Annotated in this window: 34 protein-coding genes, 1 tRNA gene, 2 pseudogenes and 1 other annotated feature (1 of these 38 cut by a window edge); of the genes and pseudogenes, 13 read left to right on the top strand and 24 right to left on the bottom strand. The window is 53.2% G+C overall.

The window, feature by feature from the left end:
- Positions 1 to 960, top strand: a pseudogene (locus RJ38_RS15990) (IS3 family transposase); the annotation flags it as partial.
- Positions 16 to 132, top strand: a sequence feature (AL1L pseudoknot). (Overlaps the previous pseudogene by 117 nt.)
- Here the strand turns inward: RJ38_RS15990 and RJ38_RS19540 are convergent.
- Positions 921 to 1,229 carry an HNH endonuclease gene (locus tag RJ38_RS19540; protein ID WP_420319426.1) on the bottom strand — a complete coding sequence of 103 codons (309 nt, stop codon included), beginning with the start codon at positions 1,227 to 1,229 and terminating at the stop codon, positions 921 to 923. The pseudogene RJ38_RS15990 and the gene RJ38_RS19540 sit on opposite strands and share 40 nt — an antisense overlap.
- A 188-nt stretch (positions 1,230 to 1,417) precedes the next feature.
- Positions 1,418 to 1,648 (bottom strand): hypothetical protein, encoded by a 231-nt coding sequence (locus RJ38_RS19345; protein WP_238321738.1) that lies wholly within the window; start codon positions 1,646 to 1,648, stop codon positions 1,418 to 1,420.
- Here RJ38_RS19345 and RJ38_RS19565 point away from each other — a divergent pair.
- Entirely contained in the window at positions 1,622 to 1,765 is a 144-nt protein-coding gene (locus RJ38_RS19565; protein WP_474995140.1) for an HNH endonuclease, read from the top strand. The two genes, RJ38_RS19345 and RJ38_RS19565, sit on opposite strands and share 27 nt — an antisense overlap.
- Before the next feature lie 155 nt (positions 1,766 to 1,920).
- Here the strand turns inward: RJ38_RS19565 and RJ38_RS15975 are convergent.
- From RJ38_RS15975 to RJ38_RS15950, 7 genes and pseudogenes are all read right to left on the bottom strand, one after another.
- A tRNA-Gln gene (locus RJ38_RS15975) sits at positions 1,921 to 1,995 on the bottom strand.
- Positions 1,996 to 2,223: 228 nt separating this feature from the next.
- Positions 2,224 to 2,498 (bottom strand): annotated as a pseudogene (locus RJ38_RS18665) (integrase core domain-containing protein); the annotation flags it as partial.
- A gap of 166 nt (positions 2,499 to 2,664) precedes the next feature.
- On the bottom strand, positions 2,665 to 3,705 hold the full coding sequence (locus RJ38_RS18300; protein ID WP_052245485.1) for an FAD synthase family protein: 1,041 nt from the start codon (positions 3,703 to 3,705) through the stop codon (positions 2,665 to 2,667).
- A 372-nt stretch (positions 3,706 to 4,077) separates the two neighbouring features.
- On the bottom strand, positions 4,078 to 7,563 hold the full coding sequence (locus tag RJ38_RS15965; protein WP_156121902.1) for a porin family protein: 3,486 nt from the start codon (positions 7,561 to 7,563) through the stop codon (positions 4,078 to 4,080).
- Between the two features lie 4 nt (positions 7,564 to 7,567).
- The gene (locus RJ38_RS15960) at positions 7,568 to 11,734 is read right to left on the bottom strand and encodes a DUF7507 domain-containing protein (RefSeq protein ID WP_420319424.1); all 4,167 of its coding nucleotides are present in this window, start codon (positions 11,732 to 11,734) and stop codon (positions 7,568 to 7,570) included.
- Complete coding sequence (locus tag RJ38_RS15955; protein ID WP_082005795.1) at positions 11,731 to 13,242, bottom strand: DUF7507 domain-containing protein; 1,512 nt, start codon at positions 13,240 to 13,242, stop codon at positions 11,731 to 11,733. The genes RJ38_RS15960 and RJ38_RS15955 overlap by 4 nt, the downstream gene beginning before the upstream one ends.
- Positions 13,243 to 13,459: 217 nt before the next feature.
- On the bottom strand, positions 13,460 to 14,749 hold the full coding sequence (locus RJ38_RS15950) for a replication initiation protein (protein WP_039019882.1): 1,290 nt from the start codon (positions 14,747 to 14,749) through the stop codon (positions 13,460 to 13,462).
- Positions 14,750 to 15,347: 598 nt separating this feature from the next.
- Here RJ38_RS15950 and RJ38_RS15945 point away from each other — a divergent pair.
- Complete coding sequence (locus RJ38_RS15945) at positions 15,348 to 16,724, top strand: AAA family ATPase (RefSeq protein WP_039019863.1); 1,377 nt, start codon at positions 15,348 to 15,350, stop codon at positions 16,722 to 16,724.
- Positions 16,724 to 17,782, top strand: a complete 1,059-nt coding sequence (locus RJ38_RS15940; RefSeq protein WP_039019862.1) for a ParB/RepB/Spo0J family partition protein — start codon at positions 16,724 to 16,726, stop codon at positions 17,780 to 17,782. Before RJ38_RS15945 ends, RJ38_RS15940 begins: the two co-directional genes overlap by 1 nt.
- Positions 17,783 to 17,791: 9 nt before the next feature.
- Here RJ38_RS15940 and RJ38_RS15935 read toward each other — a convergent pair whose 3' ends face one another.
- The 6 genes from RJ38_RS15935 to lipA form a co-directional block, all read right to left on the bottom strand.
- Positions 17,792 to 18,538, bottom strand: coding sequence for a phosphate/phosphite/phosphonate ABC transporter substrate-binding protein (locus tag RJ38_RS15935; protein WP_039019861.1), 747 nt, complete (start codon positions 18,536 to 18,538; stop codon positions 17,792 to 17,794).
- Between the two features lie 12 nt (positions 18,539 to 18,550).
- Entirely contained in the window at positions 18,551 to 20,245 is a 1,695-nt protein-coding gene (locus RJ38_RS15930; RefSeq protein ID WP_039019860.1) for a tetratricopeptide repeat protein, read from the bottom strand.
- On the bottom strand, positions 20,238 to 21,335 hold the full coding sequence (locus tag RJ38_RS19560) for a helix-turn-helix domain-containing protein (protein WP_052245483.1): 1,098 nt from the start codon (positions 21,333 to 21,335) through the stop codon (positions 20,238 to 20,240). Before RJ38_RS19560 ends, RJ38_RS15930 begins: the two co-directional genes overlap by 8 nt.
- Positions 21,336 to 21,409: 74 nt before the next feature.
- Positions 21,410 to 21,823, bottom strand: a complete 414-nt coding sequence (locus RJ38_RS15920) for a universal stress protein (protein ID WP_039019859.1) — start codon at positions 21,821 to 21,823, stop codon at positions 21,410 to 21,412.
- Positions 21,824 to 21,893: 70 nt separating this feature from the next.
- A complete protein-coding gene (locus RJ38_RS15915) occupies positions 21,894 to 23,306 on the bottom strand; it encodes an alanine/glycine:cation symporter family protein (protein WP_039019858.1) in 1,413 nt (470 codons plus the stop codon).
- Between the two features lie 20 nt (positions 23,307 to 23,326).
- On the bottom strand, positions 23,327 to 24,304 hold the full coding sequence (gene lipA / locus RJ38_RS15910; protein ID WP_052245482.1) for a lipoyl synthase: 978 nt from the start codon (positions 24,302 to 24,304) through the stop codon (positions 23,327 to 23,329).
- A 287-nt stretch (positions 24,305 to 24,591) separates the two neighbouring features.
- Here lipA and RJ38_RS15905 point away from each other — a divergent pair, with 287 nt between their 5' ends.
- From RJ38_RS15905 to RJ38_RS15870, 8 genes are read left to right on the top strand one after another with little or no spacing between them, the layout of a single operon-like run.
- Entirely contained in the window at positions 24,592 to 25,344 is a 753-nt protein-coding gene (locus RJ38_RS15905) for an SDR family oxidoreductase (RefSeq protein WP_039019857.1), read from the top strand.
- 1 nt (position 25,345) lies between these two features.
- Positions 25,346 to 26,095 (top strand): SDR family NAD(P)-dependent oxidoreductase, encoded by a 750-nt coding sequence (locus RJ38_RS15900; RefSeq protein ID WP_039019880.1) that lies wholly within the window; start codon positions 25,346 to 25,348, stop codon positions 26,093 to 26,095.
- Positions 26,088 to 27,764, top strand: a complete 1,677-nt coding sequence (locus tag RJ38_RS15895; protein ID WP_039019856.1) for a thiamine pyrophosphate-binding protein — start codon at positions 26,088 to 26,090, stop codon at positions 27,762 to 27,764. The genes RJ38_RS15900 and RJ38_RS15895 overlap by 8 nt, the downstream gene beginning before the upstream one ends.
- Positions 27,761 to 29,848, top strand: coding sequence for a hydantoinase/oxoprolinase family protein (locus RJ38_RS15890; RefSeq protein ID WP_039019855.1), 2,088 nt, complete (start codon positions 27,761 to 27,763; stop codon positions 29,846 to 29,848). Before RJ38_RS15895 ends, RJ38_RS15890 begins: the two co-directional genes overlap by 4 nt.
- 3 nt (positions 29,849 to 29,851) lie before the next feature.
- Positions 29,852 to 31,489, top strand: a complete 1,638-nt coding sequence (locus tag RJ38_RS15885; protein WP_039019854.1) for a hydantoinase B/oxoprolinase family protein — start codon at positions 29,852 to 29,854, stop codon at positions 31,487 to 31,489.
- A complete protein-coding gene (locus RJ38_RS15880) occupies positions 31,486 to 32,298 on the top strand; it encodes an NAD-dependent epimerase/dehydratase family protein (protein ID WP_039019853.1) in 813 nt (270 codons plus the stop codon). Before RJ38_RS15885 ends, RJ38_RS15880 begins: the two co-directional genes overlap by 4 nt.
- Entirely contained in the window at positions 32,298 to 33,500 is a 1,203-nt protein-coding gene (locus RJ38_RS15875; protein ID WP_039019852.1) for an NAD(P)/FAD-dependent oxidoreductase, read from the top strand. Before RJ38_RS15880 ends, RJ38_RS15875 begins: the two co-directional genes overlap by 1 nt.
- Positions 33,501 to 33,524: 24 nt before the next feature.
- The gene (locus RJ38_RS15870; protein ID WP_052245481.1) at positions 33,525 to 34,472 is read left to right on the top strand and encodes a LysR substrate-binding domain-containing protein; all 948 of its coding nucleotides are present in this window, start codon (positions 33,525 to 33,527) and stop codon (positions 34,470 to 34,472) included.
- Here the strand turns inward: RJ38_RS15870 and RJ38_RS15865 are convergent.
- The 9 genes from RJ38_RS15865 to RJ38_RS15825 all read right to left on the bottom strand — a co-directional run bounded on the left by RJ38_RS15865 (position 34,447) and on the right by RJ38_RS15825 (position 43,929).
- Positions 34,447 to 35,097 (bottom strand): ABC transporter ATP-binding protein, encoded by a 651-nt coding sequence (locus RJ38_RS15865; RefSeq protein ID WP_039019851.1) that lies wholly within the window; start codon positions 35,095 to 35,097, stop codon positions 34,447 to 34,449. The genes RJ38_RS15870 and RJ38_RS15865 overlap by 26 nt on opposite strands.
- Before the next feature lie 2 nt (positions 35,098 to 35,099).
- Positions 35,100 to 35,873, bottom strand: coding sequence for an ABC transporter permease (locus RJ38_RS15860; RefSeq protein ID WP_039019850.1), 774 nt, complete (start codon positions 35,871 to 35,873; stop codon positions 35,100 to 35,102).
- A gap of 6 nt (positions 35,874 to 35,879) precedes the next feature.
- Positions 35,880 to 37,097: a KpsE/RkpR family capsule polysaccharide export protein gene (locus RJ38_RS15855; protein ID WP_052245480.1), complete on the bottom strand. Its 1,218-nt coding sequence runs from the start codon at positions 37,095 to 37,097 to the stop codon at positions 35,880 to 35,882.
- Entirely contained in the window at positions 37,094 to 38,518 is a 1,425-nt protein-coding gene (locus RJ38_RS15850; protein ID WP_039019849.1) for a CDP-glycerol glycerophosphotransferase family protein, read from the bottom strand. The genes RJ38_RS15855 and RJ38_RS15850 overlap by 4 nt, the downstream gene beginning before the upstream one ends.
- Positions 38,512 to 40,239 (bottom strand): hypothetical protein, encoded by a 1,728-nt coding sequence (locus RJ38_RS15845; RefSeq protein WP_156121901.1) that lies wholly within the window; start codon positions 40,237 to 40,239, stop codon positions 38,512 to 38,514. The genes RJ38_RS15850 and RJ38_RS15845 overlap by 7 nt, the downstream gene beginning before the upstream one ends.
- Positions 40,236 to 41,423, bottom strand: coding sequence for a hypothetical protein (locus RJ38_RS15840; protein WP_039019847.1), 1,188 nt, complete (start codon positions 41,421 to 41,423; stop codon positions 40,236 to 40,238). The genes RJ38_RS15845 and RJ38_RS15840 overlap by 4 nt, the downstream gene beginning before the upstream one ends.
- 8 nt (positions 41,424 to 41,431) lie before the next feature.
- Positions 41,432 to 42,136 (bottom strand): SDR family NAD(P)-dependent oxidoreductase, encoded by a 705-nt coding sequence (locus RJ38_RS18650; protein ID WP_082005792.1) that lies wholly within the window; start codon positions 42,134 to 42,136, stop codon positions 41,432 to 41,434.
- Positions 42,133 to 42,822: an IspD/TarI family cytidylyltransferase gene (locus RJ38_RS15830; RefSeq protein WP_162183585.1), complete on the bottom strand. Its 690-nt coding sequence runs from the start codon at positions 42,820 to 42,822 to the stop codon at positions 42,133 to 42,135. Before RJ38_RS15830 ends, RJ38_RS18650 begins: the two co-directional genes overlap by 4 nt.
- Positions 42,823 to 43,017: 195 nt before the next feature.
- Positions 43,018 to 43,929, bottom strand: a complete 912-nt coding sequence (locus RJ38_RS15825) for a LysR family transcriptional regulator (RefSeq protein WP_039019846.1) — start codon at positions 43,927 to 43,929, stop codon at positions 43,018 to 43,020.
- A 107-nt stretch (positions 43,930 to 44,036) separates the two neighbouring features.
- Here RJ38_RS15825 and RJ38_RS15820 point away from each other — a divergent pair, with 107 nt between their 5' ends.
- Positions 44,037 to 44,900 carry the 5' portion of an aldehyde dehydrogenase family protein gene (locus RJ38_RS15820; RefSeq protein ID WP_039019875.1) on the top strand. It continues 588 nt past the right edge of the window, so 864 of the gene's 1,452 nt are visible here — the first part of the coding sequence; the start codon lies at positions 44,037 to 44,039; its stop codon lies off the right edge, out of view.

Here is a 44,900-nt window from a genome sequence, read left to right as displayed (position 1 = left end):
CCTTCGTAAGGCGTCAGCTTTTTTCGCGGCGGCGGACCTCGACCGCCTACGGAAGAGATGATCATGTTTATAGATGACCACCGTGATCATCTTGGCGTCGAGGTGATTTGCAATGTTTTGCCGATCGCGCCTTCCACCTATTACCACCGCAAGTCGATTGATCGTTATCCCAAGAAGGCATCGGATCGAGCAAAGCGTGATGCCATCATAATGACTAGGATCACCCATTTCTGGGAGAATAGCGGGAAGCGCTATGGGGCGGTTAAGATCTGGCATGACTTGCTCGACGATGGGTTTGTCGTCGCCCGTTGCACGGTTGTTCGCCTTATGAAAAGCATGGGGATACAGGGAATTACACGCGGAAAGGTGACTACGACGAAAAGCAACCCTGCCTTGCCATGCCCTGAAGACAAAGTGAACCGAGAATTCAAAGCACCGGCCCCGAACATCTTGTGGGTTGCAGACTTTACCTACGTCAGGACCGCAGTCGGCTTTGTGTATGTGGCGTTTATCATTGATGTCTTTGCGCGCTACATTGTTGGCTGGAAAGTCTCTTCTTCTCCCAATGCCCAGATGGTGCTTGATGCTTTGAACCAGGCGCTGGCTGCGCGTCAACCGGACCCCAAAATACTTATTCATCACAGTGACAGGGGCGTTCAATATTTGTCGATCAAATACACTTAACGGCTTGAGGAAGCCAAAATTGATCCCTCAGTCGGCAGCGTTGGTGACAGCTATGACAATGCGATGGCCGAGACAATTAATGGCCTCTACAAGGCTGAGGTCATTGAACATGAGGGCCCTTGGCAAGGCAAAAAAGACGTCGAATTTGCCACGCTCGATTGGGTCCATTGGTTCAATCACGAACGCCGCTTTGGACCCATCGGATACATTGCTCCAGCACATGCAGAAAGGAACTTCTATGACAGCCTGAACACTGTTACTCTCGCCGCAGAATAGGAACTCAACTGTCTCCGATAAACCCGGTCTGGTTCAGCTTGTTCTCGGACCGGGCAGACTTGTGGCCCACGATCGACGCCGTGAAGTGTTCGGGCACACCCGTCCTTTTGAACCAGACCGGGTTTATCCCTCTTGTTGTCCGCCTGCGTCCCGAACTCCAAATGCTCGGGGTTGAAGCACTGCCTGTTGTGGCAGCGATGTCTGACGACCGTGTCGTGCCCCACGGCGATCCCCTCGAGAACACAGAGAACAAACCTGTAGCCCTCCATCTGCCTGCCACGGAAACGTACCTTGGCTGGTCCTGTGGTGTCACGGGTGAGGCAGTTGGTGTCGGTTCGGGTCGCGGTTTCGAGGAGTGTGGAGACCCGCGAACGGGCCTCCTCGTGGTGGTTTTCTATGATCTCCCGAAGCCAGGCCTCGATTTCTTCCTCGTAGATGAATGGTTCACGGTCCAGCATCAGTACAGGTCTCCCACAGCAGCAGATGCGGTTGCCGCAATTGCGCCATTCAGCGGACAGGGCGTCTCCAGGTGCTCTGCCAGGTTTTGCTGATAACCATCGGGACCAAGGACCTTACCTTTGCCGACAGAGTATTCAGGCTCGACCCAAACCACTCTGGCAAAGGTATTTCCACCCCACTTGGCCTTCTCGAGGGGATCGCCGTGGGGCACGACACGGTCGTCAGACATCGCAGCCACAACAGGCAGTGCTTCAACCCCGAGCATTTGGAGTTCGGGACGCAGGCGGACAACAAGAGGGATGACTGGGAGTTCGCGGCCAACGGCGTGGACTTCGACCTGCTCTGACCCGAGCGTCAGTCTTCCCCGACTCGTTTCACCGAAACCCTCAGCACCCCCGGAGAGTAATCTTCGGGGGCACCTGGGGCAGTTTATGGGGCAGAAATCACGGCAACCCACCCGAGGGCGGCCTGTTCTATCTGACGATATCTAAGAGAATTCTATGGCTGGGGTGGTAGGATTCGAACCTACGGTACACGCTACCAAAAAGCGTTGCCTTACCACTTGGCTACACCCCAACTGTGAGCGCTGGGATACTTTGGTCTGACAGTTAGTTCAAGAGCAAAATTGGAAAGAAAGAAGATTTTTTGTCCTGTGCTAGAGACCTCTTGAAATGAAACAATGAGACAACCAGCTGTGCCACTAACTCACCCCCGAAATTGGGTCCAAAAGAAGTCAATGTTCTTCGCAACCCTGCACTTGCCCCCAACCTTGGACCATCTAGGTCTAGATATTTCCGGCTTTGATCAGATTGGTGGGCTGGTATCACCATCTGATTTTATGAGCATGATCGGTGATTTATTCCCGATTGCGCTGTGTGGCCGTTCTTCGTTGTAGTATCTACCATTGCCCGGCCGGCGGTTGCCGAGCAATCTTCCGAGAGGGGCCAAGTATCCAATTTTTCAACCGCATCAACACCGCTCAAAAACCAGTGAGCGTTCAGAACTTTTTGGCGGAACTTTCTAAATGCTTCAATGAACGCGTTGTCCGTTGGTTTTCCCGCTGCACGGCACCTCAATGTAGCCAGTGCCACCAGTTAACAAGACACGCATTCAAAATAATCCTAAAGTAATTTTCCATTCTAATGGGATTGGCCGGTTCAGCTAAGTATCCATTTTAGTTTAATCGCCGGATACGGTGTCATGCACCACTGCACAACCTCAGCGTCTATTCGGCCCCTTCTATCGTCAGGTTGATTCAACGTCTGCCCGGCCACTAACACGCTCTATAATATCACTGGTGCTGGTTCCTGAATGGTACGGAATGCGACGCATAATACCCTGACTGTCAGCAAAATGATAAAACTCAGGGGTAGCGTTTCCAGCATACACAACGGCTTCAATGCCTCGCTGCGTTATGATTTTTTCTAATGTTGCAGCCTCCAGCGGATCGCGCACAATAAACGCTTCGTCCACGCATTTAATATTCTTGACCATTTCCAACCGCTCGTCTTCACCAATCACCGGTGTGCGCTTATAGCTTTCCGTCAGCGCATCAGACATCACCCCAACGATCAATCGCGTTCCAAAAGACGCTGCTTCTTGTAGTATTTTGACATGATTTACGTGCAAAAGGTCAAACACGCCGTCAGCATACACACGCCGTTCTAACGGAGCCACCAGTTCCTGGTGATTGTTCCAAGTCCTCAACAGCCAGATCGCACGGCGTATCCGGTACGAAAAACGCCACCACATGCTGCCTTCCGGCTTCAAGCCTCTGCTATTATATTGCCATTTCCACCGTTTAACGGGTTGTCGCCACTTGGGCCCGTAAGCATATTCAAGAAAGTCTTCCGCAGGGGAAGGTATCATCACCTTTTTTCCAAGGAAAAGACGTTCTTCGACCTGAAATTCGGGGCTGGCACTCAGCAGTTTTTTTCCATGCCGATATGACGTGGAATGGATTTTACCGCCCCTGCGATAACAAAACCGAATATCGACCTGCACCCCGGCATAGTCTAACTGAAACTGAAGGCCATCCTCAGGTGTTCCGAAGGGTTGAAGATTGGAAAAACCGGCTTGCTTAAGGTCATCAACGATTTGGGGATCGTAATCTTCAATCCACATGGCGAAATCAATATCATTGTCACCCTTGATAAAATACCCTTCGCGCATCATGCCAAGCAAGGTTCCATCGACCACAAAGAACTTGTGCCGAAATCTAACATTCAAGCAATCCACAAGCGCAGAAAATGCCTGCTCAGCTTTGATTTGGTCCATGGCGATCATTTGGTTGATCCTTAAGCGTTACGCAGTCGCGTATGCATTGCAGTAGCACTCTGTAAAGGCACAAATGACGCCCTCCCGGCTATCGGGATTACTTTCTTTTAATGAACGGCAGCCTCAGGCTATTGTCCCACGCCCCGTTCATCACACTGTCGCTTGTTTTAACATCAACGGCTCTAGGTTTACCACAAAATGGGACGTAAGTAATCCGTGGCACATTCGTTCGTTCAGTAATGTGTTGGATTAATGGCACATCTTCTTCAGGCGGGCGCGGGTTTCTTTTGTGGCATCACGTCACCTTTGCCATGCTTCGTCCAGCATTTCGATGAGCGGCCCTCAAAGGATCCATGTCGTTCACATGACACCCGTGACGCGTTAGAACTTTGCAACAAGGTTCAGGAACACACCTTTGTCGTCATAGACTAAATCGGTCAAATCATCCGAGAAGTTTCCGAAATTATACCCAAGCCCTACCTTCACGTTGGACCCAAAATGCCTATAGGCGGCGGCAAGCGCTGCGGTTTCGGAGGTTCCGGCCTGGATGGTTTTGAAGTTGCGAACTTCAAACAGCATGTCCCAATTGTGGACCAAATGATAGCGCATGCTCACGGCCGTCAGCATCGCGTCATTTTTCTCGAAGGGTGACGTTGCATTCGCCGATGTATTCGAGGACCGATATCCAAACTTGCCGCCCACTGTCCATCTTTCATCCAGATCATAACTGGCATCAATGCTAAAGACGTGACTGCGCTGGCGGGGGCCGTTTTTGTCAGTGTTATCAACCTGCTGCCCATACATATCGTATAAATACCGATAGCGCGCCAACACGTTAAGGCGGTCGTTCCCCGTCGGGCGATAGGCATAACCAAGTGACACTTCGGCAAATTCCCCATCAAGGGCAACATTGTCATTTGTCCGGGTATCGGTTGCGTTGAAAGCAAAGATCAAACGCGCGTCTGGGCTGATCGTATACTTGGCATTCGCCGCCAGAACAAAGGTTTCCGTATCAAGAGTTTTACCAGACCGCAGACCTTCATCGCGCCGATACTCGACCCGACCTGACAGGGAAAGGTCCTCTGTTTCGCGTCGCAGACCGAAAGACACTGCAGTGCGTTCAAAATCATTACCCGCCTTGTCGTCGATCGTGCCCAACTCAAACGCAATCGTCGATGACCACATGTCGCTTGGCGTGTAGGTCAGCCCAAATGCTGAGGCGTTAGATTGGTAGCGTCCGAAGGCGTCATAGGCGTTCTCAAAGAAGATATCGACATCATCTGAGATCTCGCGCTTGCCGCCCATAATGAAACGCCCACGATCCCGCCCAACAAGCGTATTGCCGTCAAGTTTGCGGCCAGCTTCCAGTTCGTAACCCAGATAGGTCGTGTTGCCTGCGCCATCATCGTATTCGCCAATAAGACGTCCACCAGCACCTTCGGACCCATCCGAAATCTCACCTGACACGGTCCAATTGTCGCCCAAACGATAGACCGTGCCAACACCGTAACGATCAGCCCGTTTCAAACCACTTACGGCAACCGAATGTTGGCCAAAGGCGTAAATATCGACATGTTCCGCAAGTGCGTAATCAACGCGCGCCGCAATATCTGTGCGCCGGCCTTTGTCCGATGCCGTGTTCAGATCTACATGCTCAACACCAAACCCAAGCTTTACATGTTCGTTCAGGGTAAAGCGCGTTTCCGCCCCGATGGTGCGATCAATCTTGCCTGCATCATTTTCATAACTGTCTGCATAGAATGAATATTTCACATCATCATTGGGCGCGATATCTGCATAGACTCCCCAAAGGGTCTCATCCCCGGTTGTCGCAAGAACCTGATGATTGAGATTGGAAAAGCCTTCCGTGCGATGTTCAAAATAGGCCCCGATGGACCCATCCATGTCATAGCCAAGGTCCGCCAGGCCAACGCGCCCGTTCAATTTGATCGCATTGCCAGATCCCGTTGCCAGCGCGTCTGAATTCACGATCAAACCACCGTCATTTGAGAAGGTGCTGGTGAACCCTGTGCCATCCGTGCGGGCAAGTTCTGCGGATACATAAGTGTCGTCATTCAAACGCCACAGCGCATCAACGCCGATTGCCGTGTGATCCACGGATCCGCTTTCGTCGACCATTGCATTGGCCCCAAGACGCAGCTGATCTGAAACCCAGACCTCGCCCCGCCCACCAAAGGCGAACCCGTCAATGTCAGTTAATGTCGGCGTGTATTCATATTGCGCCACCAGAACCAGTTCGGGGTCGCTGTTGTTGATGATCAAACCACTGTCAACGGAACGGCTTAAGGGGCGCGTCAGCGTCACGATGCCCTGAATATGGTTGATCGTGTAATCAACACCGGCTTTCAGTTGAACGGTATTGATAATGCGCCCGGTGTCGGCATCACGGATTTGGGCAAAGACTTTGGCCGTGCCGCTTAGAATATCCTGACGTTCCAGAAAATAGACAGAACCCCCGGTGCCCAAAAACACATCGCGCTGCGCCAGTTGATCGGGCTGGGCCCCATAGGCGGTGAAACGGGCGCGGGCTTCGCCGTCACCGGTGGTTTCCGGCGTCGCGTAAGCCCCTTGCAAACCATATAGGGCGCGGCTGTTGCTTACCAAAGTGTTGCCATCAAGATCAGCGTCAAAATCGCCAAACTGCACGAAATTGCCTTCGCGTTCGATGCGCAGATAGACCCGCCCAGAGGTCGGCGTGTTGTCAACTGACGTGCTGTCGTCACCATAGGTCGGGTAAAGCTCGCTTGGATCCACGCGCAGGGACAATTGCCGAGGGTCTTTATCTTGCAGACGACTAAAGATGTCCTTCAAATCGCCATTGTCCGTATCGATGCTTGCGGTGATCTCTACCCCATTTTCCAGGCGGCCATCCAGATAAGCCGACAAACGCCCTTCCTGATAGGTGTCCGTTTCACCGGAAATGCCATCTTTGCGGCGCCCAAACGTCAGATCAGCCACGGCGACATAGAACCATTCCGATTTAGGGATATTCACATCACGGGTCAGATCCACATTCTGGCCTGCTCCGTTGACCTGCACATTCACCGGGTAATCACCTGCGGGCAAAATACGCTGCAGAACAAAACCACCTGATGTATCAGGGCGAATGTTTTCACCCAATGCGGAGACGCTGGCACCCGTTGGCACGCCACTGCCTGATACGGTCACAGCCCCACCGTGAACCGGGATACGACGCAGTGCAGTTTGATCCGTGCCTTCCTCAACCCCATCGGTTTCAGCACGCCTGTCTGCGCGACTGACGGGGATCGGCGCGGTTGCATCAAAACGCCCATGTTCGTCGTACACCCGGTGGATCAAAGCGATATTTTCACCATCCGGCACGGCAATTGTGGCTTGCCCGTTAAGGCCAATCGGAACAATGCCAATCACCCGTGTTCCACCGCGCGCCCCAAGATCAACAACACGAATTTCACCGCGCTCGACATATGCAGGATAATTCAGTTCCGACTGAACCGTCACGCTATCCCCGGCCCCATACATGCGCGGCCCACCAAGCAATTGCAGATCAAGGCGTGGGGTACCGCCCAACCCATCATAGACCACCTGCACATCGGCCTGGGCCAATTGCACATCGGTTCTGCGAATTTCCTCACGCACACCAACATCACCCGCAATGGCATTGCCATTGATAGAAATGACAAACCCTTGCGGGGCCGCAGCAGCAGGGTTGCTTGGTCCCCTATTTGCCCGAGGTGGGGTCTCGGCATCGACCTCAACAACAAGGGGCGGGCTGTCCCCATCCGACAGAGCGATCTGTGCAGGAAGAACAAGCGCCGTCGCACCCAGCAGGGCGACAAGTGCGGATTTTTGGGTCTTCATCATCATCACTCTACTCTCTACTGCAACCGGTACATGCTGCGCTCAATGGGCAGTCGACCTGTTCCGGTTTTACGCCACGCGTCACGGATGGATCTTCTTGCAAGGCGGAAATCAATTGATCGACACCTGCGATCAAAGCGGGCGTGATCTCGGGTGATCCCTGGGTGAACGCCGCGCCTGTCAGGTCGATATCAACCAATGTGGCAATTGTTGCGCCAAAGTTCATCCGCGCCATTGTCCCTGCGGTCACACGAATAACGCGCGGGTTTTCTGTTGTCAGTTGATAGCCGCTCGGCAAAGACCGCGTATCAAGCTTCAGGGTAAAATTGGTGCCGATATCGCCAGGAAGTTCGGCGCATGGGACGTTGAAACGGCCAAATTCATCCGTGGTGATAAGAGTGCCTGTGACCGTTGACAGACGCACATTGGCCAAACCTGGTTCGCTGGTGGATTGGGCCACACCATCAGGGCCGAAGACCCCATCCTGATATCCGTTCATGTTTTTGTCGTCAAAAACCTTCCCAATGATATCCGCACAATCAAACACTGCTTCAACTGGCAAACGCAGGGTGGCCGTGGCGATATTGGACACGCGCGCACCGGATGAATCCAATACATAGGCTTCGTTGATAATGTCACCCAAACCACCATCGACAACACGGGCCTGCACGGTCAACGTGACAGTTTCCGTTGGATCAAGGCTGACATCACGCCACAGCAAAGTGCGCCCTTCGACGTCAGGTTGTGGCGTGTCGGCACCATTATAGGTCGCGGTATCAGGTGTGTAGATCAGGCCAACAGGCAAGGCATCCACAAAGGTCAGATTTGCTTCGCGCGAGACCAGGTTATTGGTGAACGTCATTGTATAAGTAACGGTCTGACCAACAGTTGCGCGATCCGGCGTCACAGTCTTAATTGCCAGAATGTCAGGGTCACCAATGGCGATGACCGGGGCCAATGCCGTGGTTGGCGCAGCAATACGTGCAGATTTCGCAGCAAAGACGTTCTGGTTCGCAGGCTGACCCGCAGTCACATCATAGACGATGGTCAACTCGACCGTGCCCATGTCACCTGGTGCCAGAACCGTATCCGCCGAGGTCAACAGAATATCGCTGGTCCCGTCATATGCGCTGTTCGCTGATCCGGTGCTGAAACCCGTGGCCACAGGGGCTGAAACCTCAACCAATGTCGCAGGCGCGATAAAGGCGGCAAGGTCATCTTCTAGGACCAGTTCCTTTTGTGTCACGTTCCCCGCGTTTTCCAACGTCATGGTGAAAGTCACTTCAAATTGCTTCGGCGCGACCCGTGTTGGCGTGTTCGCGATCTTTGTTGCGACCAGTGAATCAATCTGCGTAATGGCCGCAGGCGTTGGCGTGCTGCCATTCCCACCGCTTGAGATGTCCGAGACATCCGTGATCGGCGCCCCAGGACCAGAAGGCGACGCACCCGGAGGCGCAAGACCAGAAGCCGTAGCCGTATTGCTTAGCCCGCCACTGTCCATATCATCCTGTGTCAGCACATAGGTCACGTCATAGGTTATCGCCTCGCCCACCGGCAACGTGCTTGGGTTTCCGGTCGCAACGGCCACATCAACGGCGGATAAAACTGTCCCATCATTGTTGGTCATCGTGTCGACAACCGTGATGTTGCTCATGGTGGTGTTGCCGCTGTTTGTAACGGTGATGAGGTATTTGACCTCTTCCCCGGCTGCGGTCCCGATCGATACCAGTTCTTTGATGGTGGTCAGCTCAGGCATGGGCGGGATTTCAAGCCGCGTTGCGTCATCCGTGGTGTTGCCATCGCTGTCGTCCCCGTTATCAGATTTATCCGATACGAGGTCGCCATTTGGTGCCGTGCCCCCAGCCGTTGCCGTGTTTTGCAATCCACCCGCGTCCACATCATCCTGCGTGATCTTATAGGTGAAAGACCAGACCCAGCTTTCGCCCGGATCAATGCCCGCGGCGTTGCCGGACGTCAGGGTTGGCCCCGTCATATCACCCACTGCGGCCGTGTCATCCAAGCGGCTGATCACATCCGTGATCGTTGGCACCGTCAGCGTGACATTGCCAATGTTTGTTGCTTTGATTTCATATGTAACGATCTCATCGTCAGAGGTATCCGAAGCAGGGGTCCCATCCGGTGATTGCGCAGTTGCGACAACCGTGTTCGACAGACCACCCGCGTTGATATCCGCTTGCCCAAGCGTATAGATCGCCGTGTATGTCCAGGTCTCGCTGACATCGACTTCATCATCATCGTCGTCATCCCCGGATTGATACGCAAATGGCGCATCAAGGCTGACAACAGCACCGGTTTTGCGCGTGGTCGTGTCCACAATCACAGGCGGCGTCAGCGACACATTCCCGTTGTTCTCGATGGTCAATGTATATGTGATTTCTGACCCGACCGTCGTGCCGTCAAAGCTTGCGGTTTTAACAGCCACAAACGCAGGTGCATGAACGGGCCCGTCGATCGTCTTGCCGCCGGTCGTCTCAACCACTGTGTCAAATGGATCCTTCGCAGACCCCGACGCCACGTTAACGATTTCACCTGCATCGATGTCATTTTGGGTGACTTCATACGACAATGTACAACTGTCATCATTTGTCCCCACATCCAGACGTGCAATGATGCAGCTGTAAGGTGGATCCACAATGTCATCGGTGATGGTAACGTCAAACAAAGTCACCGTGCCGGTGTTGGTCGCAGTAAACGTGTAAAGCACCGCTGTTCCAACCGCCCCAAACGGATCAACATCCGCATCTTTCACAAGCGTAAAGCTTGGCGCAGGTGTTGGCATATTCGTCGTCAGCTCTGTTTGATGCTCAACCGCACCCCCCTGAGGGTTCGTAGAGGTCACATCCGCCGTGTTCACCAAAGTTGCACTATCGATGTTGTCCTGCGTGACGATGTAATCATCAGAACACTCTAATTTCGCGCCGGGCGCCAGGCTGGCAACTTCGCAGACAAGCGTCGGCAGCAATGGATCGGTCGCCTTCACATTGCTCAGGGTTTGGTTGCCTGTGTTCGTGGTGGTCAATGTGTAAGTCAGCACCTGATCAACCGCCGTGACGGGCAATGTCGCCACGGTTTTCACCAGTTCCAACTTCGGGTCCGTATCCGCAAGGGTCGTGGCTGATCCAACAGGGGACTCCACCGTGGTTGGGCCTGCACCAAATGTGGTGCGCCCGGTGGCCTCATTAAAGACTTCGCCCGCATCAAGATCAGCCTGGGTGACCGTATAATCGCCGCGACAGGTGACGGTTTCGCCTGCTGTCACATCGGGGTTGGCCGCAGTCGTGGCAAAGCAAGTGATCGGACTTGCGGGCAACATTGGATCGATGACAACAATATCGTTTGAGAAAGACACAGTCCCCGCATTGGTCACCGTGAATTCATAGGTCAGAACATCGCCCACCGCGTCAAAGGTGGTGATACTGTCATCCCCGTTCACAGCAAACAACGCTTTGACCGTTTCCAAAGCGGGCGTGCCGCTGTTTGGAACGGTTTCACTGACAGAAGGCGACGTAACATTGCCATCGCTGACCGTCGCGTTATTGGTCACAACCGCCAAAGAGTTATCCGCAACGGTGACGATATATTCTGCAGTACAGACATAGGTCTCAGTCGGCGCAAGCCCGGCTAGCGGGAAGACCGGACAGGTAATATCCGCGCTGTCGATCTTATTGTCCGTGATCATAACAGGGTCTGTGATCGTCACATTGCCTGCGTTGGTAACCGTATAAGTATAACGCGCAACGGCCCCAACAAAAAAGTCAATCGCCGCCATGTTATCCGCGACTTTGGTCATTGCCAAAGCCGGGTCCTGAACCGCCAGAACGTCAACCACACTTGGGCTTGTTTCCGCGGCCTGGTCGCTTTTTGCAGTGGCCGAATTGCTGATGCTGCCCGCGTCGATATCCGCCTGGGTCACAGCATATACGCCTTCACAATTCAGCGTGGCACCAGGGGCCAAAGGTGTTGGATCACAGGTGATCGTTTCGCCGGCATCCGTGATCAACGCATCGGTGATGATGATCGGATCGGTTAGGGTAATATTGCCTTCGTTTTTGACAGCAAAGTTGAACGTCAATTCCTGATCAACCGCATCATAGGTCGGCCCACCCGACGCGAGGGTTTTCACCATCGAAATCTCAGGGCTGGCTGGGATGGTCAAGGCTGTGGGCGGGGTCGGCCATGTACATTGCCGGTGTTTGTGATCAAGAAATCATAAGAAATGACATCACCCGCCGCCGTATAAGTCGTTGGCGTCGGTGTTTTCGTAATCGTAAAGGTTGGGGTGGCTGTCGGTCCGCTTAATGTCGCTGTGTCCGTCACCGCGGGAACAGCCGCACCGGTGGGGTCATTGGCATTTACAGTCGCTGTATTGTCCAGCGTTTGACCTGAATTGATGAAGTTATCAACATCCGCCTGTGTGACCGTATAGTTACCAGAACAGTTCAACACATTCGTGCCCGCCACGGCTGGGGGCAACGTGGCAGCTGAACACGACAAGGATGGAATGCGGGGATCTGTGACCGCCACATTCGACAATGTCGTATTGCCCATATTGGTCACAGTGAAGTCATAGGTAATCACTTCACCCGCCGCCGCGAAACTCGCAGAGGACGCCGTTTTTTCAAGCGTCATCACCGGGTTCAATGGTGGGCCCGTCAAAGTAACGCTATCGGTCAAGGGGCCAAGCGCCCCGAAATCAGGCTCGCCCGTGGCCTGGGCAATATTGGTCAAAGTCTGCGCATCAATATCCGCTTGGGTAACCGTATAATCGGCAGAACAGACCGCTTGGTTCGGCGACGCAGCGCCGGATGGTGTGCGTGCAAGCGTTGAAGGTGTACAAGCCACCGCGCCAATTTTGTCATCGTCAACAGCGATGTTCGCAATCGACACCGACCCAATGTTCGAGATCACATAGTTATAGGTGATAACTTCGCCAAAACTGCTGAAACTTGTCGCCCCGCCATCAACTGTCTTTTCCAACTCATACCCAGGCGCAATGGATTCAATCGCACCATTGGCCAATGTATTGCCGCGTCGGAAATCCCAAAAGTTATCGTTCGGGTCATCATCAAACACCTGCGAAACCGTCTGCCCCGTTGACAGAATATTCGCAAGCAATGCCGGGTTGGTGGAATTAAACCAAGCCGTGTTGAACGTGTTATTGCCAAAGCCCGTCGCAAAACCCAAGCTGTTGTTGCCATTCGTGCTGGTAATCTCGGTCGTGATGCCACTCCAGGATCCAACGTCAAAACCATTGATGAACAGATTAATGTCGTTGTTGTCGAAACCGTCGGGCTGGGTGTCGCCATCATATGCGGAGAAACGAACATCGATACGCGCCAGAGACCCACCAAAATATGTCGCACAGCTTGCAAAGCCACAATCCAAGGCAATTGGGTTATTCACGGTGAAAGGATTGCCTTCAAATTGTGACGGATCACCGTTAAAATTGAAGCCCCGAAAGGCACCGGTTGGGTTGCTAAACTGGTAATAGACATTGCCATTGGCACCGGTCAAAACAATGACAACCCCGCCTGCGGCAGGGTATTCCATCGGAAGTGGAAGTGATGTTGGTGCTGGTACATTTTCAGTGTAAGGTGTTGCCCAGGCTGTATTTGCAATACATGCCGCCAGAAAGAGCAGTACGCTCTTAACCAGATTACTCATTACCGCAACTCACACTTCAGCTATTTATATCCCAAGAGAGGGGATTTTATTTCAAGCATTCCCCACAAGATTGTTTTCAACAAATTAACCCTTGCGTCACAATCATGCCACACCCAATCACAGTCTCAACCGCGCGGTCGACGCGTCTCTTCAATTGGTTTTCTTTGGCTTTACGGGGCAGGCAATAGATCCGAAGTGTCAATGAGATAGAGAACAGTCACGCATCGTCTTCAGCTGGATCAATCTCAGCAAACGCCTCCGGGGCCAGCTCGCGCCAAAATGCAAAAATCGCGCGTCCGTTCAAGGCAGACTCCCAGCCAAGCCGTTCGAACTCGCGCCGGTCGGTCGGATCTTTCAGTCGGTTAACAAACAACCGCTTATCGGCATCGCGTTGCGTTGGCGTGCGCGCCGCTGCAAGTTCCGCCACCAACTTAAACCGGGCTTTGCGCCGTTGGCTTTCGGCAAAGCGTGCATCTTCATCCAAACCTTTCTGCCGCGCCGCTTGGGCACGTTTTTCAACCTTCTGCTGAACCTCAGGGCTGACCTCGGCCGGGGCCGCAGGCGCATCCCCCTGCGCATAGTCATCACGCAAGGCCGCACTTAAATATCCAGGCACAGATTTCACATCCCCCTGCCCTTTTACATAATCCAGTTTTTTCCCAACATAATCCGCGCCATGTTCCGCGATCCACTGGCGGCTCAACCGATCTGACACCCCCTGGCGTCGCAATTCTTGATACACAGGTTCCCCGCGTAGCCCATCACCATCGTCGATCTCAAACATCGCCAGCTGTGGATTTTCACGGATCACAAAGCGAATATCCGTCACCGCCCTGCCCTTCTTGCGAAACTCAGGTTCAACAATGATGTCAGAACTGTTGTTCACTTCTTTCACCGCAGGCTTAATGATCTTCGCATTCAGATGTTTGAAACTTTGATAATAAGCGCTGTCATCGATCCCCATCAGCTTGCGAAACACATCCAAAGTCCACCAACCGGTCGATCCTGTGCGCACAAAGCGGTAACAATTCTCATATAAGGCCAACCCATGCCCCGATGAAAAATTCCGCTGAATATTCACATTGATCAACGCATAGATCTTCGGATCATGCAGTTTTTCCGCCAAGGCCGAGGAGTAAGAATATTCGCACACACCGCCCTTCAGTCGCGCGAAAGATAACAGCGATGACACGCCCCATTCCTGACGTCCCTCTTGGTCCAGCATATCCCATTCCGCAACGGTTTCCGCCAATGCGCGCAGAGACGCCCGCAACGTGTCCATGTCATTGGAATTATATCCAACCATCATCGCCAAAGTCCGCGCGTCGATCGTGTGTGATGGCGCGGTCGTCAATGTGTCATAAGCGTTCAGCAGCAAGACATTGGACAGCTTGCGTTGCAGCAAAGACAACTTCCCCGAGATGTGAATCGCTGCCACATTTTTGCGAACGGTTTCGCGCCGCAGCGCACCGGTCAGCTTCTGAGAATCAAGCGGTTGTTTCGCCATGCCAATATAGTGTCGTTGTTTTTTCTGCTCGTGACACCATCGCATATCAGGTACCCGCATTCAAGTATTGTCCGGGTTCCCTAATTTGAAGGAAACCCGGACCACCCTGCCAAAGATTGCCATACCGTAGGTGGGTTCCTTTGGCCGGTGTGACCACTAAATCCCATCACATATTCCGCTTTTGGGTTGATGCCTTTACCCAAAAACGGTGTAAACTACCCCAAAATAGACCCTAAAACGGGGGTTTTGCCCATCCTGAGAATCGGTACCCATCTCCCCGAACTTGGGTCCCTTTCATCCCGTAAACAGGTTCCATTGAAACCGTAACCCGGTACCTTTCGTCCTGAATTCGGGTCCCGAAGTGCCACTAACATCTTGAAAAAAAACGCTTTTTCACACGCAAATATCTTAAATAAACTAAATAATACTAAACAGTTTGTCTGTGTTTTTCTCAATATTATTCGAATGAACATGAAGAAAGCACTGCTTTATGGACAATTCAGCAGTTTCCCAACTAAGAAGACTGGCGAGACCATCAAATGTGCGCTATTCTCTGTGATATTCGAGAAAACCGATAACATCGCGATAGGTCCTGTAAGTGAGCAAATCAAATCAGCCCCCCCTGCCCCCGTACCAGAAACTCGATCCAGAGGCATCGGCGCGCAAGCTTCCTGATCCTATCGACACACAACGATTCGCAAAAGCCGCAGCATTTTGCACCCGTGGCCGCGAGGATCTCGCAAAACGTGGATATGCCCCTGACGGCGAAAAACGTTTGCGCAAATTTTCCATCTGGGAGATCACAAAATATCTGATCCCCGTTGCGCCCGCCCATCTGCGTCGTGTTCTGAAAGCCAATGAAGACCTGCCCCAAGGGGAAGGCGAAAGTGGCTCAAAATGGTTTACGCTGGAAGAGATCCTTATTCTACGCAAACACTTTGACGCTGAAGGTGTCAGTACAAAAGAATACATGCCCTATCGCCCCGAGGGGTTGCCGGCCAAAGTCGCAGCGGTGGCGAATTTCAAAGGCGGCGTTGGCAAAACATCCACCGCAGCGCATCTCGCGATGTCGGCCGCTTTGGATGGCTATAAAGTTCTGGTGATTGATCTAGACAGTCAGGGTTCGATGACCTCGATCATGGGTGGCACTGTGCCCGACGAATGGTCCACCGTCTTCCCATTGCTGGCGAAAGATTATGCCCGCGCTGTGACGGCCGAAAACGAATTGCGGCGCGCGCGTGCGCAGCCAGAAATTCCGTTGGATGAAACTTTGAAAGAAGCGCTTGAGGTTTCGCCGCGAAACGTCATTCAGAAAACCCACTGGCCCAATATCGACCTGATCGGGGCACAGCTAAATCTCTATTGGGCAGAATTTCAAATTCCCGTTTGGCGTATGGGCCTAAAATCCTGGCCGCTTTGGGATGGGCTGACCAATTTCTTGGAAGATGAAGGCATCCTTGAGGAATATGACATTGTCCTGTTGGACACGCCCCCTGCCCTTGGCTACCTGACGATCAACGCGCTGGCGGCGGCGGATATTTTGCTGGTGCCACTGGGTGCGTCGTTCCTTGAATTCGATTCCACGGGGCGTTTCTTTGATATGCTCTACACCACATTTGCTTCGATTGAAGATGGTGAAAACGCTCTGCAACGTGCGGCGGGTTTACCTGAAATTAAATTCGAATGGGACGTAGTGCGTGCGATTATAACGCGCTTTGATGCCAGCCAACAGACCGACATGGCAAATGTCATTCAGGCCTATTTTGGTGATTTCATGAATGCCTATCGTCAAGATTTTACGGCTTTGGTTGGCCAAGCTGGCGAACAGGTGAATGGGATCTATGAGGCGGATTATCGGGATTTCAACCGTGACACCTATGTGCGCGGTCGCGAGGCCTTTGACCAAACTTATGCTGAGTTCAAAGAACTTTTGATCGGCAGCTGGTGGCGCGATGCAAATATGGAGACTGAATAATGGCCAAACGCAGACGCCTGATTGCGCCGGACGCAAGCACTTTGAATGCTATCGAAGACGGTTTCGCGGCGAAACCGTTGGAAACGAAATCCATGATCCCCCCCATCGCCCAGGTCGCAGGCGAAGCGGCCGCTTTGGCCGCAATGGAACAGGTTACGGATCGGGCCGCCTTGATCGCGGCTGAAGCTGAGGCCGCGAAATACCACGTGGCGCAAACGGCGGGTCTGGTTGCAGAACATATTGCCTTGGGCGAGATCGACGAAGACCACATCCGTCGGGATCGCATGGTTGCGAACCCCACCGAGATGGAAGAACTGGAAACCTCGCTGCGCACAAGTGGTCTGCGCACGCCGATTGAAGTCGTCAAAACCCCGGATGGCTATGGCCTGATTTCCGGGTTTCGGCGCTTGCAGGCGTTCAAAATCTTGGCGCAGGAAAACATCTATTTCGAAAAGATCCCCGCTTTTGTGCGCCCCGGGTATGCCAGTGCCGACGCCTATATCAACATGGTTGAGGAAAACGAAATTCGCGCGGATCTGACACCATATGAGCGCGGCAGAATATCTGTATTGGCCGTGGGTCAAGGCGCGTTTAACAGCGTTGCAGACGCGGTTGACGCCCTATTTGCCTCCGTGTCCAAAGCCAAGCGATCCAAGGTGCGCAGCTTTGCCTTGATTCACGAGATGCTCGGCGATCTGTTGAAATTTCCAGCCAACCTGTCTGAAAAGAACGGCCTTAAGCTGGCCAGCGGGCTGCGCAACAACAACGGCGAAGACCTGCGTCGGGTGCTTGGGGATGTGACGCCAACAGACAGCAGATCTGAATGGGCCAGCATTGAGGCATGGTTGGATGGGGTTGCGACGCCAGCGAACCCAACTGTGAACAAAGGCGGTCGCCCAACCGAGGTCAAACGTCTGCCGCAATCCGTGATGGAAGCTGGCGGCACGTTGCAAGTGACCTTATCCGCCGATGGCGCAAAGTTTGAATTAAAAGGCCGCCAGATATCCGAAGATATGGCGGCCGAGATTTCGAAGTTGATTGACCAAGCTCTGCGCTAGGATCTTGGATCAGGTTTCGTCAGGATTAGGGATCGCAAGATAATCTTCCTTGGGAATGCGCGTGATCGCGTTGATCCCAAGGAGGGCCCGATCACCGGCTTCCAGCATTTCCAAAGCAGTATTGACGGCGTTGAAGATGACATCTGGTTTCTGTGATTTTGATGTGATCATCGGAAGTCCTGGCGTCGGTTCTGTCAGGGCGAGCACACGCAAGTTTTTGGCGAAGGGTTCATATTGCTGCATCAGACGCCAGGACACGGCATCCAGTGACGCGATGCCCGCGTCTCCCGCGGCCACGGCGTGCGCGGATTTTAGGTGCTGTTCCGTGTGCAACGTGTTTTTGAACCAAAACCCATGGGGCTTTAGATGCCAATATGCGGCGGCATAGCCTGATTGTGAAAACGTCTGGTTATAGGCGAAGGTTTCGTCGCGAAACTCGGATATGTGCTGACGGGGATCATCTGCGCGCACGACGATTGCACTGTGATAATAACCGGGCGGACAGCCTTCCAATCCGTAATCCGGGGTGCCAACCAAGTTAACCTTATCATGCAGCCAGGTGCGAAATGGCATGCCGCAGGTTTGGCTTAAGACCAAATCAGGGTGCTTCCATACAAAGAATTCTTCTGCATCTTGGGATAGGGTTTCAGGGGCATCAACACCTGCGTTTTTCAGGTTCGCGCGTATCAACGCCCAAAAACGGTCATGGGCCTTGGCCAACTGTGGGCGTTGATACATCATCAGATTTGCGATCATTTGAGTGTCCTTTTAGCTGCCACAACAACTGGCTTGGGTGGGGGCGTTGGTTTGGGTTCTGCACAGGCAAGACGAGGTTACATCTACATCTGTTTTTTCCTGTGCGCGTGCAAGTTTTTCCTCAAGGGCGGGAAGTTCATCTGTGTCACCGCGCAGACGTAGGCATTCAACAAGCCCATGTAATGCCCAGATGTTGTCGGGATGCTGCGCGCAGCGTTGCAAAGTGTCGTTTAACCCAAGGTCGGTGCGATAGACGGTCTCGGCCTCTGTGTAATGGCCTTGTTCAGCAAGCAGGGCGGCCAAGGCGTGGCGGGGTGGGTGCATCCATGCCCAGGGTTCAGTATAGGCCAGATTGTCGTCACGGTGGACGCTTTCGCGCAGGGCGGCGAAGGCGGTTTCATAGTTGCCCCTGTGGTATTCTCGTTCGCCTTCCAGCATCTTTTCACCAACGGCCAGAATGTCATGTGCAGAGTTGTTGAAAAAGCGGCGATCATTTGGGATGCGGGCACATGCTTTGTAGAATTTTTGCGTCTCGGCATCGGCCTCGGTGAAGTTCTTAAGGGCGGCCTGTGCCACGCCTTTGGCATAGTGATGCATCGCGGTTGAGACGCAATACAGGTCGGGCTTGGGGGGCAGGGGGGTATCGATGATATCCTGCCAACGGCCAAAGCGAACCAGGACGTGCATCATCATTGCGTAATAGCCTTCCATGGTGATCGCCAATTGCGGGCGGTCTGGAACGGACAACACGTCCTCAGAAAGCGTTTCACACATCTGACGCGCGGCTTTGATCGCGGGCTGGTATTGACCAAGGAACATGCAGGTGTACATCATCAGATGCAGATCGTGGCAGCGTGCAGTGGTGTAGAAATTGAAGGCCCCGGCATAATCCACATAAAGATTGTCGGCGCGAATGGCTTTTTCGCTGGCAATTTTGGCTTTTTCGTAATCGCCACACAGCACATAAGTGTGCCCCGGCATGTGGTTCATGTGGCCGGCATCCGGGCAGAGCGTGGCAAGGCGGTCAGCGGATTGCATTGCGCGTTCGGGGGTTGCAGACATTTCAGTGACGTGAATGTGCAGATGCAAAATCGCAGGGTGCTGCGGGGTACCTTGGGCATCGTGGAATGCAATTGATTTTTCAATTATTTCAAGTGCTTCTAATGTGTCAGCCTTGGCTGTGGGCAGGCCCGTTTGGACATCCCATAGTTGCCAGGCGGTGCGGGTCATCAAGGCTTCGGCGCAGAGGGCCATGACATCGTGATCGTTGGGATAAGCGTGATAGACCCGGCGCATGGCACTGGCATAGGCATCGTCCCAGCGATCATATTCATCGCCAGACACCGCATGGGGGTGTTGAAAGCGCTGTGCAAGCGCTTCGACCAGGGCGTTTTCGAGTGGGGATGCGTGATCTGCACAGGCGCGGGCGTTTTCGATGTGATCACAGCAAAGACGGGTGGTTGCGTTGGCCTCTGGGACGCTGAATTGACGCCAGGTGTTGTTGTAAAAGGGGCCTGATCCATAGGCGACGCCCCAATGGGCCATGACGCAGGTTGGGTCGTATTCTAGGGCCTTAAGGAAGCATTTTACGCCTTCTTCATGGTTAAATCCGTAGCACCAATTTAGTCCGTAGTTGAACCAATATTGCGCTTGTTCTGACTGTGTTGAAATCTGCTTTGCATGATTTCCGAGGTTGAATCTATCCATGGTGGCCCAGACATGTGATTATTATGTCTGTACATATGGCAGGGATATCGCATTGATTGCAAGTCTGGCGAGATGGCCAAGACCGCGCGCTTAAGCGGACCCTTGGGGGGAGGCGCCAGAAAAGACCTCGTCGCGCATGGCTTTGGGGCTGCAATTGTAGGCACGCGTGAACCAGCGGGTCAGGTTGCAGCGGGTGCCAAACCCGGTGGCGATGGCGATTTCGGGCAGTGACATGCTGGTGTGTTGCAGCAGCTGCAATGCTTTTTCCAACCGCAGCGACCGATAAGCGGGCAGGGGGCTTGCGTTGGTTTTTTTCTTGGAAGCGGCGTTCCAGCTGTCGGGTGGAAACACCTGCGATTTCAGCAAGTTCCCGGATTCTAAGCGGGGTCTCGATGTTCGACTGCATGGTGTTCAATGTGTTGACGATCAGCGGGTCATCACAGGACAGGCGTTGCAGGTTCAAGAAGACCTTGGAGGGGTTGGTGCGGTTCTTGGCCATGCCAAGATATTGAGCCACCGCATCTGAAATGAAGTGGCCCTGATCGTGCTGGATCATCTCAAGGAACAGGGGAAGGGCCGCGAATGAGCTGACGGCGCTGGCGATCGTGCCGGATCTGGCGGTTTGGGTGCCTGGGGTTGCGGTGTGCAGGTTCTCTTCGGTGGCAGCGGCCATGAAATTTGGGTGGATGGCCAAGCTATGTTGGTTGCCAAACCCGCAGCTGACCGGAAGGAACACAGCGCCACCGATCAGCAGGGTGCGCGGTGACAGATGCAAGATCTGTTGCAGACGTTTGCGTTGAATATCTGTTACATCCCAACGACTTTGCAGGTCACCCATGAAAATATAGCTGCGCCGACGCCATCTGCGCGGATCGCGGTCGATGGGGGCAGAAAGCGGGCGAAAGGACACTTGATAGGGGGACCCCGGGATCAGATCATTGGCCATAGTGAATAAGTCATCCACCATTTGGGCGGCGGCAGGGCTGGTGCCATCGGGCAAGATCACGATGATCTCTTGGGTGTGGTTTTGTTGTATAACTGGGGTGATTAAATGGAGATCAGCATTCCGAGTGGGTTCGAGATAGGTCATGTGACGCTCCTTTCAGGTACCAGTTTACGGTGTGGATAAGGGGATGTGCCGCCCAACGCGGGCGACACATAAATTTAGGCGCGAACGATCAGAACTGAGCAATGCGCGTTGCGCACAACGCGTGCCAGGTTCGGGCCGATTTCGTAGTTCGGGAAATCACCCTTGGCAGAGGCCATCATGATCATGTCGAAGCCGCCGGAATAGGCCAGCTTGAGGATCTCGCGGTAAACGCTGCCTTCTTCCACATGGGTCACGACGCCTTCGGCACCGTTTGCATCAAGGATCTGACGCAAAACACCGGTCACGTGATCTTTGGCACCTGCGCCATAGTTGGCGGGCAGGTTCGGCAGTAGGATGATCTCGGGGATGACCGAAACCACCTCAAGTTCTGCGCCGTAGAATTTAGCCTGTTCCAGGGCTACTGGCAGGGCTTTCTTCCAGGATTGATCGTCAGTGTGATCAATGGGAAGTAGAATTTTAGTCGCCATCTGTCATCTCCTCGGATGTGAAATTCAGATAAGAAAAAGGGGGCAGGCGGACCCGCCCCCAATGTGTTGATTATTCAGCAGCTTTGCCGTTCTCAGTTGCACCGTTAGATGCGAAGAACTCGCGGGTCAGCTTGAAGACAACAGGGCTGAGCAATGCCAGAGCGATCAAGTTCGGGATCGCCATCATTGCGTTCAATGTGTCTGCCAGCAACCATACGAAGCCCAGATCAGCCGTCGCACCGAAGTAGATCGCGATGATCCACAGAACACGGTAAGGCATCAGAGCTTTTGCACCGAAGAAGTAACCTACGCATTTCTCACCATAGAAGGACCAGCCCAGGATGGTTGTGAAGGCGAAGATGGACAGAGCAACAGCAATCAAGTAGCCGCCGACGCCTGGCAGAGTGGATTCAAACGCCAGTGATGTCAGAGCTGCACCGGAAATCGCGCTATAGCCTTCAGTTTGACCGTTTGCGACGAAATCAGCGATGGATGTGTCCAAAGCGCCAGATGCGATGATTGCAAGACCGGTGATGGAACATACGATGATTGTATCGATGAACGTACCCAGCATCGCGATCAGACCCTGGTTTACAGGACCAGCAGTGGACGCAGCAGCGTGTGCGATAGGCGCGGAACCCAGACCAGCTTCGTTAGAGAATACACCACGTGCAACACCGAAACGAATAGCCATCCAAACAGCAGCACCAGCAGCGCCACCTTTGGCAGCCCATGGTGTGAATGCATATGTGAAGACCTGACCAAGGGCAGAACCGATGGAACCGATGTTCAGAAGCAGAACAACCAGACCAGCTGCGATATAAGCAACGGCCATGAATGGAACCAGTTTACCAGCAACCGCACCAATACGTGTGATACCACCAAGGATAACACCAGCGGTCAGAACCATCAGGATGATGCCTGTGACTTTTGGATCAATAGAGAAGCTGTTGTCGAGAACCTGTGCAACACCGTTTGCTTGTACACCGTTGCCGATGCCGAAAGCCGCAATCGCACCAAACAGAGCGAATGCAAAACCCAGCCAGTGCCATTGCGCACCCAGACCGTTTTTGATGTAATACATTGGACCACCAACAAAGTTGCCCAGCTCGTCTTTTTCACGGTATTTCACCGCAAGAACAGCTTCTGCATATTTGGTTGCCATACCCACAAGGGCTGTCATCCACATCCAGAACAAAGCACCAGGCCCGCCGAGGAAAAGCGCCGTCGCCACACCGGCGATGTTGCCTGTACCGATGGTCGCTGACAGTGATGTCATCAGGGCGTTGAAAGGGCTGATTTGGCCTTCGCCGGTGTCTTTACGACCCGCGAACAACAGCTTGAAGCCAGTGCCAAGTTTCAGGATTGGCATGAATTTCAGGCCAACCTGTAGGAAAAAACCTACCCCCAAGATAACGAGGAGCATTGGTGCCCCCCATACGATACCGTTAATGGTACCTACGAAATTTGATAACGCTTCCATGGTTTCCTCCCGTTGCGTTTCTATTTATCTGCCGACAGTTTGGCGTTTCTTGCCTGTTTTAAGGCGGCAAAATCTTCATCTGCATGGAACGAGGACCGTGTCAGAGGGGTCGCTGAAACCCCCAAGAAGCCCTTGGCGCGTGCGGCCTGTTCCAGTTTCTCAAAATCTTCCGGTGTCCAAAAACGGTCCACCGGATGGTGTTTGGCAGTGGGCTGCAGATACTGCCCAACCGTCAAAAAATCGACATTTGCTGCACGCAGATCGTCCATAACCTGACGCACCTCACTTACCGTTTCACCTAATCCAACCATAAGTCCAGACTTGGTGAAAATGCTAGGGGTTTTACGTTTGGCGTCGTCTAATAAGCGCAATGACTGGTAGTATCGCGCGCCCGGGCGGACCGTTGGATAGAGGCGCGGCACGGTTTCAAGGTTGTGATTGAACACATCAGGTGCTGCATCAAACACGATGTCACCGGCGTCGCCTTTGCCCAGAAAATCGGGGGTCAGAACTTCGATTGAGGTGTCGGGGCAATTGTGGCGCACGGCGCGAATGGTTTGCGCGATATGATCTGCACCGCCATCGTCCAAATCATCGCGGTCGACGGATGTGATCACGACATGGCGCAGATTCAGTTTTTGCACGGCCTTCGCCACGCGCCCGGGTTCAAATGCATCCAATGCGTCGGGCTTGCCGGTCGCAACATTGCAGAAGGAACAGCCGCGCGTACAGGTTTCACCCATGATCATCATGGTGGCGTGTTGTTTCGACCAGCATTCGCCAATATTGGGGCAGGCGGCTTCTTCACAAACGGTTGTTAGCTTGTGTTCCCGCATGAGGCGGCGGGTTTCGTAATATTCGGCCGACTCGATTTTTTTACGGCGAATCCATTTGGGTTTGCGGGCAATCGCAGTGTCAGGCTTATGCGCCTTTTCCGGATGACGTGGCCGCAAGACGGGTGCGGTTATTGTTTCGTCTGGTGTATGGATCGTTGACATTTAAGTGACCCTTTGCCTTCAAACTTTGATGGTTGCCTCTGATATGGTGGCCATAGTCGAGACGGAAATTCCCTAAGTGGTATCATATTCCCTTTAGGAAACTTTTGTTCCCTATAATGGATTTGTGCGATTTGGCAATAGGTTTCGTTCGTGGAACACGCAGTGGTGATTGGCCGATTTGGTGTTTCACAAGAATAATTTACCAATGCATCAGATTTCTTGATGTCACAACGCGTTGTTTCGCGCGAAGCTGGCCTTGTGATTTCCGCTTCCGAAAAGGGTGAGACATGGACAATCAAACGCAAACAGCAGCAAAACAAACGGCGCTTGTGACCGGCGCGACCAGCGGCATTGGCCGGGCCATCACATTGGCAATGGCTGAAGCAGGTTATGACGTGATTGCCTTGGGGCGGCGGGCAACGGTGCTTGAAAAGATGAAGGCTTACCCGGGGGTGCGACCGATGGCGTTGGATCTAACCGATCGCGAGGCGCTTGCAACCGCATTGGCCGGCGAGCAGATTGACGTCTTGGTGAACAACGCGGGCATTATTCCCCCGATCACGCGGTTCTTCGACATGGATCAGGCGGATATTGATACGACGCTAGAGGTGAACCTGTCTGCGGCGATTGCCGTCACGCGGTTGGTCCTACCCGCAATGGTCGCGCGCAAACGCGGACATCTGTTCTTTACGGGGTCCATCGCGGGGCAGGGGGCGTTTCCGAATATGGCGGTGTATGGCGCAACGAAGGCTGCGATCTCGCATTTTGCGGCTGGGTTGCGGTGTGATTTATCTGGCAGTGGCGTGCGCGTTAGCGAGATTGTCGCGGGGCGGGTTGAAACGGAGTTATACCGAGATGCGCTGAGCGCGCAGGCGCGGGCGGATATGTATGAGGTCTATGACGCAGTTCAGCCCGAAGATGTGGCGCAGATGTTAATGACGGTGTTGCAGATGCCGCCTCATGTGGATGTGACCCGGTTTGATATTCTGCCGACGGCCCAATTTGTTGGCGGCGGTGGTTTTGCGGAAAAGGATGCCTGAAATGGATGGGATGTCAGTTGTAATTGTTGGCGGTGGCGCGGGATTGGGCCTGTTGTTGGCGCAGATGGCGATTGAAAACGGGGCCTCGGCCATCGGGATCATTGATTTGGACCCTATTTCTGCCGAGGCCGCTTTGGCCCCTGCGCGGGCTGAGGGGGTTAAACTTGCGTTTGCGGCATGTGACATCCGCACGTCTGATGCAGCGCAGACGGCATTTGGCCAAATTTCCAAGGCGCTTGGTCGGGTTGATACGGTGATCAATTCGGCAGCGATCTATCCGCGTAAATCCATGTTGGATATTACAGATGCGGATTGGGACGCCTCAAATGCGGTGAATATCAAAGGCACGTTTCACATGTGTGTTGCGGCGATCAAGCAGTTTCGCGCGCAGGAAACAGAGGGCGTCGTGAAGGGCCGGATTGTGAATATCACATCGGTTGATGCATTTAAGGCGCATCCCCAAAATGCCCATTATGCAGCCACCAAAGCAGCCGTGGTTAGCCTCACCAAAAGCTTTGCGCAGGAAGTCGCGCCTGACAATATTTTGGTCAATTCGGTGGCCCCTGCCGGCATGGCAACTGAGACAGCGCGGACGTCAGGTTTCTTGAGCGAACTGTCTGCGGCAAGCCCATTGGGCCGAGGGGGTGAACCGCGTGAAATGGCGGAATGGGTGATGATGGCCGGTGGCCCAAAAAACACCTATATGACCGGAGAAAATATCATTGTTTCAGGGGGATACATCTATGCGTGATGGTCAGAGAAACGGCGGAAAGATCCTTGTGGAATCGCTGCAAGCCTTGGGCGCACGGCATAGTTTTGGCGTTCCTGGGGAAAGCTATTTGGCGGTGCTGGATGCTTTGTATGACACGAAGGGTGCGCTTGATTTCACCTTGTGTCGCAATGAGGGTGGCGCGGGGTTTATGGCGGCGGCCTATGGAAAGCTGACGGGCACGCCGGGGATTTGTTTTGTGACGCGCGGACCTGGGGCGATGAATGCTTCAATTGCGGTGCACACGGCGATGCAAGACAGTGTGCCGATGCTGTTGTTCGTGGGGCAGGTTGGGACCGACATGAAGGGGCGCGAGGCCTTTCAGGAGGTCGATTATTGCGCGGTGTTCGGCACAATGGCGAAATGGGTGGTTGAGATCGAAGACGTGGATCGTCTGCCCGAATTTATTTCGCGTGCTTGGACAACTGCGATGTCTGGCCGACCTGGCCCTGTTGTGGTTGCGTTGCCCGAAGATATGTTGACGGCCGAGTCATCCGTTGAACCCCTGACTGGGCCGGTGACCACCTGCGAAGCTGGGCCGTCTGACGCGACCGTGCAAGCGGTTTTGGCCGAGATCAAAACAGCAGAACGCCCGTTGGTTTTGATCGGGGGCAGCGGTTGGTCTGTGCAGGGACGGGAAGCGGTTCAACAGTTTGCAGAACGATCAAATTTGCCGGTTCTGGCGGCGTTTCGTTTCCAAGACCTATATGACAATAACGTGCCGACCTATGTTGGGGATGCGGGCGTTGGAATGACCGCAAAAACCAAGGAACTGGTCCGGCAAGCTGATGTGATTTTGGCAATCAACATACGGTTTGGCGAGATGACGACGGATGGGTTTACATTGCTGAATGTGCCCAGTCCCGATCAAAAACTGATACATGTGCACAGTTCCGATCGTGAATTGGGGAAAGTGTATCGACCTGATATTGCGATACATTCTGGCCCTAACGCGTTTTGTGCGGCGCTGAAACCCCATCAGGTTGATGGAAATTGGGGCGGGTGGCGTGGTGATGCGCGTGCTGCCTATGAAGCTGGGTTTAGCTTGCCTGATTTGGACAGCCCCGTGGATATGGGGAAGGTGACGGCGTTTCTGCGCGATCGCTTGCCGGGGGACGCGATTTTGACCAATGGTGCAGGAAATTTCACCGTTTGGCCGAATAAATTTTTCAAATTTGGCGCTGATCAACGCCTGCTTGCGCCGCAATCCGGGGCGATGGGGTATGGTGTGCCAGCTGCAATTGCTGCGAAAGTCGCCCAGCCTGAACGGACAGTGGTGTGCTTTGCGGGCGACGGTGATTTCCAGATGAATTGCCAAGAACTTGGGACTGCGATGCAGGCCGGGGCGATGCCGATTATTTTGATCCTGAACAATGGGATTTATGGCACTATTCGAATGCACCAAGAACGCAATTACCCCGACCGCATTTCTGGGACCAGTCTTGAAAATCCCAATTTTGTGGATCTTGCGAGATCATATGGGTTTCATGCCGAGCGGGTCGAGAAAACCGATGATTTTGAAGCGGCTTTTGAACGCGCAATGGCGTCGAAATGCGGGGCGGTGTTGGAATTGAACATCTCGGCCGAGGCGTTGACCCCGCGCCAAACCCTGACCCAAATGCGCATGATCGCCAAAGGAGACACGCTATGACGACACAGGATATTCGCCTTGGCGCGGACATTGGCGGGACGTTTACAGATGTGGCATTGGACCTGCGCGGACAGATCTTTTCAGCGAAGGTTTTGACAAATTACGCGGCGCCCGAACAGGCGATCCTAGACGGGATCCAGATCGTGACCGCACAAGCGGGCATCGGGTTTTCTGACCTTGGTATTGTGATTCATGGCACGACTTTGGCAACCAACGCGCTGATTGAACGACGTGGCGCGAAGACGGCGCTTGTGACGACGCAAGGTTTTCGTGATGTCATCGAGATGCGCACCGAAAACCGGTTTGACCAATATGATTTGAACTTGAAATTGCCCCTGCCGCTGATCCCACGGGAACACCGTTTTTCTGTTGCAGGGCGACTGGATGCGCAGGGCCACGAATTGTTGGCGTTGGATGAAACACGTTTGGAAACTCTTGCGGATGAGATCCGGGCGCAGGGGTTTGAAGCGGTGGCGATTGGGTTCATTCATTCCTATCAAAATCCCATGCATGAAGAACGCGCCCGCGAGATTCTGGCGGCGAAATTACCCGGTGTTCCGATTTCAATTTCGGCGGAGGTATCGCCGCAAATGCGCGAATTTGAACGATTTAATACGGTTTGCGCCAATGCCTATGTGCGCCCGCAGATGGAAGATTATTTGATCCGTTTGCAATCGCGCCTGAAGGATGAGGGCGCGCAATGTCCGGTGTTTATGATCCATTCCGGAGGTGGCCTGATTTCGGTTGAAACGGCAATCGAATTTCCCGTGCGGCTGATTGAAAGCGGACCCGCAGGGGGCGCGATTTTCGCGGCGGATGTGGCGGCCCGTTTTGGTTTGGAAAAAGTCGTGAGCTATGACATGGGCGGGACCACGGCCAAGATTTGCTTGATTGAAGATTTCACCCCGCAAACCGCGCGCAGCTTTGAAGTGGCGCGGACGTATCGGTTCTGCAAGGGCTCTGGCATGCCGATTTCAATCCCGGTGATTGAGATGATCGAGATTGGTGCGGGGGGTGGATCGCTTGCCTGGGTCGACAGTATGGGGCGCATTCAAACCGGACCGGAAAGTGCCGGGTCAGAGCCTGGACCTGCGTGTTATGGGCGCGGTGGGGTGCGCCCTGCGATCACCGATGCGGACGTAATGTTGGGGAAGATCGACCCAGATAATTTTGCAGGTGGTGCGATTAAGCTGGATAAAGCGGCCTCAAACGATGCGATTGCACGCGAAGTTGGGGATAAGTTGGGCCTCGCGCCGCTTGAAGCAGCCTTTGGGATTTGTGAGGTTGTTGACGAAAATATGGCCAATGCCGCGCGGGTGCATGCGGTGGAAAATGGCAAAAATGTTTCGGAAAATGTGATGATCGCTTTTGGGGGGGCGGCCCCGCTTCATGCGGCGCGCCTATGTGAAAAACTGGGTGTTGATCAATGTGTGATTCCGCCGGGGGCTGGCGTTGGATCGGCGATCGGGTTCTTGAAGGCACCCTTTGGATATGAGGCCTTGGCGTCGCGGCTTGTACGTTTGTCAGAGTTTGACGCGCAGGCTGTGAACGAGATGTTGGCAGGTCTGTGTGACACGGCGGAACGATTTGTTCGGGCCGGTACAGATGGGCAGATCAAGCGCGCGATAACTGGGTTTATGCGGTATCAAGGACAGGGCTGGGAGATCCCGGTGACGATCCCGGATCGACCCTTGACGCAGGGTGATGTGGATGTGATCAAACAGGCCTTTCGTGCCAATTATGCCCGGTTCTTTGGGCGGGCCATTGACGGATTGGACGGGCTTGAAATTGAGATTGTGACCTGGTCCGTGAAGGCCAGTGATATGCGCGCATTACCCAGTGCAAACCCCCTTGTGACCAAGGGGCAACCGATTGAAATCACGCAGGAACGTGACGTGTTTGATCCGCGCCATGATGGGTTGTTGAAAAGTACAATCATCGCGCGCCAAGCGTTGAAATCGGGCGATATGGTGATGGGACCAGCGGTGGTCGTGGAGGACGAAACATCAACCGTGGTGACGGCTTTGTTTGACGCGGTGATCCAAGGTGACGACAGTATTCTGTTAACCCGGAAGGAGGGCTAAGACATGGCTGGATTATCCGAAATTCGCATGCAGGTGATGTGGAATCGCTTGATTTCCGTAGTTGAAGAACAGGCGTTAACCTTGTTGCGGACGGCGTTTTCGACGTCAGTGCGAGAGGCCGGCGACCTATCTGCGGGGGTGTTCAACCCGCAGGGTCTGATGTTGGCGCAAGCCGTTACGGGGACGCCAGGGCATGTAAACACGATGGCCGAAGCGGTGCTACATTTCCTGGCTGAGATCCCTCGGGAAGAGATGTTTGAAGGCGATTGTTACGTCACGAATGACCCTTGGAAAGGGACGGGGCATTTGCATGACATCACAATGGTTGCGCCGTCTTTTAAAAATGGAATTTTGGTGGCGTTCTTTGCCTGCACCGCGCATGTGGTGGATGTCGGCGGGCGTGGCTTTGGCGCTGACGGCAAATCTGTCTATGAAGAGGGGCTTCAGATTCCGATCATGAAGTTCGCCGAGCGTGGAAAAGTGAACCGAGATTTGGTTAATATTTTGCGGACAAACGTGCGTGAACCGAACCAAGTGGTGGGGGATTTTTATTCGCTTTCTGCCTGCAATGAGGTTGGGCATCGTCGTCTGATTGACATGATGCATGAGACGGGCATGTGCGATTTGGATGCGCTGGGGGATTTCATTTTCAGCCGGTCGCGCAAGGCGACGCTGGACCGGATTGCAGCACTTCCAAAGGGATCATGGCACAATGAAATGGTCGTGGACGGCTATGACATACCTGTGAAATTGGCCGCGACATTGACCGTGAAAGACGGCGAGGTGTTGGCGGATTTTGAAGGCACGGATGGGGCCAGCAGCTGGGGCATCAATTGCCCGTTGATCTACACCAAAGCCTATGCCTGTTATGCGTTGAAATGCGTGGTCGCGCCTGAAATTCCAAATAATTCCGCGTCGTTGGAACCCTTTAGAGTGGCGTCGCCCGTGAATATTTTGAACGCGGAACGCCCGGCACCCGTGTCGTTACGCCATGTCATGGGGCATATGGTGCCGGACCTGGTTTTGGGCGCTTTGGCACAGGCATTGCCTGGGGAAATCATCGCGGAAGGGGCGGCGGCGTTGTGGAATATTCACATCTCGGCCAGGCCGGAAGCCGGAAAAACCGGGCGCAGGTCCGAAGTGTTGATGTTTAATTCTGGCGGCACAGGTGCGCGGCCCGAATTGGATGGGTTGGCGGCGACGGCTTTTCCGTCCGGGGTGCATACGATGCCGGTTGAAGCCACGGAACACACCGGCCCGATTGTGATTTGGCGCAAAGAATTGCGACCTGACAGTGGCGGGGCGGGGCGCATGCGTGGGGGGCTTGGCCAAGTGATCGAAATCGCACCCGCCGATGGACATGAGTTTGATTTTTCTGCGATGTTTGATCGGGTCAATCATCCGGCGCGCGGGCGTGATGGCGGCGAAGATGGTGCGGCAGGTGTGGTCGAACTGGACGATGGTACAAAGCTGCGACCCAAAGGCTGGCAACATGTGCCTGCGGGCCGACGGTTGATTTTGGAAGCGCCGGGTGGTGGGGGTTTTGGCCCGCCAAGCGCGCGCAGCGCTGCGGATCACGCGGCGGATATTAAAGCAGGTTATGTCACCGCGCAGGCGGGCGAAACGGAGGATGAAGCATGAAACAGTTTAATCGGATTTTGATCACAGGTGCGGCAGGACGGTTGGGCAGCGAGCTGCGCAAAGGGTTGGTGCATCTGGCGGAACATGTGCGGATTTCTGATCGGGTCGAGATGACGGATATCCAGGCACATGAGGAAGCGATCATCTGTGAGTTGGGGAATTATGATGCCGTGATGGCATTGACCCAAGACGTTGATGCGATTGTACATTTTGGTGGCATGCCGACGGAAAGCGACTTTGAAACCATCCTAGATAGCAACATTCGTGGGTCGTATCACATCTATGAAGGGGCGCGGAAACATGGTGCGAAACGTGTTGTTTATGCGTCATCGGTGCATGCAATCGGCTATCATGAAATGGAGGCCCATATTGACGCCGATAGCCCCGGACGCCCGGACAGTCTGTATGGGGTGTCCAAGTGTTTTGTCGAAGATTTGGCGCGTCTGTATTGGGATAAGTTCGGTGTTGAGAGCCTCTGTCTGAGAATATTTTCGTCGTTTCCTGAACCGGCGGATCGGCGCATGTTGTGGAGTTGGCTCAGCTTTCGTGACTGCGTGCAATACGTTGAACGCGGCCTGACTGCACCTCGGGTGGGCCATACGATTGCGTTTGGCATGTCGGATAACCGATTGAAAGTGTTGGATGATAGCAAGGCTGGTCATATCGGGTTTCATGCGCAAGACAACACAGAGCCATTCCGTGCCGCGATGGAAGCAAAGACCGAGACCCCTGATCCAAAGGCGGACAGTGTGAAATACATGGGCGGGTGGTTTTGTGACTTGCCGCACCCTGACGACGAGGGAAAGTGATGCGCGACAGCTATGATGTGGTGATCATCGGCGGGGCCGTTATTGGCTCGGCGGTGGCGTATTTCCTGACGGCAAACCCGGATTTTGATGGGTCCGTGCTGATTGTTGAGCGTGACAACACATTTTCACAGGCGTCGACGTCGCTTAGTGCCGCGTCGATCCGCAATCAATATTCCAACCCCATCAACGTGCAGATCAGTCAATTCGGGTCGGAGTTTATCCGTGATTTTGGCGATACCATGCAAGTGGACGGGGAAAAGCCAGATTTGAATTTCCATGAAAGTGGATATTTGTTTGTGGCCGCAACCGCAGAGCAAGAACAGATTTTGCGTGAAAATCATGCGGTTCAAGCAGGGCTTGGGGCGGATGTCGTGCTGTGGGATGCTGATCAGGTGACGGCGGCATTTCCTTATATCAATGCGCATGATTTGCGTGTGGCGAGCTATGGCCAATCCGGCGAGGGCTGGTTTTCCAACACGGGTTTGATGAACGGTTTCAGGAAAAAGGCCCGCGCGCAGGGCGCGGATTACATTCTGGATGAGGTCACCGAAATTTGCCGCGATGGGGATCACATCACCGGGGTGAAATTGGCCAGCGGGCAGGCCGTGTCTTGTGGCATTGTGGTGAATGCTACAGGGCCGCGCGCGGCGAAAACGGCGGCGATGGCGGGGCTTGAGATTCCGGTTGAACCCCGTAAACGGACGCTATTTGTGTTTGATTGCGCTAATAGCCCGGAAGGGTCGGCGCGTGTGAACAATGGGCGGTTGCCGTTTTTGATAGATTCATCCGGTACGTTTTGCCGACCCGAGGGAAAGTATTTTCTGACAGGGACCGTGCCCGAGGATGACCCGGTGGTGGATTGGGATGATTTTGAGCCGAGGCACGAAGAGTTTGACCGCATCTGGATGAACTTGGCCGCGCGGTCAGAGGCTTTTGAAGCGATCAAATTGGTTAATTATTGGGCGGGTCATTACGCGTTTAACACGCTTGATCATAATGTGATTGCGGGCCCGCATTCTGAAGTGCGTAACTTCATTTTTGCCAATGGGTTTTCCGGACATGGATTGCAGCAGTCGCCCGCCGTGGGGCGCGGAATTGCGGAGTGGATTATTTACGGCGGTTTCCGTAGTCTTGATCTAAGCCCGATTGGATATGATCGCATTGTGCGTGGAGAGCCATTTCTGGAAAAATCAGTGATCTAATACCACCCAAGTCAGGAACCGCAGATGGCTGTGTCGCGTCAAAAATTGCCTCCGTTGAATGCGTTGAAAGCTTTTCACGCAGCGTCACGGCATGGGTCGATCAAAGGGGCTGCTGATGAATTACTTGTGACGCCGCAAGCGGTTAGCCAACAGATCAAGCTGTTGGAAGACACGCTGCAGATCACGTTGTTTGAGCGTCGTGGGCGATCTATTGTTTTGACCGAGCCTGCAGTTCTTTTGGCGCGTTACGTTGATGCGGGATTTGAAGAGCTGACGGAAGGCGTTCGTCGGGTGACCAATCAGAAGTATAAAAATCGGATTACGTTGAATGTTTCGCCGTATTTCGCGACCCGATTTTTACTGCCGCGTTTGGATGAGTTCCGTGAATTTGTTCCGCATTCTGATCTGCGTTTGACCACGATGGTTGATACGCCTGATTTTAGTCGAGATGATATCGATGTCGCTGTGCAATGGGGGTATGGGGATTGGCCGGGGCTTGAAAGCACGCGGCTTTTGACGGATCACAAGGCGATTTGTTGTACGGCTGAGGTGGCGTCACGTATCAAGACGCCCGCAGATCTGTTGACGGAAACACGGTTGAACCCGGTGTTGCAGAACACATTGTGGGAAGATGTATTGGCGTTTTTGGGGATGGGCGTGCCTGAGAAATCGTCCGAAATTGCGTTCCATGATGCGGCAACCATGCGGCGCGCGACCCTATCTGGAATGGGGGTCGGCTTGATCTCGTTGGCGGATGCCGAAAAAGATGTTCGATCTGGCGATCTTGTCGCGCCCTTGGGCATGGATAGACTGCTTGAGATGCCTGAACATCAAGTGCCTGGATTTTACCTTGTGCTGCCCCGTGCGCACCGAAGGCTGCGCAATGTGGCAGATTTTTGCGATTGGATTTTGCCGCAAGACTGGTGCGAAGAAGGTGGCGCAGGGGCTAGCAAAACTTTTGGTAATCTTTGATCAGGGATTTGAGATCATCGTAATAATAAAGCTTTGAATTATGTAGCAGCACGCCTGAATCACAATAGTTGTGGATTGTCTTTTCCGCATGTGAGATCATGATCACACGGGCGGTGCGGATTTTATCTGTCAGGGCTTTTTTGCTTTTTAGTTTAAAGCGTCGATCCCCGACGGCCGTGATCTCGTCAATGAGATAGCAATCGAAATTAATGGCGAGCGACAAACCAAATGCAAGGCGTGCCTTCATGCCGCTGGAATAGGTTGAAATGGGAAGTTCGATCGATAGACCCAGCTCAGCGAATTGGCGCACGTCTTCCAAAATACGGTCGCTGTCATGACCATAGATCCGGGCGACGAAACGAACATTCTCAATCCCCGTCATTAAGCCATTGAAACCACCCACAAAGCCCAAAGGCCAGCTGACGGTTTCATCAGATGTGACCAAGCCAGAAGTGGGCAATTCGATGCCGGCGATCAGGCGCATCAACGTGGATTTCCCTGCGCCATTATGGCCCATGACGGCGATGTTTTTGCCGCTTTCAAAGGCAAAGGATACATCATCTAAGATCAGTTTTTTGATGTCCTTGACGTGATAGGTTTTTGTGACGGTATCGAATGCGATCATGACTAAACCCTTGATTTGCGTGTGATGCGTTCAAAAAATAGGCCAATCATGGACAGGCATGCACCGACGCTTAGGACATAGGGTATGTCTAGAATTTGGCTTGTGTAATTTGCGTAGTACCCTTCGCGCACCCATTCCACCAGATGCAGAACGGGGTTCCATTTTAAGACCATCACGGCTTCGGGCGGCATGTGGGACGGGATGTAAAAGACACCGGACATGAAGAACAATGGCCGCGCGAGGACTTTCTCAACGTGTTGCCATGATTGATTGCGTTGATACAGGATGGCGTTGATGGTGCCCAATCCGAAGCTGAACAATAAGGCGGATAGGAAGGCCAGGATGATATGTTCGGGATTGCTGGGCAGATCAGCGAGGCCGAAGCCGATTAACCCGCCGTAAAGAATGATGTTGATGATTACAAAGGTCGACCCAATCAGCACTGTGCGCGCAAATAACGTGTCGGTTTCACGGATCATTGGATAGGTGAGCAGCGCCTTATTGGATGTGAACGCACGCATTAGAGACACGGACATCTTGTTGTGCATTTCCAATGTCAAAACCGCCGTTGAAAAGAAGAGCGCCAATGAGGTGCCATAGGGTGCTTGGCGGCCAATGAGGTAGAAGATGAACACCAGAAAGGTGATCGATACCAAGGGTTGAACAATTGCCCATAAATACCCGGAATGTGAGGTGCCAAATGTCATCCGGGTCTCTCGTAAGGTTAATGAGACGATGACGCGGATTTGCAGCCAGGTGAGTTTCGCGATGCCCATTTCGACCTACCTGATGTGGTCACGGACTGCGTATACAATCAGTGTCGAAATGGACCAAAAAACGAAAAATGCGAATGCGATCAAGGCGCTATTGCGCAGGCGGATTGGATGAATCGCGTCTTGGGGAAACATTGGGTTTGAGAATACGGCGAGATAGCGTTGTTGGCGATCAGCGTCAATTCGAGCTTGTTCAAGCGAGGTTAATGCGGAAGCGTAGCGTTGTTGTGCGAATGTTTGTTCGATTTTCAGGGCCTCGAACCGGGATAGGGCATCCGCGTTTGTTGCGTTTGTGTTGGATGAACTTCCGGTGCCCACTGCATTGCGCCGTTCGTTGATTTGGGCCTGCAACGCAGTGGCGCGACGTTCAAGTTGCGTTAAGGTTCGCGCACCAGGCGCAACACGGGTTTTGAGCGACGAAATCTGGGCCTGAAGATCAACCCATTCGCCTTCCAGCGTGGCAATCAGCTGTGCATCAAGCTGGGCGTTTATGGCCGGATCCACGGTGCCGGTTGTCGCGCGGAATTGACGTAGAGCGAGCTGTGCTTCCAGAAAGCGGCCTTCGGCGCGTTCGGTCTCAGCTGAGGCGAAACGAATGGAATCTTGGCGCGCATTGGTCGAGAGGTTATTTACCAGCAGATCCGCGGCAGCTAAAACAGCGTTGGCGAGTTTAAAGGAGGTTTGGGGGTCGAATGCGTCGACTTTGAATGTGACGATGCCTGTGGTGCTGTCATAGGTTGTTTTGATCCGCCGTTCCCAATATTTTGTAAATTCTTCAAAGGGTTGACCGGTGTGGTAACGCGAAATTGGGTCGATGTGTTCGGCGCCAAAATGGGCCTGTAGGTCGAGATCTTGATCAAGGGCAACCAATAGGTCAGGACTTAGCAAATAGCGACGAATGATATAGCTGTCTGAGGTCGTAGAACCGCTGGATGTGAGCCCTGTTACTGAGCTGACAAGATCGCTGGTTCCGCCAGACCCTGAATCAAACCCGCGCACGACAAAGCTGGCACCTGAAACATATCGGTCGGATGCGAAACGGCCATAATAAATCGCCCCCAAAACAGACGGTAAAAAGCAGACCAAGATGAAGGACAGAAACAAGCGACTTCGGCGACGTTTGATTTCACCGATGCGTTTGGGTTGCAATTGCACGCCTGACGGTGTGGCGGCTTCGAGGGGCGATTTCGGTGGCGTTTTGGCAGGTCTTTTTGCAACGGCGGTCATTGGATCACCTCGTCAGATTGCGGTTCAAGTTTCAGTAGGTCGCGGCAGGTTTTTTGAAACAATGTGCCAGGGGTCATGTGAAGATCGCCGAAGGCCTGAGACCGAAATTGTGACCGCGCATTGGCATGTGCATCATCGTACAAGGCACTGAACAGTTTGGAGTTCAGTGATTTCAGTTGGGCGTCAACTTCGTAGCTGGCTTCAAGTGACGGTGTGTTAAGGCGTTGTTCTGACGTGAAAGATTTTGGCAACACGACAAGGAAAGGTTTGTTTGAATAAAGGAAATCAATCATGACCGAAGAGATGTCGGTGATTAAAGCATCAGCGATATTGAATAGATCGAAAGGTGCTGCATCTAACGACATGCGGCCGGTTGATTTTGTGTTTCCCGGATTTGACAGCGCGGCTAGGATGCGGCGTTGAAATTCTGGCCAATTCGGGTCTTTGTAGGACATGGGGTGGGGTTTGAAGTGCAGTTCTATGGGATCGTCGGCTGCCAAAACATGTTTAATAACTTCTGCTGAACGGTCTAACGACGAGAACTGTGCGTCCGGTGTGAAGCCGCGCCAAGTTGGCATATACACGATATTTTTTGTATCTTTGCGAGGGGTGCCTTGCGCATGTTTGATGGCACGAATTTGTGGCCGCCCGACAACGCGGAAACGTTCATTTGGGATATAGCAGTGATTGCGTGCATAGCGGTCGATCGCCATTTGCCCGGCAACGAACACAAAGTCGTAGTTTTTCGTCATTGGGGAATAGGACGGGGGTTTGTCACTGTCGCCATGCAGAAGTTGAATGTGTAACAACTGGGGTAGGGAATTGATGATCCGACGATTTTTTTGACCATTGTTTGCGTAGAATATCAGCTTGCGATTTGGTGATTTTAAGATTGGCGCGTCGGTTACATCGCTTAGTAAAGCCGCGCGAATTTTGGTGATCTTGCGCAGCGCGTTCAAATGGTGTTGTTCAGAAACCACCGCAATCCACGGCACACCGATGAGATCCATTTCGTCTGCCCATATGGTGATGTGGTCGGGTGTTTTGAGGTCGGGTGCGGAAAAGAAAAAGGCAATGGGAGCCAGTTGAAATGCTGGTGTGTTTAAGACGTGTTGAAGGCGAATTTTTCGACTGTCTTGCGCCCTACGCTTATCCAACAACATGAGCATGCATCGAACGATGGCGAAAGTGGCGGCGATGAGGCCGGGGATCCAGGCAGGTGCTCCCGTCAGGTTGGTTAAGACAATTGAAATCACGGCGCTGCAAAATGCCACAACGCGACAGATATATCCGTTTAAGTGGTGGTGATCGCTTGAGCGCACTGTTGAAATTGCGCTTGAGCGCATTGTGTAAGCTTCGAAACTTCGTGCGCCCGCTTCCAATGCGATTAAAAGTATCAAGCAAGCCGTTGCAATTAACATGCCCCCCCTCCCACTAGGCGCGATGACTTTAGATGTTTTGCATGTGCAATCAGCGCTTGGTAGTTGGGAAAATGCGGGATTGCATGCGGATTGACAGCGGCGGATTCAACGGGTGCCTCATGAGTTGGGTTGAAACAAACCGTCCCTGTTGGAGGCGGAGAATTTCCCAGCCACAATAGTGGTTTCCCAGTTGTCATAAGTGTTGTGGTGTCATCGTTTGGTGTCGCGATGATGATGTCTGCGATGTTCCAAGTGTGTTCAGGTTTGGCAACGGACAGCTCGATAAATGGCGAAGGGTTATGTGTGGCGTGTTCAACCATTTTGTTGAACCAAGCGGCTATGGGCAGAGAGAGTGCGGCGGCGGGTAATGTGACCAGAAGTTTCCCCCAATTTTTGACTAGGGGGGGGCTGAGAAACGATGCGGTATCGCAGGCAGGCGAGGGGGGCATCTGATGATACGTTTCGAGTAATACCTCAAGGTTTCGAAGAAACACGGCATCCATTGTGCCGGTGCAAGAATCCGGTTCAAGGTGTACGCCAACGACAGGCGTATCGGTCTGCGTGCTTGATGCGTGCAGCAGTTCCGGGGCCTCATCGTGTAATACGACAAGCCCGCGTTCGTGGTCCGAAAGCTGTTTTTGCCATCTGTATGCAATCATAGTGTTGGGGGCGATTACACAGTCATACATGCGCAGTGATTGTGGAATATCCTTCAATTGGGCGAGGCTTCCGGTGGTGGCATCTAAGATATGGACGTAATTTGCAAATCGCACAAAAGCGCCGTTCTTAAGCGCGTCATGGGTGTAAAAAACCGCTTCGATGCTGGGCCGTGCGAGGATGTTCAAGGCGTCGGTTTGCGGTGCATACCATATGTGTCCTGACCGCAGAGATTTGGCTTTTTGAAAAGCGTTTTTATCCCGGGCGATGACGGCAGTGATGTAATTCTCACGTGTTAAAGCGGTGTGCAGTTTCCGAATTCTGATGTGCTTTGCCGTAGGTGCGCCAGAACAGTGGAGAGCAACGCTTGCGGGGGATATTCGCAATTCATCTTTGGTTATTTCTATGCATGCGGTACGGCGATCATCGCGTGCTTGGCGCAGCAATTGTTGCACGCCAAGGGAGAAAATGAAAATCGTACAGATAAGAACACAAATCAAGGGCAGGATGGCCCATAAGCCGTAGGGCGTGTTCGGGAAAAAGAGTGTGAAAACAACAGCGCATGCGCAGATATATGACCAGGCGGCAGCGGCTATGCGCAGTAAATAGACGTAACGGGTGGTCTGTTTCTGTGTCTGCGGATATTTTGGTGACGGATTTGGGGCGGCGAGGGTTGTTGCGGCCTGCCCGATCTTGGGCATCGCCCGGACCAAGGTATAGGGCACGGCAAGGCAAAGGGCGACCATCCCGCCGAATGCAAACCCCGCCGTTGCCGCATCCATTCGGATGGATATGAGGCCCCACGTAAGCCAGATGATTGGGGGCACAAACCATTCGGCGTAGTTGCCAAATATTGGTGGCGTACCGATGAGTTTTTGTTGGGCACGCACCGTCAACATGGCGACGAGATGTGTGGCTGATATCAAAGTGAAGGCAGAGGCGGTGTAGACCCAATGGCGCAGCCCACTTGAGTCAGTTTGGAGGCCCGAAATTCGGTTCCATACTGTGTCCAGTGAGAGGATGCAGAGCAGGGTTAACAGTGTGAGAGCTGCGAAATACTTCATGCGCAATGTCTCGACATTGCGGGGCGTCTCCAATGTGGATCGCGCTGGATGTAGGATTGAAGCCAAGACATGCGTTCGGGGGCTGTCATTGTTTTTAGGTTTGGATCCTGGAAGCCAAACACTGCATTGCGGTGTGCCGCATCTAAGGTGTCTTGATGTTGCAGGTATCGGTGCAGCTGCCTGTCGAGATCATGCTCGGGCGCGAGGTATTTGACGTGTTGGATGTCTTTGAGGGTGGGCGAGGCGTCCTGCGAAGGGCGGGCGATTGTGAATGAGGGGATGCCTGCGCTTAGATAGATGGCCTCCATCCCGGAAACGTCTGACAGGCCAAAGCGAACGGTTAACGGATGATCGGGGTCCATTTCGTGTCGATGAATCTTGGGCAGGGCAATGCGCAAGGCGGCGAGGAGGGGTGAAGATCCCCCTTTTAATGCAAGGCTTAGGTGGAATCCTTGTGTCCTTAGATGGCGGACGCCGGAGACAAAATCAGCAAGCAGGCGGGGTTTGAGCAGGCCCAAATACGGGTGAGGTTTAATGACGATTTGATCGATGTTGAGAGCATGTGCAATTTGGGCCGCGATTTTGAACCCATATTGCCCGGACACTGACGTGTAATTGTTGGATGAATGGCCATAGCCTTCCCAAGTGGGGCTATAGAGCAAGGCGCCGTTTTGTTGATTTTGCGCTGTACAAATCCAAGGCAGGTGCTGCACAAAACTATCACCCATCATGATGAGCCGCCCATTCTCTACGTCGCTGCGAGTGAAAATGCCGGCCGTGATATATCGATCTATTGCGAGCGGTCCGGCCACACAAATGTAATCGTATAGGCGTGCGGCAGGGCGCTGTGACGCGGCTTTGTTGCTTTCCCCGTGCAGGGTAAGCACGTGATGAAACTGGCGTTGGGCAACCATGTTGATGTTCGTCTGGGAATTATAAGGGTAGAATATGATGCCACCATCCTGAACGGGGAGGCGCCGTCCCCCCCGCACCATCTTGAGGGGGATGTTTTTGGGCCAAGACGTAACGGTGCGTTGCAGGTCAATTATGGCACGTCGACGCAGTAAGATCGGCGTGGTTTTTTCATCAAAGATGCCATAGTCGTAGTAGGGTTCGATCTGAGAAACAGACGTCAGTACTGGTGTGTCGATGTAGAGACCTTGTCTGAAGTTTTTACGCGACATTTCAGTGGTTAAGTCCGCACGACGAGGTTCTGAGTTTGCAGTAGGTCCCCCACGGGCGAGGTCATGACTTTTATGACATCGGCGACTTGGCTGGGTTGCATGATGGTGTTTGGATCCTCATCCGGAGCCAGTGTGCGACGCAGGTCAGTTGCGCAGCGCCCAGGCGATAGGCAGATGACTTTAATCCCAAACGGGGTGAGTTCATCACGCAGAACTTCGGACATATTGATGACCGCAGCCTTTGAAGTGGAGTAACTTAGCCAGCCCGCACGCCCGCTGATGCCGGCGGTCGATGCGATATTGATGATGCTTTTCAATGGGTGGTCGCGCTGTAGGGCAACTTGAACCATCTTGAACGGAGAATAGAGGTTCACACGCATGGTTTTTTCGAAATCTGCTAGGTCAGTATTTACGATTGTGGCGGGTTTGGTAAAGCCAGCGTTGTTGATGATCGTGTCTAGGCCAATCCCCTGGGCGTCTAGTTGATCGAAAATTTCTGTGGCGACGTTCGGGTCGTCAAAGTCGGCGAAAATTTCAATGATCTCGCAGCTGTTTGAGACGCCTCGCACTTCGGCTAAGGTTTGTTCGAAATGCTTGGAATCGCGCGCAACGAGTACGATGCGATCAAACGCCGTATCTTGGCACGCCAAGGCCATGGCCGCTGCCCGACCGATTCCGCGGGACGCTCCGGTTATTAAAGCTGTCTTTTTCATATTTCTTTACCTCTCATTACCCGTTCCACAATATGAAAATCTTCTGGGCTGGTGACCTTAATGTTGTTGGAATATCCATCCAACATGTGAACTTTCGTGCCTGACATCTTGAAAATCAAGACGGCGTCTTCCGTGAATTTTTTATTGCTTTTTATTGCTGCTTGATGAGCGTTGATTAAGGTTGATCGATTGAATTTTTGGGGCAGTTGAATGTCAAAAACGCGGTCCCTGCGGATGTTTTCGGAGATGGTCCGAGTGTTCGGATCCATGCCGCATACAGAGAATGGGATGGGGGCGAAATAGCCCACATTTTCCGACGCGTGTCGGAGTAAATTCTGATACATGGTGCTGGTTACCGTGGGGCGGGCCGCTTCATGTAGAAGGACTTGTTCGTTCTTGGCCTGCTGTGCCAAAAGATATGAACTGTTCTGACGGTCTGGTCCGCATTCAATCAATTTAAATGTCTTGTCGCCCGCGTATTTTTTCAGGACGTCAATTGTTTTATCTGCGTAACCTGCTGGAAAGTTGACGATTATTTCGTCAATTTCTGGCAATGACGTTGCGGCGATGATCGAATAGGCCAAAACAGGATGCCCCATCATTTCAAAGAACTGCTTAGGTTCTTTGTGTCGCGAACGTTTGCCGATTCCGCCGTTCAACAATAGTAATGATGCTGATATTGCCACCAGTGTGATCCCCAATCTGTACACCAAAGGTATACGCACGGTGCGTTTACAAATCGTTGAAGACAGGCAAATTTTTCTTGAGTGATCTGCGCGTGAATTCGAACAAAACGGATGGGCGTTCGGAAATGACTTTGAGATCAAACAGCAGCGGTTTGATCTGAGGGATTTGAGGGGGAAGGTGCGGAAATTTACGTTCTATTTTGGGGCGGCTTGTGACTGCAGTTCAGCAACGGTTTCAAGGATCTGATTTTCAAATTCACGCGCCGCAGGTGACGTGGGCGTATCCGCAGCGCGCAACATATGAATTTGACGATCTGGAACAATTCCTGCGGATGATTTGGGCAGGGGAACGAAGGCCAATTCCCTGCTTTCAGCCATTTTTACTGTCATTTTCGGCAAAATTGTTACGCCCAAATCGGCGCGCACCATGGCAAGCAGAGATGTGATGTTATGCACGGACAGAAGCGCTTTTGCGTGGATATCTTGGAAGGCCGGAACGATGATGAGGCGGGCCAAATCATTGGCAATGAAACGGTGGGGGCTTAGCTCGGACCACGTCAAAACACGGCCGGGATCGGCCAGTGGATGATGCTTGGGGCAGACCAAGCCAAATGGATCCGACAGCAGGTCTTGGCGGTGCAAACTGCCGCTGCTTAGCCCGGCAGAGGCGATGCCAATATCGATGCGACCGCGGGATAATTCGTGTAAAATTGTAGTAGAATCCATGTCACGCAGTTCGATTTGAACCTCAGGGAAATCCTTGATGAAGCGAGAGATGGCGCGCGGCATAATGGCGGATGCAACGGACGGCACGGCGGCGATGCGCACATGGCCATGGCGGGCGTTGGCGAAGCTTTCGATTGCACGCACGGCGCCGTCGAAGTGGTAAAGTTCGCGTTCGGCCTGTTCCAATACAAATGTGCCCAAGGCCGACAGTCTGTTTTTCCGGTCTGTCATGAACAAGGACTCGCCGAGGTGGTCTTCTAGTTGCTTCAACATCATGGATACAGCGGACGGCGTGCGTCTGAGTTGTTGCGCCGCGTCAGAGAGCTTCCCGCTGCGGGCCACCGCTGCAAAGCAGCGGAGCATTTCAATTTTGAGGGCCATTGTTCAATTTTTCTGAAATTAAGTTCATTTATTTGAATTTGACTGAAATAGCAGATGATGTCCATAAGGGTTGGGCAATTGCGCGCAGAACACAGCGGAGATCTTTGATGACCGACACCAAATTAAACCTTATCGCAGGCACCTGGACAGCAGGCAGCAGCGAAATCGAAAACCGCAACCCATCTGATCTGTCTGATCTGATCGGTATGTTTGCGCAGGCGTCATCAGATCAGCTGGAAGCGACCCTGGACCAAGCGAAAATCGCGCAAGCGGAATGGGAAGCTTACGGCATTGAGCGCAAGTATAATGTGTTGATGGCGATTGGCACCGAGATGATGTCACGTGCCGAAGAGCTGGGCACATTGCTGGCGCGCGAAGAAGGCAAACCTTTCGCAGAGGGCAAAGGCGAAGTGTACCGCGCGGGTCAGTTCTTTACTTACTACGCCGCCGAAACTTTGCGTCAAATTGGTGAAAATGCCGATTCCGTGCGCCCTGACATTGAAATCGACGTGCGCCGCGAAGCTGTTGGCACAGTTGCGATCATCAGCCCTTGGAACTTCCCAACGGCGACCGCGTCCTGGAAAATCGCGCCTGCGCTTTGCTATGGCAACGCTGTGATTTGGAAACCCGCAAACGTGACGCCTGCTTCTGCGGTTGCATTGACAGAAATCATTGAACGCCAAGACATTCCGAAAGGTCTGTTCAGCCTTGTGATGGGCGCTGGTCGTGAAATCGGTCAACGTCTGGTCGAAAGCCCCAAGGTAAACGCGATTTCCTTCACGGGTTCCGTGCCTGTGGGCCGTGGGATTGCGTCCGCTGCGATCCAGAACTTTACCAAAGTGCAAATGGAAATGGGTTCCAAAAACGCATTGGCCGTTATGGATGACGCAGATGTTGATCTGGCTGTGACTTTGGCACTTGGTGGCGCGTTTGGCAGCACTGGTCAGAAATGTACCGCCTCTTCACGTCTG

Source organism: Halocynthiibacter namhaensis (genome assembly GCF_000812685.1).
In the GTDB taxonomy this organism is placed as follows: Bacteria; Pseudomonadota; Alphaproteobacteria; order Rhodobacterales; family Rhodobacteraceae; genus Halocynthiibacter; species Halocynthiibacter namhaensis.
This window is presented reverse-complemented; position numbering and strand designations above follow the sequence as displayed.

Bases quoted from the DNA above. Each gene is read 5' to 3' on its own strand.
- RJ38_RS19540 (WP_420319426.1), bottom strand. From the start codon at position 1,229: ATGGAGGGCTACAGGTTTGTTCTCTGTGTTCTCGAGGGGATCGCCGTG.
- RJ38_RS19345 (WP_238321738.1), bottom strand. From the start codon at position 1,648: ATGTCTGACGACCGTGTCGTGCCCCACGGCGATCCCCTCGAGAAGGCC.
- RJ38_RS18300 (WP_052245485.1), bottom strand. From the start codon at position 3,705: ATGATCGCCATGGACCAAATCAAAGCTGAGCAGGCATTTTCTGCGCTT.
- RJ38_RS15965 (WP_156121902.1), bottom strand. From the start codon at position 7,563: ATGATGATGAAGACCCAAAAATCCGCACTTGTCGCCCTGCTGGGTGCG.
- RJ38_RS15955 (WP_082005795.1), bottom strand. From the start codon at position 13,242: ATGAGTAATCTGGTTAAGAGCGTACTGCTCTTTCTGGCGGCATGTATT.
- RJ38_RS15950 (WP_039019882.1), bottom strand. From the start codon at position 14,749: ATGGCGAAACAACCGCTTGATTCTCAGAAGCTGACCGGTGCGCTGCGG.
- RJ38_RS15940 (WP_039019862.1), top strand. From the start codon at position 16,724: ATGGCCAAACGCAGACGCCTGATTGCGCCGGACGCAAGCACTTTGAAT.
- RJ38_RS15935 (WP_039019861.1), bottom strand. From the start codon at position 18,538: ATGATCGCAAATCTGATGATGTATCAACGCCCACAGTTGGCCAAGGCC.
- RJ38_RS15930 (WP_039019860.1), bottom strand. From the start codon at position 20,245: ATGGATAGATTCAACCTCGGAAATCATGCAAAGCAGATTTCAACACAG.
- RJ38_RS19560 (WP_052245483.1), bottom strand. From the start codon at position 21,335: ATGACCTATCTCGAACCCACTCGGAATGCTGATCTCCATTTAATCACC.
- RJ38_RS15920 (WP_039019859.1), bottom strand. From the start codon at position 21,823: ATGGCGACTAAAATTCTACTTCCCATTGATCACACTGACGATCAATCC.
- RJ38_RS15915 (WP_039019858.1), bottom strand. From the start codon at position 23,306: ATGGAAGCGTTATCAAATTTCGTAGGTACCATTAACGGTATCGTATGG.
- lipA (WP_052245482.1), bottom strand. From the start codon at position 24,304: ATGTCAACGATCCATACACCAGACGAAACAATAACCGCACCCGTCTTG.
- RJ38_RS15905 (WP_039019857.1), top strand. From the start codon at position 24,592: ATGGACAATCAAACGCAAACAGCAGCAAAACAAACGGCGCTTGTGACC.
- RJ38_RS15900 (WP_039019880.1), top strand. From the start codon at position 25,346: ATGGATGGGATGTCAGTTGTAATTGTTGGCGGTGGCGCGGGATTGGGC.
- RJ38_RS15895 (WP_039019856.1), top strand. From the start codon at position 26,088: ATGCGTGATGGTCAGAGAAACGGCGGAAAGATCCTTGTGGAATCGCTG.
- RJ38_RS15890 (WP_039019855.1), top strand. From the start codon at position 27,761: ATGACGACACAGGATATTCGCCTTGGCGCGGACATTGGCGGGACGTTT.
- RJ38_RS15885 (WP_039019854.1), top strand. From the start codon at position 29,852: ATGGCTGGATTATCCGAAATTCGCATGCAGGTGATGTGGAATCGCTTG.
- RJ38_RS15880 (WP_039019853.1), top strand. From the start codon at position 31,486: ATGAAACAGTTTAATCGGATTTTGATCACAGGTGCGGCAGGACGGTTG.
- RJ38_RS15875 (WP_039019852.1), top strand. From the start codon at position 32,298: ATGCGCGACAGCTATGATGTGGTGATCATCGGCGGGGCCGTTATTGGC.
- RJ38_RS15870 (WP_052245481.1), top strand. From the start codon at position 33,525: ATGGCTGTGTCGCGTCAAAAATTGCCTCCGTTGAATGCGTTGAAAGCT.
- RJ38_RS15865 (WP_039019851.1), bottom strand. From the start codon at position 35,097: ATGATCGCATTCGATACCGTCACAAAAACCTATCACGTCAAGGACATC.
- RJ38_RS15860 (WP_039019850.1), bottom strand. From the start codon at position 35,873: ATGGGCATCGCGAAACTCACCTGGCTGCAAATCCGCGTCATCGTCTCA.
- RJ38_RS15855 (WP_052245480.1), bottom strand. From the start codon at position 37,097: ATGACCGCCGTTGCAAAAAGACCTGCCAAAACGCCACCGAAATCGCCC.
- RJ38_RS15850 (WP_039019849.1), bottom strand. From the start codon at position 38,518: ATGTTAATTGCAACGGCTTGCTTGATACTTTTAATCGCATTGGAAGCG.
- RJ38_RS15845 (WP_156121901.1), bottom strand. From the start codon at position 40,239: ATGAAGTATTTCGCAGCTCTCACACTGTTAACCCTGCTCTGCATCCTC.
- RJ38_RS15840 (WP_039019847.1), bottom strand. From the start codon at position 41,423: ATGTCGCGTAAAAACTTCAGACAAGGTCTCTACATCGACACACCAGTA.
- RJ38_RS18650 (WP_082005792.1), bottom strand. From the start codon at position 42,136: ATGAAAAAGACAGCTTTAATAACCGGAGCGTCCCGCGGAATCGGTCGG.
- RJ38_RS15825 (WP_039019846.1), bottom strand. From the start codon at position 43,929: ATGGCCCTCAAAATTGAAATGCTCCGCTGCTTTGCAGCGGTGGCCCGC.